Annotated in this window: 52 protein-coding genes, 5 tRNA genes and 2 pseudogenes (1 of these 59 cut by a window edge); 39 read left to right on the plus strand and 20 right to left on the minus strand. The window is 71.4% G+C overall.

The features are described 5' to 3' along the window. Together ACWDAS_RS25480 and serA are read left to right on the plus strand one after the other, a co-directional pair. A pseudogene (locus ACWDAS_RS25480) lies at nt 1–171 on the plus strand (ketol-acid reductoisomerase); the annotation flags it as partial. A gap of 254 nt (nt 172–425) precedes the next feature. After that, complete coding sequence (serA, locus tag ACWDAS_RS25485) at nt 426–2,015, plus strand: phosphoglycerate dehydrogenase (RefSeq protein ID WP_450395075.1); 1,590 nt, start codon at nt 426–428, stop codon at nt 2,013–2,015. On the opposite strand, the gene ACWDAS_RS25490 is transcribed toward serA, so the two are convergent. Both ACWDAS_RS25490 and ACWDAS_RS25495 read right to left on the minus strand, forming a co-directional pair. Further along, on the minus strand, nt 1,999–3,306 hold the full coding sequence (locus ACWDAS_RS25490; protein WP_450395078.1) for a glycosyltransferase 87 family protein: 1,308 nt from the start codon (nt 3,304–3,306) through the stop codon (nt 1,999–2,001). The genes serA and ACWDAS_RS25490 overlap by 17 nt on opposite strands. A gap of 139 nt (nt 3,307–3,445) precedes the next feature. Then, the gene (locus ACWDAS_RS25495) at nt 3,446–4,636 is read right to left on the minus strand and encodes a PucR family transcriptional regulator (protein WP_450395079.1); all 1,191 of its coding nucleotides are present in this window, start codon (nt 4,634–4,636) and stop codon (nt 3,446–3,448) included. Nucleotides 4,637–4,778: 142 nt separating this feature from the next. Between ACWDAS_RS25495 and ACWDAS_RS25500 the strand changes: the two genes are divergently transcribed. Both ACWDAS_RS25500 and pruA read left to right on the plus strand, forming a co-directional pair. Next, entirely contained in the window at nt 4,779–5,708 is a 930-nt protein-coding gene (locus tag ACWDAS_RS25500; protein ID WP_450395082.1) for a proline dehydrogenase family protein, read from the plus strand. A gap of 36 nt (nt 5,709–5,744) precedes the next feature. Next, nucleotides 5,745–7,376: an L-glutamate gamma-semialdehyde dehydrogenase gene (gene pruA, locus ACWDAS_RS25505; protein ID WP_450395085.1), complete on the plus strand. Its 1,632-nt coding sequence runs from the start codon at nt 5,745–5,747 to the stop codon at nt 7,374–7,376. Nucleotides 7,377–7,796: 420 nt separating this feature from the next. Here the strand turns inward: pruA and ACWDAS_RS25510 are convergent, their stop codons facing one another. Beyond that, a complete protein-coding gene (locus tag ACWDAS_RS25510; RefSeq protein ID WP_450395088.1) occupies nt 7,797–9,407 on the minus strand; it encodes a purple acid phosphatase family protein in 1,611 nt (536 codons plus the stop codon). 130 nt (nt 9,408–9,537) lie between these two features. On the opposite strand from ACWDAS_RS25510, the gene ACWDAS_RS25515 reads away from it, so the two are divergent. Both ACWDAS_RS25515 and ACWDAS_RS25520 read left to right on the plus strand, forming a co-directional pair. Continuing rightward, nucleotides 9,538–10,575, plus strand: coding sequence for a 3-isopropylmalate dehydrogenase (locus tag ACWDAS_RS25515; RefSeq protein ID WP_450395091.1), 1,038 nt, complete (start codon nt 9,538–9,540; stop codon nt 10,573–10,575). A 208-nt stretch (nt 10,576–10,783) separates the two neighbouring features. Further along, nucleotides 10,784–11,872: a branched-chain amino acid aminotransferase gene (locus ACWDAS_RS25520; protein ID WP_450395093.1), complete on the plus strand. Its 1,089-nt coding sequence runs from the start codon at nt 10,784–10,786 to the stop codon at nt 11,870–11,872. Nucleotides 11,873–11,952: 80 nt separating this feature from the next. Here the strand turns inward: ACWDAS_RS25520 and ACWDAS_RS25525 are convergent. Further along, nucleotides 11,953–12,638: pseudogene (locus ACWDAS_RS25525) on the minus strand (cytosine permease); the annotation flags it as partial. Nucleotides 12,639–12,779: 141 nt separating this feature from the next. On the opposite strand from ACWDAS_RS25525, the gene ureA reads away from it, so the two are divergent. The 7 genes from ureA to ACWDAS_RS25560 all read left to right on the plus strand — a co-directional run bounded on the left by ureA (nt 12,780) and on the right by ACWDAS_RS25560 (nt 20,180). Beyond that, the gene (ureA, locus tag ACWDAS_RS25530; RefSeq protein WP_450395096.1) at nt 12,780–13,463 is read left to right on the plus strand and encodes an urease subunit gamma; all 684 of its coding nucleotides are present in this window, start codon (nt 12,780–12,782) and stop codon (nt 13,461–13,463) included. After that, nucleotides 13,460–15,148: an urease subunit alpha gene (locus ACWDAS_RS25535; protein WP_450395099.1), complete on the plus strand. Its 1,689-nt coding sequence runs from the start codon at nt 13,460–13,462 to the stop codon at nt 15,146–15,148. Before ureA ends, ACWDAS_RS25535 begins: the two co-directional genes overlap by 4 nt. A gap of 14 nt (nt 15,149–15,162) precedes the next feature. Further along, nucleotides 15,163–16,206, plus strand: coding sequence for an agmatine deiminase family protein (locus tag ACWDAS_RS25540; RefSeq protein ID WP_450395102.1), 1,044 nt, complete (start codon nt 15,163–15,165; stop codon nt 16,204–16,206). Nucleotides 16,207–16,222: 16 nt separating this feature from the next. Then, a complete protein-coding gene (locus tag ACWDAS_RS25545) occupies nt 16,223–16,837 on the plus strand; it encodes a TetR/AcrR family transcriptional regulator (RefSeq protein WP_450395103.1) in 615 nt (204 codons plus the stop codon). 385 nt (nt 16,838–17,222) lie between these two features. After that, complete coding sequence (gene cimA / locus ACWDAS_RS25550) at nt 17,223–18,827, plus strand: citramalate synthase (protein ID WP_450395106.1); 1,605 nt, start codon at nt 17,223–17,225, stop codon at nt 18,825–18,827. Between the two features lie 397 nt (nt 18,828–19,224). Then, entirely contained in the window at nt 19,225–19,539 is a 315-nt protein-coding gene (locus ACWDAS_RS25555) for a hypothetical protein (protein WP_450395109.1), read from the plus strand. Nucleotides 19,540–19,673: 134 nt separating this feature from the next. Next, complete coding sequence (locus tag ACWDAS_RS25560) at nt 19,674–20,180, plus strand: hypothetical protein (RefSeq protein WP_450395111.1); 507 nt, start codon at nt 19,674–19,676, stop codon at nt 20,178–20,180. A gap of 122 nt (nt 20,181–20,302) precedes the next feature. Here ACWDAS_RS25560 and ACWDAS_RS25565 read toward each other — a convergent pair whose 3' ends face one another. Then, on the minus strand, nt 20,303–21,136 hold the full coding sequence (locus tag ACWDAS_RS25565; protein WP_450395114.1) for an MOSC domain-containing protein: 834 nt from the start codon (nt 21,134–21,136) through the stop codon (nt 20,303–20,305). Nucleotides 21,137–21,206: 70 nt separating this feature from the next. On the opposite strand from ACWDAS_RS25565, the gene ACWDAS_RS25570 reads away from it, so the two are divergent. The 5 genes from ACWDAS_RS25570 to ACWDAS_RS25590 all read left to right on the plus strand — a co-directional run bounded on the left by ACWDAS_RS25570 (nt 21,207) and on the right by ACWDAS_RS25590 (nt 25,735). Further along, on the plus strand, nt 21,207–21,686 hold the full coding sequence (locus tag ACWDAS_RS25570) for an N-acetyltransferase family protein (protein WP_450395117.1): 480 nt from the start codon (nt 21,207–21,209) through the stop codon (nt 21,684–21,686). Nucleotides 21,687–21,779: 93 nt separating this feature from the next. Further along, nucleotides 21,780–22,847 (plus strand): HpcH/HpaI aldolase/citrate lyase family protein, encoded by a 1,068-nt coding sequence (locus ACWDAS_RS25575; protein WP_450395120.1) that lies wholly within the window; start codon nt 21,780–21,782, stop codon nt 22,845–22,847. Next, entirely contained in the window at nt 22,847–23,719 is an 873-nt protein-coding gene (locus tag ACWDAS_RS25580) for an HpcH/HpaI aldolase/citrate lyase family protein (protein WP_450395123.1), read from the plus strand. Before ACWDAS_RS25575 ends, ACWDAS_RS25580 begins: the two co-directional genes overlap by 1 nt. Before the next feature lie 167 nt (nt 23,720–23,886). Continuing rightward, complete coding sequence (locus ACWDAS_RS25585; protein ID WP_450395126.1) at nt 23,887–25,500, plus strand: acyl-CoA carboxylase subunit beta; 1,614 nt, start codon at nt 23,887–23,889, stop codon at nt 25,498–25,500. A gap of 16 nt (nt 25,501–25,516) precedes the next feature. Further along, entirely contained in the window at nt 25,517–25,735 is a 219-nt protein-coding gene (locus tag ACWDAS_RS25590) for an acyl-CoA carboxylase epsilon subunit (RefSeq protein ID WP_089224994.1), read from the plus strand. A 491-nt stretch (nt 25,736–26,226) separates the two neighbouring features. Here ACWDAS_RS25590 and ACWDAS_RS25595 read toward each other — a convergent pair whose 3' ends face one another. From ACWDAS_RS25595 to ACWDAS_RS25630, 8 genes are all read right to left on the minus strand, one after another. Then, nucleotides 26,227–26,805, minus strand: coding sequence for a GTP-binding protein (locus ACWDAS_RS25595; protein WP_450395129.1), 579 nt, complete (start codon nt 26,803–26,805; stop codon nt 26,227–26,229). Next, the gene (locus ACWDAS_RS25600) at nt 26,786–27,352 is read right to left on the minus strand and encodes a DUF742 domain-containing protein (RefSeq protein WP_450395131.1); all 567 of its coding nucleotides are present in this window, start codon (nt 27,350–27,352) and stop codon (nt 26,786–26,788) included. Before ACWDAS_RS25600 ends, ACWDAS_RS25595 begins: the two co-directional genes overlap by 20 nt. A gap of 71 nt (nt 27,353–27,423) precedes the next feature. Continuing rightward, complete coding sequence (locus ACWDAS_RS25605; RefSeq protein ID WP_384286824.1) at nt 27,424–27,837, minus strand: roadblock/LC7 domain-containing protein; 414 nt, start codon at nt 27,835–27,837, stop codon at nt 27,424–27,426. A gap of 9 nt (nt 27,838–27,846) precedes the next feature. Beyond that, complete coding sequence (locus ACWDAS_RS25610) at nt 27,847–30,942, minus strand: nitrate- and nitrite sensing domain-containing protein (RefSeq protein WP_450395417.1); 3,096 nt, start codon at nt 30,940–30,942, stop codon at nt 27,847–27,849. 459 nt (nt 30,943–31,401) lie between these two features. Beyond that, the gene (locus ACWDAS_RS25615) at nt 31,402–32,010 is read right to left on the minus strand and encodes a GTP-binding protein (RefSeq protein ID WP_450395134.1); all 609 of its coding nucleotides are present in this window, start codon (nt 32,008–32,010) and stop codon (nt 31,402–31,404) included. Continuing rightward, nucleotides 31,991–32,398 (minus strand): DUF742 domain-containing protein, encoded by a 408-nt coding sequence (locus ACWDAS_RS25620; RefSeq protein ID WP_450395137.1) that lies wholly within the window; start codon nt 32,396–32,398, stop codon nt 31,991–31,993. The genes ACWDAS_RS25615 and ACWDAS_RS25620 overlap by 20 nt, the downstream gene beginning before the upstream one ends. A 76-nt stretch (nt 32,399–32,474) precedes the next feature. After that, nucleotides 32,475–32,888: a roadblock/LC7 domain-containing protein gene (locus ACWDAS_RS25625; protein ID WP_431960798.1), complete on the minus strand. Its 414-nt coding sequence runs from the start codon at nt 32,886–32,888 to the stop codon at nt 32,475–32,477. Between the two features lie 9 nt (nt 32,889–32,897). Beyond that, nucleotides 32,898–36,323, minus strand: coding sequence for a nitrate- and nitrite sensing domain-containing protein (locus tag ACWDAS_RS25630; protein WP_450395140.1), 3,426 nt, complete (start codon nt 36,321–36,323; stop codon nt 32,898–32,900). Nucleotides 36,324–36,892: 569 nt separating this feature from the next. Between ACWDAS_RS25630 and ACWDAS_RS25635 the strand changes: the two genes are divergently transcribed. From ACWDAS_RS25635 to ACWDAS_RS25680, 10 genes are all read left to right on the plus strand, one after another. Further along, nucleotides 36,893–37,081: a hypothetical protein gene (locus tag ACWDAS_RS25635; protein WP_450395143.1), complete on the plus strand. Its 189-nt coding sequence runs from the start codon at nt 36,893–36,895 to the stop codon at nt 37,079–37,081. A gap of 85 nt (nt 37,082–37,166) precedes the next feature. Next, complete coding sequence (locus ACWDAS_RS25640) at nt 37,167–37,958, plus strand: fumarylacetoacetate hydrolase family protein (protein ID WP_450395145.1); 792 nt, start codon at nt 37,167–37,169, stop codon at nt 37,956–37,958. Further along, entirely contained in the window at nt 37,951–39,435 is a 1,485-nt protein-coding gene (gltX, locus tag ACWDAS_RS25645; protein ID WP_450395148.1) for a glutamate--tRNA ligase, read from the plus strand. The genes ACWDAS_RS25640 and gltX overlap by 8 nt, the downstream gene beginning before the upstream one ends. 69 nt (nt 39,436–39,504) lie before the next feature. After that, entirely contained in the window at nt 39,505–40,464 is a 960-nt protein-coding gene (locus tag ACWDAS_RS25650; RefSeq protein WP_450395150.1) for an RluA family pseudouridine synthase, read from the plus strand. A gap of 9 nt (nt 40,465–40,473) precedes the next feature. Further along, nucleotides 40,474–41,193 (plus strand): HAD family hydrolase, encoded by a 720-nt coding sequence (locus tag ACWDAS_RS25655; RefSeq protein ID WP_450395153.1) that lies wholly within the window; start codon nt 40,474–40,476, stop codon nt 41,191–41,193. A gap of 88 nt (nt 41,194–41,281) precedes the next feature. Then, nucleotides 41,282–41,353: transfer RNA gene (locus tag ACWDAS_RS25660), tRNA-Gln, on the plus strand. Nucleotides 41,354–41,370: 17 nt separating this feature from the next. Then, a tRNA-Glu gene (locus ACWDAS_RS25665) sits at nt 41,371–41,443 on the plus strand. Nucleotides 41,444–41,470: 27 nt separating this feature from the next. After that, a tRNA-Glu gene (locus ACWDAS_RS25670) sits at nt 41,471–41,543 on the plus strand. A gap of 12 nt (nt 41,544–41,555) precedes the next feature. After that, nucleotides 41,556–41,627 (plus strand) — tRNA-Gln (locus ACWDAS_RS25675). Between the two features lie 18 nt (nt 41,628–41,645). After that, nucleotides 41,646–41,718 (plus strand) — tRNA-Glu (locus ACWDAS_RS25680). 91 nt (nt 41,719–41,809) lie between these two features. Here ACWDAS_RS25680 and ACWDAS_RS25685 read toward each other — a convergent pair. After that, the gene (locus ACWDAS_RS25685; RefSeq protein WP_450395156.1) at nt 41,810–42,454 is read right to left on the minus strand and encodes a MerR family transcriptional regulator; all 645 of its coding nucleotides are present in this window, start codon (nt 42,452–42,454) and stop codon (nt 41,810–41,812) included. A gap of 101 nt (nt 42,455–42,555) precedes the next feature. Here ACWDAS_RS25685 and ACWDAS_RS25690 point away from each other — a divergent pair, with 101 nt between their 5' ends. After that, nucleotides 42,556–43,053 (plus strand): DUF4188 domain-containing protein, encoded by a 498-nt coding sequence (locus tag ACWDAS_RS25690; protein ID WP_450395158.1) that lies wholly within the window; start codon nt 42,556–42,558, stop codon nt 43,051–43,053. A 31-nt stretch (nt 43,054–43,084) separates the two neighbouring features. On the opposite strand, the gene ndgR is transcribed toward ACWDAS_RS25690, so the two are convergent. Further along, the gene (ndgR, locus tag ACWDAS_RS25695; RefSeq protein ID WP_450395161.1) at nt 43,085–43,801 is read right to left on the minus strand and encodes an IclR family transcriptional regulator NdgR; all 717 of its coding nucleotides are present in this window, start codon (nt 43,799–43,801) and stop codon (nt 43,085–43,087) included. Nucleotides 43,802–43,962: 161 nt separating this feature from the next. Here ndgR and leuC point away from each other — a divergent pair, with 161 nt between their 5' ends. From leuC to ACWDAS_RS25715, 4 genes are all read left to right on the plus strand, one after another. Beyond that, complete coding sequence (gene leuC, locus ACWDAS_RS25700; protein WP_450395163.1) at nt 43,963–45,384, plus strand: 3-isopropylmalate dehydratase large subunit; 1,422 nt, start codon at nt 43,963–43,965, stop codon at nt 45,382–45,384. 5 nt (nt 45,385–45,389) lie between these two features. After that, nucleotides 45,390–45,983, plus strand: coding sequence for a 3-isopropylmalate dehydratase small subunit (gene leuD, locus ACWDAS_RS25705; protein ID WP_450395166.1), 594 nt, complete (start codon nt 45,390–45,392; stop codon nt 45,981–45,983). A 133-nt stretch (nt 45,984–46,116) separates the two neighbouring features. Further along, a complete protein-coding gene (locus ACWDAS_RS25710) occupies nt 46,117–46,350 on the plus strand; it encodes an SCO5555 family protein (RefSeq protein ID WP_431948111.1) in 234 nt (77 codons plus the stop codon). A 123-nt stretch (nt 46,351–46,473) separates the two neighbouring features. Further along, on the plus strand, nt 46,474–47,082 hold the full coding sequence (locus ACWDAS_RS25715) for an HU family DNA-binding protein (RefSeq protein ID WP_450395170.1): 609 nt from the start codon (nt 46,474–46,476) through the stop codon (nt 47,080–47,082). A 76-nt stretch (nt 47,083–47,158) separates the two neighbouring features. Here ACWDAS_RS25715 and ACWDAS_RS25720 read toward each other — a convergent pair whose 3' ends face one another. Further along, nucleotides 47,159–47,377, minus strand: a complete 219-nt coding sequence (locus tag ACWDAS_RS25720) for a hypothetical protein (RefSeq protein WP_018562077.1) — start codon at nt 47,375–47,377, stop codon at nt 47,159–47,161. 123 nt (nt 47,378–47,500) lie between these two features. Continuing rightward, nucleotides 47,501–48,214, minus strand: coding sequence for a 2-phospho-L-lactate guanylyltransferase (gene cofC / locus ACWDAS_RS25725; protein WP_450395419.1), 714 nt, complete (start codon nt 48,212–48,214; stop codon nt 47,501–47,503). A 289-nt stretch (nt 48,215–48,503) separates the two neighbouring features. Between cofC and ACWDAS_RS25730 the strand changes: the two genes are divergently transcribed. Genes ACWDAS_RS25730 through ACWDAS_RS25740 form a run of 3 tightly spaced genes read left to right on the plus strand, consistent with a single transcriptional unit; the run spans nt 48,504 to nt 51,391 of the window. Further along, nucleotides 48,504–49,229, plus strand: a complete 726-nt coding sequence (locus tag ACWDAS_RS25730) for a lysophospholipid acyltransferase family protein (RefSeq protein WP_450395173.1) — start codon at nt 48,504–48,506, stop codon at nt 49,227–49,229. Then, the gene (locus ACWDAS_RS25735; protein ID WP_450395176.1) at nt 49,226–50,227 is read left to right on the plus strand and encodes an NAD(P)H-dependent glycerol-3-phosphate dehydrogenase; all 1,002 of its coding nucleotides are present in this window, start codon (nt 49,226–49,228) and stop codon (nt 50,225–50,227) included. Before ACWDAS_RS25730 ends, ACWDAS_RS25735 begins: the two co-directional genes overlap by 4 nt. A 27-nt stretch (nt 50,228–50,254) precedes the next feature. Then, on the plus strand, nt 50,255–51,391 hold the full coding sequence (locus ACWDAS_RS25740; RefSeq protein ID WP_450395179.1) for a D-alanine--D-alanine ligase family protein: 1,137 nt from the start codon (nt 50,255–50,257) through the stop codon (nt 51,389–51,391). Between the two features lie 33 nt (nt 51,392–51,424). Here the strand turns inward: ACWDAS_RS25740 and ACWDAS_RS25745 are convergent, their stop codons facing one another. After that, complete coding sequence (locus tag ACWDAS_RS25745) at nt 51,425–51,889, minus strand: DUF3515 domain-containing protein (protein WP_450395182.1); 465 nt, start codon at nt 51,887–51,889, stop codon at nt 51,425–51,427. Between the two features lie 50 nt (nt 51,890–51,939). After that, nucleotides 51,940–52,173, minus strand: coding sequence for an Lrp/AsnC family transcriptional regulator (locus tag ACWDAS_RS25750; RefSeq protein ID WP_018562083.1), 234 nt, complete (start codon nt 52,171–52,173; stop codon nt 51,940–51,942). Between the two features lie 155 nt (nt 52,174–52,328). Between ACWDAS_RS25750 and ACWDAS_RS25755 the strand changes: the two genes are divergently transcribed. Then, a complete protein-coding gene (locus ACWDAS_RS25755; protein WP_450395185.1) occupies nt 52,329–53,288 on the plus strand; it encodes a thiamine-phosphate kinase in 960 nt (319 codons plus the stop codon). 22 nt (nt 53,289–53,310) lie between these two features. After that, nucleotides 53,311–54,102, plus strand: coding sequence for a bifunctional hydroxymethylpyrimidine kinase/phosphomethylpyrimidine kinase (gene thiD, locus ACWDAS_RS25760; RefSeq protein WP_450395187.1), 792 nt, complete (start codon nt 53,311–53,313; stop codon nt 54,100–54,102). An 80-nt stretch (nt 54,103–54,182) separates the two neighbouring features. On the opposite strand, the gene rpmB is transcribed toward thiD, so the two are convergent. After that, on the minus strand, nt 54,183–54,368 hold the full coding sequence (rpmB, locus tag ACWDAS_RS25765; protein ID WP_014628431.1) for a 50S ribosomal protein L28: 186 nt from the start codon (nt 54,366–54,368) through the stop codon (nt 54,183–54,185). Between the two features lie 268 nt (nt 54,369–54,636). On the opposite strand from rpmB, the gene ACWDAS_RS25770 reads away from it, so the two are divergent. Beyond that, nucleotides 54,637–56,230 carry the 5' portion of a DAK2 domain-containing protein gene (locus ACWDAS_RS25770; protein ID WP_450395190.1) on the plus strand. 80 nt of this gene lie beyond the right edge of the window, so only the first 1,594 of its 1,674 coding nucleotides appear in the window; the start codon lies at nt 54,637–54,639; the stop codon falls past the right edge of the window.

The raw sequence follows: 56,230 nt of genomic DNA on the forward strand, positions 1-56,230 counted from the left end.
AAGGTCCTCGCGGAGATCCAGGACGGCTCCTTCGCCAACAACTGGATCGCCGAGTACAACGCCGGCCTGCCGAAGTACAACGAGTACAAGAAGGCCGACGAGAACCACCTGCTGGAGACCACCGGCAAGAAGCTGCGCAAGCTCATGAGCTGGGTGGACGAGGAGGCGTAAGCCCCTCCGCACCGCGGTCGACACGGTCCCGGGGGCGCCGCGCCCCCGGGACCGGCCGCTTTGTCCACGCCGTACACCCTCGTGCGGGTGATCCTTCCACGTTGGCGCAGGACGCCGGGCCCGCCGCCGATACACTCCATTAACAAGCGCGTCAGGCTCACAGCGTCGTGCGTCTTCCACGCGGCATGCCATCCCCCTCCACCGCCTTCGGCCGTCGGGACGCGGCCGTAGACCAGGGACTAGTGAGGACTCACGTGAGCAACCCCGTCGTACTCATCGCTGAAGAGCTGTCGCCTGCCACCGTCGACGCCCTCGGTCCGGACTTCGAGATCCGGCACTGCAACGGCGCCGATCGAGCCGAACTCCTGAGCGCGATCACCGACGTCGATGCCATTCTGATCCGCAGCGCCACCAAGGTGGACGCCGAGGCCATCGCCGCCGCCTCGAAGCTCAAGGTCGTGGCCCGCGCGGGCGTCGGCCTGGACAACGTGGACGTCTCCGCCGCCACCAAGGCGGGCGTCATGGTCGTCAACGCACCGACCTCCAACATCGTCACCGCCGCCGAACTCGCGTGCGGCCTGCTGATCGCCGTCGCCCGCAACATCGCCCCGGCGAACGCGGCCCTGAAGCAGGGCGAGTGGAAGCGCAACAAGTACACCGGTGTCGAGCTGGCCGAGAAGACCCTCGGCGTGGTCGGCCTCGGCCGCATCGGCGCCCTGGTCGCCCAGCGCATGTCGGCCTTCGGGATGAAGATCGTCGCGTACGACCCCTACATCCAGCCCGCGCGCGCCGCCCAGATGGGCGTGAAGATCCTCAGCCTCGACGAGCTGCTGCAGGTCTCCGACTTCATCACCGTGCACCTCCCCAAGACCCCGGAGACGGTCGGTCTCATCGGCGAGGAGGCGCTGCGCAAGGTCAAGCCGCACGTCCGCATCGTCAACGCCGCGCGCGGCGGGATCGTCGACGAGGAGGCGCTGTTCGCGGCGCTCAAGGAGGGCCGGGTCGGCGGTGCCGGTCTGGACGTGTACGGCAAGGAGCCGTGCACGGACTCGCCGCTCTTCCAGTTCGACAACGTCGTGGCCACCCCGCACCTGGGCGCCTCCACCGACGAGGCCCAGGAGAAGGCCGGCATCTCCGTGGCCCGCTCGGTGCGGCTCGCCCTCGCCGGTGAGCTGGTCCCGGACGCGGTCAACGTCCAGGGCGGTGTCATCGCCGAGGACGTCCGCCCGGGTCTGCCGCTCGCCGAGAAGCTCGGCCGGATCTTCACCGCGCTCGCGGGCGAGGTCGCGGTGCGTCTCGACGTAGAGGTGCGCGGCGAGATCACCCAGCACGATGTGAAGGTGCTGGAACTCTCCGCCCTCAAGGGCGTCTTCGAGGACGTCGTCGACGAGACCGTGAGCTACGTCAACGCCCCGCTCTTCGCGCAGGAGCGCGGCGTCGAGGTCCGCCTCACCACCAGCAGCGAGTCGCCCGACCACCGCAACCTGGTCACCGTCCGGGGCACCCTCTCCGACGGCACCGAGGTGGCCGTCTCCGGCACGCTGGCGGGCCCCAAGCACATCCAGAAGATCGTCGCCGTCGGCGACGACGACGTGGACCTGGTCTTCGCCGACCACATGGGGTTCCTGCGCTACACCGACCGCCCCGGCGTCGTCGGCACCATCGGCCGCATCCTGGGGGACGCGGGCGTCAACATCGCCGGTATGCAGGTCGCCCGTGACCAGGCCGGCGGCGAGGCGCTGGTCGCGCTGACCGTCGACACTGCCATCCCGGCGCCGGTGCTGGCCGAGATCGCCGAGGAGATCGGCGCGACCTCGGCCCGCGCGGTCAATCTCGAGGACTGACGGCCGGTTCGCTCCGCTGGGGGCGGCCGACCCGGGCGATCCGGGACGGCCGCCCCTTCGCCGTCAGCGCCGCCATCGTGGGGGAGGAGGGCCGGAACCGCACCGCCACCGCCGCCAGGAACACCAGGCCGAGAACGGGGTATGGCGAGGCGAAGGGCTGCAGCCACCACGCCAGGTGCAGATCGAGGTCCCCGGCCTTCGGCACGATCCACAGCGTCCGGGCCAGGAAGACCACCGCGGCCGCCCGCAGCGCCCAGCGCGGCGCGTCGGCGGCCAGCAGGATCAGCATCGGCACGCACCACACCCAGTGGTGCGACCAGCTGATCGGCGTGATGAGCAGCGCCGTCACCGCACAGCAGACCACGCCCCAGGCCTCCCGGCCCAGCCGGCCCATGCGCACCGAGACCGCGAGCCCCGCGCAGGCCACCACGAGCGCGGCCACCGCCCACACCGCGCCGGGGTGGGCGGTGTGCAGGGCCCGCGCCGCAAGACCCTGCAGCGACTGGTTGTCGACGATCCAGACCTTGCCGATGCGGCTGGTGTCGAAGAGGCAGCGGGTCCAGTAGTCGACGGTCGCGCCCGGCAGCGCGAGCGCGCCGAGCAGCGCCGTGCCGGCGAAGCCCGCCGCCGCGACGGCCGCATCCTTCCGCCGGCCGGTGAGCAGCAGATAGACGGCGAAGATGGCAGGGGTGAGCTTGATGCCGGCCGCCACACCGATCGCGATCCCCTTGCCGCGCGCGCCGTCCGGCCTGCTCAGGTCCCACAGCACCAGCACCGCGAGGAGCAGGTTGATCTGGCCGTACAGCATCGTCTGGAAGACCGGCTCCAGCCACGGCCCGAGGGCCATCGCCAGGACCACCACCACCCAGCGCGAGCCGCGGGCGCGCGGCCACCCGGTCGCCCGGCAGGACAGATGCGCGAGCACTCCGAGCAGCAGCAGGTTGCCGCCCATGAACGCGAGCTTCAGCAGGGGTACGGGCAACCAGGTCGTCGGCGCGAACAGCAGTGCGGCGAAGGGCGGATAGGTCGCCGGGAGCTTCCACTCGGTGACCGTGAAGCCGTACAGGTCGGTGCCGTCCACGGCGGCCGCGCCCTCGGCGCGGTAGACCTGCATGTCGGCCATCGGCACGGCGATCGACAGGCACAGCGCGGTGAACGCGGCCACGGACAGGACCAGCAGCAGCCCGGCGAGGACCAGCCGGCGGTCGGGGCGGGGTCTGTCGGCGGGGTTCCCCGGTGTTCTCCACAGCGCTGCGCGCACGCGTCCGTAGGCCTCCGTGGAATGAGTCACCGGCTCCCGATCCCCTTGCATCGCCGTCCGCGGTGTTCGCGCGGGACGCGGGGTTCGCCCGTGTCCTACGCCCGTTGATCAAGCCCCCCAAGGCCTCGCGCCACGTTACTTGTGCCCCCTCGCGTCGGCAACAGTCCCATCAGTCGCCGAGACCGGCCGTCTTGAGGGCTATGTGAAGCAACAGCCGGTCCTCGCCGTCGTCGAGGTCCAGGCCGGTCAGCCGCTCGACACGGGACAGCCGGTAGTAAAGCGTCTGCCGGTGTATCCGCAGCTCGGCGGCGGCACGTCCGGCCTGTCCCGCGCGGTCCAGGTAGACCTCGGCGGTGTGCGCGAGATCGGCGTGCGCGGGGTCCAGCAGGGGGCGTACCGCGGGGTCCACCGCCCCGCGGGGCAGTGCGGCCAGCATCCGGTAAGGGCCGATCCCGCTCCACTCCGCAGTGGGCCCCAGTCTGGGCTGGGCGCGGGCGGCGCGGGCGGCGGCGACGGCCTCGTGCCATGCGCCGGGCAGCTCGGCCAGTCCCTGGCGCGGGGCGCTGATCCCGGCCCGTGCCCGCGGGTCCGCAGCCTTGCCGTTGCCCTCCAGCAGCCGCGCGGCGGCCGTGAGCGCGGGCCCGGACATCGCCGCCGAACGCAGCCGCACCAGGGCCGCGAGCGCCGTGGCCGAGGGCTCCCGGTATGTCTCACCCGCGGCTTCCGACACGGGCGGCACCACGCACAGCGCGGCGGCGCCCGGCACGGTGCGCGGTCCCGGCGCGTCGCTCTCCTCGCCGCCCGGCCAGGGCAGCACGCACACCAGCGCGTGGGTCTCCTCCGCGTCCGGGCCGAGTGCCGCCCTCAGGGCCTCGCGCGCGGCGTTCCGCCCGGGCCCCGGGGCGGAGGCGAGCAGATCGCCCAGTGCCCGGCCGGCGTCGGCGCCCGCCCGGGTCTCGGCGGCCAGCAGCGCGCCGATGCGGGCGGCGACCTCCATGGCGGCGGTCAGCTGGGCGTCGGTGTGCCCGGTGGTGTCGAGCAGCCACACGTATCCGTGGACGACGCCGCCGTGCCGCACGGGCAGGCAGAGCCGGGGCCGGAACACCCCGGCGTCGGGAGCGGCGGGGATGCGGACCGGGTCGGTCGCGCGGGCGATGCCGAATCGCTCGAACCAGGAACGGACCTCGGCGGTGGAGCGGCGGGTGAGGATCGACCGGGTGCGCACGGGGTCCATGGCGCTGTCGTCGTCGCTGTCGTGCGCGCCGAAGGCGATCAGCCGGAAGTCGCGGTCCTCCAGCGTCGCGGGGGCGCCGAGCAGCGCCGAGACCTCGTCGACCAGCTCCTGGTAGTCACCGCGCACGCCGCCATTCTCCCTCATACATCTGTATGAGGGATGCCGTTCGGATGCGTGACAGCTGTCGATGGCGGGCGGGGTAGGTGAATCCTAGATTTCACGGCGACGCTGCCTGCCCCCTGGGCAGCCCTTCCTCCAGGAGGAGACCGTGCTGGGTCCCGTGCTGCTCGCCGCCTCGCGCAGCGACCGTATGCGCCGCGTTGTCGCGGGCGCGCCGATCACCCGCCCCGTGGTGAACCGCTTCATCGCGGGTGACGAGCTGGCGCCCGCCATGGACACCGTGCGGTCGCTGACCGCGTCCGGCCTGGAGGTCACCCTCGACCATCTGGGTGAGGACGTCACCGACAAGGCGACGGCGCTCGCGACCCGGGACGCGTACCTGCGGCTGCTGGAGGCCCTGAAGGCCGAGGGCCTGGGCACCCGTGCCGAGGTCTCCGTGAAGCTGTCGGCCTTCGGGCAGGCCCTGCCGGCCGGCGGCCACGACATCGCGCTGGAGAACGTCCGCCCGGTCGCCGACCTGGCGGGCGAGATCGGCACGACCGTCACGCTCGACATGGAGGACCACACCACGGTCGACTCCACCCTCGAGATCCTGGCCGAGCTGCGCCGCCGCCACCCCGCCACCGGCGCCGTCCTGCAGTCGTACCTCTTCCGCACCGAGGAGGACGCCCGCAACCTCGCCGTCGCCGGATCCCGGGTGCGCCTGGTGAAGGGCGCCTACAAGGAGCCCGCCACCGTCGCCTTCCAGGACAAGGCCGAGGTCGACCGTGCGTACGTGCGCTGCCTGAGGATCCTGATGGCGGGCGAGGGCTACCCGATGATCGGCTCCCACGACCCGCGGCTGATCGCCATCGCCCAGGAGCTGGCCCAGCGCCACGGCCGCAAGCAGGGCTCGTACGAGTTCCAGATGCTGTACGGCATCCGCACAGCCGAGCAGCGGCGCCTGGCGGACGAGGGCGAGCGCATGCGCATTTACGTCCCGTACGGCGCAGACTGGTACGGGTACTTCATGCGGCGCCTCGCGGAGCGGCCGGCGAACCTGGCCTTCTTCCTGCGGTCCTTCCTCCCCACCCGCTGAGCCCCGACCCCACAAGGACACAAGGAGATGTCTTCCATGGACGCTGTGACCCAGGTCCCCGCCCCGGTGAACGAGCCGGTGCACTCCTACGCCCCGGGGAGCCCGGAGCGGGCGCGCCTGGAGGCGAAGCTGAAGGAGCTGGCCGGGAACCCGGTCGAGCTGCCGATGACCATCGGCGGCGTGAAGCGGATGGGCGGCGGCGAGCGCTTCGACGTCGTGCAGCCGCACAACCACGGCGCCCGCCTCGGCACCTACGCCAACGCCACGCAGGAGGACGCGCGGGACGCGATCAACGCCGCCCTCGCCGCCGCCCCGGCCTGGCGCGCCATGTCCTTCGACGACCGCGCCGCCATCATCCTGCGCGCCGCCGACCTGCTGGCCGGCCCCTGGCGCGAGACGATCGCCGCCTCGACCATGCTCGGCCAGTCCAAGACCGCGCAGCAGGCCGAGATCGACAGCCCCTGCGAGCTGGTCGACTTCTGGCGCTTCAACGTGCACTTCGCCCGCCAGATCCTGGCCGAGCAGCCGATCGCCAACTCCCCGGGTGTGTGGAACCGCCTCGACCACCGCCCGCTCGAGGGCTTCGTCTACGCGATCACGCCCTTCAACTTCACCGCGATCGCCGGCAACCTGCCGACCGCCCCGGCCCTGATGGGCAACGTCGTGGTGTGGAAGCCGTCCCCGACCCAGACGCACGCCGCCGTGCTGCTGATGGAGCTGCTGGAGGAGGCCGGGCTGCCCAAGGGCGTCATCAACCTGGTCACCGGCGACGGCATCGCGGTCTCCGAGGTCGCGCTGGACCACCCGGACCTGGCCGGCATCCACTTCACCGGCTCCACCCGGACCTTCCAGCACCTGTGGAAGACGGTCGGCAACAACATCGAGAAGTACCGCGCCTACCCGCGGATCGTCGGCGAGACCGGCGGCAAGGACTTCGTCGTCGCCCACCCGTCGGCCGACCCGGCGGTGCTGAAGACCGCGCTGACCCGCGGCGCTTTCGAGTACCAGGGCCAGAAGTGCTCGGCCACCTCCCGCGCCTACATCCCGCGCTCCCTGTGGGAGAACGGCTTCAAGGAGGAGTTCGCGGCCGAGGTCGACGGTCTCACCATGGGTGACGTCACCGACCTGTCGAACTTCATCGGCGCCGTGATCGACGACCGCGCGTTCGCCAAGAACAAGGCCGCCATCGACCGCGCCAAGGCCGACACGTCGGTCGAGGTCGTCGCGGGCGGCACCTACGACGACAGCGTCGGGTACTTCGTGCGGCCGACCGTGCTGGCCTCCTCGGACCCGGAGAACGAGATCTTCCGCGAGGAGTACTTCGGCCCGGTCCTGGGCGTGCACGTCTACGAGGACGAGGACTTCGAGGCGATGCTCGCCCAGATGGAATCCGTCGCCGCGTACGCGCTGACGGGCTCGGTCATCGCCCGTGACCGCGCCGCCGTCGCCGACGTCATGGAGAAGCTGCGCTTCGCCGCCGGCAACTTCTACATCAACGACAAGTCCACCGGCGCCGTGGTCGGCCAGCAGCCCTTCGGCGGCGGCCGTGCCTCCGGCACCAACGACAAGGCGGGTGCCGCGCAGAACCTGATGCGCTGGACGTCGACCCGGTCGATCAAGGAGGCCCTGGTGCCCCCGACCGACTACCGCTACCCGCACATGGGCTGACCTCCGCGTCACCCGGACGAGCCCGCAAGGGGCAGGGCCCGGTACCCCCGATTCCGTGGGGTGCCGGGCCTTCGCCGTCTCAGATAGTAGGAAGTCCGAGTAATTGTGGAGACAGATCGGCGGAGCTGTCCTAGCTTTGTAGAAGCCGAACGTCTCGCTCCACCAGCGACCGGCGGACGTGAGCCGCGCACCTCTCGCAGGTCACCCCCTGCAGCGCCGCTCCCCGCCCCGTTCTATGGCGACGCAACCCTCCTCTTCTTCTCCGGGAGCTGTTCACCATGGACGAGACCGCCCGCAAGAACGCCGCCGAAGCCCTGCAGCGCGCCCTGGACCGCCGTGACAACGGCGGGTCGACGGGGCACGAGCCGCGTTGACCGGCCCTTCCGTGCCCCGCCCCATCCGCCGTCTGCGGCGCCTCGCCTACCTGGCCGTCCGCGCGATGGTGAAGTGATCGATCCGCCTGCCGCTCTCGGCGAGCGCCGAGACGGCCAGCCGCGCCGTCCGTCCGGACGGCGCGGGCTCCGACTCCACGACCAGGAACGAGTAGCCGGTGTAGCGGACGCGTGACCACTCCACCGTCTCCTCGGCCTTCCTGGCGTCCTTCACCCAGTGGTAGGTGGCCACGCCGTCCAGGTCCTTGACGTGGCCCTCGTAGCTGTCCGGCACAGGGAAGCCGTACAGGCTCTTCCCCGCGCCGCCCGCCGTCACATAGACGATGCCGTCCCGTTCGGGGTACGTGGTCGCCCCGATCGGGACCTCCTTTCCGACCGCGTCGCGGCGCACCGCGTCGGTGCGCTCGTAGACGTGGTTGTGCCCGTTCACCACGAGGTCGACCCGGTGCTTCTCGAAGAGCGGCACCCATGCCTCGCGCACACCGCCCTCGGAGGCGTGCGCGCTGGTGGTCGAGTAGGCGCAGTGGTGGAAGAAGACGACGACGAAGTCGACACCGCGCCGCCCGCGCAGCTCGCCCAGCCGCCTGTCCAGCCACGCGGTCTGCCGGCCGCCGCTGATCCCGCGGTTGGCCGGGATCTCGTACGACACGTCGTTGGCGTCCAGCGCCACGACGGCCACGTTGCCGTACGTGAAGGAGTAGGCGCCGGGGAGTCGCGCCGCGTCCGGGCCGTTGCCCGGCAGCGACCAGCGGGCCTCCTGGCCGCCGTAGCCGTTGGGGGAGTACCAGGCCTCCATGTCGTGGTTGCCGACCGTGACCATCCACGGGACGCGTGAGGCGACGCTCTCGGTCTGGGCGAGGAACTGGTCCCAGGTGCGGGCGTCGTAGGTGTCGTCGTCCTTGCCCTGGCCCGAGTCGTCGGCATAGCAGATGTCGCCCGCGTGCAGGTGGAACGCCGGGTTCTGAGCCAGGATCAGACTGTCGTTGGCGAGGGCGTGGTAGCTGACGCCCTGGTCGCCGAAGGCGGTGAAGACGAACGGATCGCGGTGCCCGGGGCCCGGGGCCGTGCCGAAGGAGCCGATGGTGGCGTAGGCGGACGCGGACGCGGGGTCGAAGCCCTGGTGGCCGACGCCGTAGTAGTACGTGGTGCCGGGGCGCAGCCCGTCGAGCGCCGCGTGCAGGTAGTACTGGTCCACCGCGGGCAGTTCCTTGCCGAGCGCGGCGGTGTGCAGCGGGCGCACCTCGGCCTCGATCCGGTGGCCGAGGTCCCATGGCCTCACGCCCACCCGGATGAACGGCTTCCGCACCGGCAGCGGCACCTGCCAGGAGACGCGCATCTGGCTCCGGGGGTCGGCGCCGAAGGCCAGGTGCCGGCCGAACGGGGCCACCAGCGCGCCGTCCACACGGGCCGCTGCGGGCGGGGTGAGCGCCTCGGGGGCGCGTACCGGCGCGGCGGCCCTCTCCCGGTCGGCGTACGCGGACGCGCCCAGCACGCCGGCCCCGGCCACGATCCCGGCGGCCGCGACACCGCCCCGGATCACCCGCCTGCGGGAGTGCCGTTCCCGCAGGTAGGCGTGCTGCTCCGCCATGCTCATACGGCCGGCGAGGTGCTCGTCGATGCCCATGCGTGGAGTGTCCATGGACAGGGAATTCCCATCCGCCGCCAACTCAGCGCGGTCAGACGGGTGAACAGCACCCGGCGGAATGCCGAGGCGTCCGCCATGCGGACATCACGTGTCATTCCATGGACAGGGGAGTAGGGTTCTCGCCATGTCTCGCAGCATCAGTCTCGCAGTGATCCCCGGCGACGGAATCGGCCAGGAGGTGGTGGCCGAGGGCCTGAAGGTCCTGTCCGCCGTCCTTCCGCAGGACGTGAAGCTGGAGACCAAGGAGTACAGCCTCGGCGCCAAGCGCTGGCACGAGACCGGCGAGACCCTGCCGGACGCGGAACTGCAACAGCTCAAGGCCCATGACGCGATCCTGCTGGGCGCCGTCGGCGACCCGTCGGTGCCGTCCGGCGTCCTGGAGCGCGGGCTGCTGCTGAAGCTCCGCTTCGCCTTCGACCACCACGTCAACCTGCGGCCCTCCCGGCTCTTCCCGGGCGTCAAGGGCCCGCTCGCCGGCGAGCCGAGCATCGACTTCGTCGTCGTCCGCGAGGGCACCGAGGGTCCGTACGTCGGCAACGGCGGTTCCCTGCGCACGGGTACGCCGCACGAGGTGGCCACCGAGGTCAGCCTCAACACCGCGTTCGGCATCGAGCGCGTGGTCCGCGACGCCTACGCCCGCGCCCAGGCGCGTCCGCGCAGGAAGCTCACGCTGGTCCACAAGAACAACGTCCTCGTGCACGCCGGCCACCTGTGGAAGAACATCTTCGACAAGGTCGGCGAGGAGTACCCCGAGGTCACCACCGACTATCTGCACGTGGACGCGGCGACGATCTTCTTCGTCACCCAGCCCGAGCGCTTCGACGTGATCGTCACCGACAACCTCTTCGGTGACATCCTGACCGACCTCGCCGCCGCCGTGACCGGTGGCATCGGCCTCGCCGCCAGCGGCAACATCAACCCGGGCGGCGAGTTCCCGTCGATGTTCGAGCCGGTCCACGGCTCCGCCCCGGACATCGCGGGTCAGGGCAAGGCCGACCCGACCGCGACCGTGCTCTCGGTCGGCATGCTGCTGCAGCACCTCGGCTACACGGCCGAGGCCGAGCGCATCGAGGCCGCGGTCGCCGCGGACCTCGCCGAGCGCTCCGGGACGCGGAGCACCGGTGAGATCGGCGACGCGCTCGCCGCGCGAGTAGCCGGCTGACCGCCGGGTTAGCCTCCGCCAGTCGGCCCGGCCGGTCAGCGACCGCACCACGACTGACCCTGACCTCTCGGGCCGCGCATGTATGTCCTCGGCCCCGCCGCTGCGATAATCGGCGGTGGGGCCGCTGTGCGAGGGGAAACTCGGACGTCCTAGCACCAGGGGACGGCGGGTGCGGTCCGCCCTGACCTTGACGCGAAGGACACGACACATGACGACGCCCACGATCGAGCTCAAGCCGTCCTCGCACCCGCTGCCCCACGCGCAGCGCGAGGCGATCCTCGCCAGCCCCGGTTTCGGCCGTCACTTCACCGACCACATGGTGACGATCCGGTGGACCGAGGGCCGCGGCTGGCATGACGCCGAGCTCGTGCCGTACGCGCCGCTCTCCATCGACCCGGCGAACATGACGCTGCACTACGCGCAGACGATCTTCGAGGGTCTCAAGGCCTACCGTCAGCCCGACGGCTCGGTCGCCACCTTCCGTCCCGAGGCCAACGCCGAGCGCTTCCAGGCCTCCGCCCGCCGCCTGGCCATGCCCGAGCTGCCCGTCGAGACCTTCATCGCCGCCGTCGACGCGCTCGTCGCCCAGGACAGGGACTGGGTGCCCAGCCAGGGCGAGCAGTCCCTCTACCTGCGGCCGTTCATGTTCGCCACCGAGGTCGGCCTCGGTGTCAAGCCGGCCAACGAGTACCTGTTCATGGTGATCGCCTCTCCGGCCGGCGCGTACTTCCCCGGTGGCGTCAAGCCGGTCTCCGTGTGGCTCTCCGAGGAGTACGTCCGCGCCGCGCCCGGCGGCACCGGTGCCGCGAAGGCGGGCGGCAACTACGCCGCGTCCCTGGTCGCGCAGGCCCAGGCCATCGAGCACGGCTGCGACCAGGTCGTCTGGCTCGACGCGATCGAGCGCCGCTGGATCGAGGAGATGGGCGGCATGAACCTGTACTTCGTGTACGGGAACAAGATCGTCACCCCTGAGCTCACCGGCTCCCTCCTTCCCGGTATCACCCGTGCCTCGCTGCTGCGTATCGCCGCCGACCTCGGTTACGAGGTCAGCGAGGGCCGTCTGTCGGTGGACGACTGGAAGAACGGCAACGCGGACGGGTCGCTGACCGAGGTCTTCGCGTGCGGAACGGCCGCCGTCATCACGCCGGTCGGGTCCGTGAAGTCCACCCGCGCCAACTGGACCGTCGCCGACGGGCAGCCGGGTGAGGTCACGATGAAGCTGCGCAAGGCGCTGCTCGACATCCAGACCGGGCGGGCCGCCGACACCCACGGCTGGATGCACCCCCTGGGCGGCTGATCACGCCTCGTCCCCGCGGCGCCCGCGGGGCCCCCCGCGGTGCCGCATCCGGCCGCGGGACCGCGGGGGACCGGCGGGACTCACACGGTGACCGCGACCCGCTCCGGCGCCCCCGCCGGCACCGGGTGCGGGCGGCGCGGGGTGAGAACGAGGCAGACCGCGGCCGTGACGGCGCCGGATATGAGGAAGCTGAGGTCGATCCCCCCGGTCAGCGGCAGCAGGGGCCCGCTGTGGGCGGGTGTGTCGACCGCCAGCAGCCCGATGCCGGACCCCGCCGCCCAGCGACCGTCGCCTGCACGTTCCAGCCGCCGCGGTACCAGTACAGACCGCCGCGGCTGCGCCGGTTGTAGACCTGGAGGGCGTCGGCGTCGTACCGCCCGCGGCCGCGCGCGAAACCGATGAGGGTGATGACCGCCCACGAGGTGCCCACGACGGTGAGCAGCAGGACGAACGAGGTCATCGCGTCCTGCGCGGCCCAGGCGAAGTGCCCCAGGTGGACCAGGGCCGTGGAGACCGCGCCCACCACGTAGGTGGCCCGCGTGCGCGTCGCGCGGGGCAGGACCGCGTCCAGGTCCAGACCCATGCTGTACAGCATCAGCCCGGCGTTGCCCACCGATCCCGCGGAGGCGTTGGCCAGCAGCAGGACCAGGTACCAGGCGGGAGCCGCGGCCACGAGCGGCCCGGCGTAGTCCTCGCCGGCACCGACCGCGAGCGCGGTGAAGGTGCCGAAGAGCCGCGGCACGAGCAGCCCGGCGACCAGCCCGACGCGGGGCTCCCTTGCCGTGTCGGGAAGGTTAGAACGTCATTCAATTTCTCCGGCCGTGTGTGGAGGCCGACACTTCCCAAGGGTGTCTTCGAGGTTTAGAGTGATGCTCTAACAGGTGATCGATGTGGGAGGTGCTGAGCCGTGCGGCTGACCCCGACCGAACGCGACCGGCTGCTGCTGTTCGGCGCCGCCGAGCTGGCCCGGGCCCGTCGCGCCCGCGGGCTGCGGCTCAACGTGCCCGAGGCCACCGCCCTGATCGCCGACACCGTCTGCGAGGCCGCGCGGGACGGCGCACGCCTCGCGGAGGCCGTCGAGGCCGGGCGCGCCGTGCTCGGTCCCGACGACGTGCTGCCCGGTGTGGCCGACGTCGTCACCGAGATCCATGTGGAGGCCGTCTTCGACGACGGCTCGCGGCTGGCCGTCGTCTCCGACCCGATCGGCGGGGGCTCGCTGGGGGAGGACGCCCCCGGCGCCGTGCTGCCCGGCCCCGCCCTTCCCGAGCGGCCCTCGGAGAGGGGCGTGACCGTGCGCAACACCGCCACGGTGCCGATCAGCGTGACCTCGCACTTCCACTTCTTCGAGGCCAATCCGCGGCTGGACTTCGACCGTTCGGCGGCGTACGGCATGCGGCTGAACGTCCCGGCCGGCTCGTCCGTGCGCTTCGGCCCGGGGGAGGAGCGGGAAGTCGGCCTGGTCCCGATCGGCGGCGAACGCGTCGTGATCGGCTTCGCCGGGCTCGTCGACGGCCCGCTGGACGCGCCCGGCGCGAAGGCGGAGGCACTGCGGCGCGCCGCCGCGTGCGGCTATCTGGGAGCGGAGCGATGAGCATCGACCCGTACGAGTACGCCGCCGTGCACGGCCCGCGCGCCGGGGACCGGGTCCGGCTGGGCGACTCGGGCCTGGTGGTCCGCGTCGAGTCCGACTCCCAGCGGCCCGGCGACGAGTTCCTCGCCGGATTCGGCAAGACCGCCCGCGACGGACTGGCGCTGAAGGCCGCCGCCGTCCGCGAGACCTGCGACGTGGTGATCAGCAATGTGCTGGTCATCGACGCGGCCGTCGGCATCCGCAAGGTGTCCATCGGCATCCGCGAGGGCCGCATCCACGCCATCGGCCGGGCCGGCAACCCCGACACCCTCGACGGGGTGGACGTGGTGGTCGGCACGGGCACCTCCATCGTGTCCGGCGAGGGGCTGATCGCCACCGCCGGGGCCGTGGACACCCACGTCCATCTGCTGTCGCCGCGCATCATGGAGGCCTCGCTCGCCTCCGGCGTCACCACGATCATCGGCCAGGAGTTCGGACCCGTGTGGGGCGTCGGCGTCAACTCGCCGTGGGCGCTGCGGCACGCCTTCAACTCCTTCGACGCATGGCCCGTCAACATCGGCTTCCTGGGACGCGGTTCGTCCTCCGACCCGGCGCCGCTGGTCGAGGCGCTCGCCGAGGGCGGGGCGTCCGGCTTCAAGGTCCACGAGGACATGGGAGCGCACACCCGCGCCCTGGACACAGCCCTGCGGGTCGCCGAGGAGTACGACGTGCAGGTCGCCCTGCACAGCGACGGCCTGAACGAGTGCCTGTCCGTCGAGGACACCCTCCGTGTGCTGGAGGGCCGTACGATCCACGCCTTCCACATCGAGGGCTGCGGCGGCGGGCACGTCCCCAACGTGCTGAAGATGGCGGGCGTGCCGAACGTCATCGGCTCGTCCACCAACCCCACGCTGCCCTTCGGCCGGGACGCGGTCGGCGAGCACTACGGGATGATCGTCTCCGTCCACGACCTCAAGCCGGACCTGCCGGGCGACGCGGCGATGGCCCGCGACCGCATCCGTGCCGGGACGATGGGCGCCGAGGACGTGCTGCACGACCTGGGGGCGATCGGCATCACCTCCTCCGACGCACAGGGCATGGGCCGCGCCGGGGAGACCGTGCGCCGCACCTTCGCCATGGCCGGGAAGATGAAGGCCGAGTTCGGCCCCCTGGAGGGGGACGGCCCGGACGACGACAACGCCCGCGTGCTGCGCTACATCGCCAAGCTCACCATCAACCCGGCCATCGCCCATGGCCTCGCCCACGAGATCGGCTCGATCGAGGTCGGCAAGCTCGCCGACATCGTGCTGTGGCGCCCGCAGTATTTCGGCGCCAAGCCCCAGATGGTGCTCAAGTCGGGCTTTCCCGCCTACGGCGTCACCGGCGACCCCAACGCGGCCACCGACACCTGTGAACCCCTGGTGCTCGGACCGCTGTTCGGGGCCCACGGCGCCACGGCCGCCGATCTGTCCGTGGCCTTCGTGGCCCGCCCCGCCCTGGAACTGGAGCACGACCGGATGCCCACCCGGCGCCGCCGCGTCGCCGTGCGCGGCACCCGCGGCATCGGCCCGGCCGACCTCGTGCTCAACTCCCGTACGGGGCAGGTGGACGTGGACGGCAGGACGGGGCTGGTGACCCTCGACGGCGACCCGCTGCGCTCCGAGCCCGCCGAACAGGTCTCGCTCAGCCGCCTCTACTTCTTGTGACAAGGACCAGCACCATGCACGACCACCCCGCCGCCGACGGCTACTCGATGCCCCCCGAGTGGGCCCCGCACGCGCGCACGTGGATGGCGTGGCCGTCCCCCAGCGCCACCTTCGACGGCGCGGAGGACCTCGCCGAGTCCCGTGCCGCATGGGCCGCGGTGGCCCGGGCGATCGCCCGGTTCGAGCCGGTGACCGTCGTGGCCCGCCCCGAGGACGCCGCCCACGCCCGGGAGCTGCTGCGCGTGGGCGGCACGGACGTCACCGTCGTCGAGGCGCCGCTCGACGACGCCTGGATGCGCGACATGGGCCCCACCTTCCTCACCGGCGCCGGGGGCCTGGCCGCCGCCGACTGGACGTTCAACGGCTGGGGAGCGCAGGAGTGGGCGGCCTGGGAGCACGACGCCGAGATCGGCGCCCTCGTCGCCGAACGGGCGGGCGCCGCCCGCTACGCCACGTCCTTCGTGAACGAGGGCGGCGGCATCCATGTCGACGGCGAGGGCACCGTGCTGCTCACCGAGACCGTGCAGCTCGACCCGGGCCGCAACCCCGGCTGGACCCGGGAGCGGGCGGAGGCCGAGATCCACGCCTTCCTCGGCACTCGCAAGGCGATCTGGCTCCCCCGCGGTCTCACCGCCGACTACGGCCGCTTCGGTACCCGGGGGCACGTCGACATCGTCGCGGCCTTCGTCCGCCCCGGCGTGGTCGTGGTGCACAGCCAGCAGGACCCGGCCCACCCCGACCACGCGGTCTCGCGGGAGACGGCGTCCCTGCTGGGGGCCGCCACCGACGCCCAGGGCCGGCCGCTGGAGGTCGTGGAACTGCCCGCACCCCATGTCCAGGAGGCGGACGGCGAGCCGGTCGACTACTCCTACGTCAACCACTACCTGTGCAACGGGGCCGTGATCCTCTGCGCCTTCGACGACCCGGCCGACGAGGTCAACAAGGCGATCTTCGAGCGGCTCTTCCCGGATCGCGAGGTCGTGCTGGTGGACGCCCGTACGATCTTCGCCCACGGTGGTGGTATTCATTGCATCACCCAGCAACAGCCCCAGGTGTGACCGCCCCGGAGGAACCGTGACCGGACCCGCCCGCCCGCGGCGGCGGCTCAAGCAGCCCCGCGAGGACGTGATGGCCGCCGCCATGGCGACCATCGCCGAGCGCGGGCTGGCCGAGCTGACCATCGCGGGTCTCGGCAGGCAGGTCGGCATGAGCAGCGGCCACATCCTCTACTACTTCGGCAGCAAGGACGAGCTGCTCCTGCAGACCCTCGAATGGAGCGAGGAGCAGCTCGGCGCCGAGCGACGGCGGGTACTGGGCGGCCCCGCCGGCCCCCGGGAACGACTCGACGCGGTCATCGACCTCTACCTCCCCGACGGGCGCCGCGATCCCCGCTGGACCCTGTGGTCCGAGATCTGGAACCGGACGACGGCCGCCGAGGAGGTGCTGCGCCGCCAGCTCGAACTCGAGCTGGTCTGGCACCGCGATCTGGTCGCCCTGCTCGCCGAGGGCATCTCGCGCGGCGACTTCCGGCCCCTGGACCCCGAGCGCTTCACCGTACGGCTGCGGGCGCTGCTGGACGGCTTCGGTGTGCCCCTGGTCATCGGGCTCCCCGGGATGGACCGCGAGCAGGCCCTGGGACACGTCAAGGAGTTCCTCGACGAGGCGCTCGCCCCGGCACCCGCCGGCTGACCGGGCCGCTACGAGAGGCTTGACGAGGGCCCTGCCCAGGGGCCTGACGAGAGGCCCGACAGGGGCTTCGCGGCGGCCGCCGACCGGGTGCCCGCATCATGAGACCGTGTCCCACGTCCGCGGGTCCTGTGGCAGACTGCCGATGTGCCCTCGTTCGCCATGATTATTGGCAGCAGGCGCGCCGGTCCTCAGTGATCGCCCACCCGCAGACCTTCGCGGAAGCGATCACCGTGTCCCAGACCCGCGCGCAGACCTCTCGCACCCGCGAGGGGTTTTTTCGTTTCCCGGCCCACCCGCGCCGGGGGCGGCGCAGCGCGAGGGATGATGGGGGCAAGTGGAGCCCGGTCTTCCGGAACCACTCACCCGACAGGAGTTGGAACAAACCATGACGGCCGTACTGGACGACAGCTTCCACGTCTTCGACACCACGTTGCGCGACGGCGCGCAGCGCGAGGGCATCAACCTCACCGTCGCCGACAAGCTGACGATCGCCCGGCACCTGGACGACTTCGGGGTGGGCTTCATCGAGGGCGGCTGGCCGGGCGCCAACCCCCGGGACACCGAGTTCTTCGCCCGTGCCGCCGCCGAACTGGAGCTGCGCCACGCCCAGCTGGTGGCCTTCGGCGCCACGCGCCGCGCCGGCGGCAACGCGGCCGAGGACCCGCAGGTCAAGGCGCTGCTGGAGTCCGGCGCGCCGGTCATCACCCTGGTCGCGAAGTCCCACGACCGCCACGTGGAGCTGGCCCTGCGCACCACACTCGAGGAGAACCTGGAGATGGTCCGGGACACCGTCTCCTACCTGCGTTCCCAGGGCCGCCGGGTCTTCGTCGACTGCGAGCACTTCTTCGACGGCTACAAGGCCAACCCCGGCTACGCCAAGGACGTCGTGCGCGCCGCCCACGAGGCCGGCGCCGATGTCGTCGTCCTCTGCGACACCAACGGCGGCATGCTCCCCGCCCAGGTCACGGCCGTGGTCCGCACCGTGCTCGCCGACACCGGAGCCCGCCTGGGGATCCACGCACAGGACGACACCGGCTGCGCCGTCGCCAACACCCTCGCCGCCGTCGACGCGGGCGCCACCCACGTCCAGTGCACCGCCAACGGCTACGGCGAGCGCGTCGGCAACGCCAACCTCTTCCCGGTCGTTGCGGCGCTGGAGCTCAAGTACGGCCGCAAGGTCCTGCCCGACGGCACCCTCGCCGAGATGACCCGCATCTCGCACGCCATCGCCGAGGTCGTCAACCTCACGCCCTCCACGCATCAGCCGTACGTGGGAATCTCGGCCTTCGCCCACAAGGCCGGTCTGCACGCCTCCGCGATCAAGGTCGATCCCGACCTCTACCAGCACATCGACCCCGAGCTGGTCGGCAACACCATGCGCATGCTGGTCTCCGACATGGCGGGCCGCGCCTCGGTGGAGCTCAAGGGCAAGGAGCTCGGCATCGACCTCGGTGACGACCGCGAGCTGATCGGCCGGGTCGTCGGCCGCGTCAAGGAGCGTGAACTCGCGGGCTACACCTACGAGGCCGCCGACGCATCCTTCGAACTCCTGCTCCGCGAGGAGGTCGAGGGCCGGCCGCTGCGCTACTTCCGGGTCGAGTCCTGGCGCGCCATCGTCGAGGACCGCCCCGACGGCACCCACGCCAACGAGGCGACGGTCAAGGTGTGGGCCGACGGCCAGCGCATCGTCGCCACCGCCGAGGGCAACGGCCCGGTCAACGCGCTGGACCGCGCGCTGCGTGTCGCGCTGGAGCGCACCTACCCGCAGCTCGCGAAGCTGGAGCTGGTCGACTACAAGGTCCGCATCCTGGAGGGCAAGCACGGCACCGAGTCCATCACCCGGGTGCTGGTCTCCACCTCCGACGGCATCTCCGAGTGGGCGACCGTCGGCGTCGGCGAGAACGTCATCGCCGCCTCCTGGCAGGCCCTGGAGGACGCATACGCGTACGGGCTGCTGCGTGCCGGCGTGGAGCCGCGCAGGAACGCCTGAGGGGCACGCCCCGGAGGCGGACGCCGCGACGGATGCCGCGTCCGCCTCTCCGAAAGGCCGTCAGGCGTGTGACAGCGGTGCTGCGACGGAATAATTGCCATGGGCACCGGGTCCTTCGCGTCCACGTTTTCGATCAGTTGATGTGTCAATGAAGAATATGCGGCCATAAGTGGACACCCGGCGCCCGGATCGTTACGGTCGAATTGTTGACGTCAATGACATGGGATGTCTTCATTCGCAGGTCAGGCGACGTCCAAAGCCGGAATCGACCGGCTGTCGTGGTGCCCCGAGCATCGCATTGCAGATTTCGCTCCCCGGTCCGTTGTCGCATGCAGCCATGCGTCCGGTCAGGTCGAGGCACCATCCGCGCGTAACAGTTTCCAGGAAGAAGAAAGTCATGCGCGCCAAGCGAAGCATCGCATTGCTGGCAAGCCCCCTCGTCGCGGCCGCGGCCCTGGTGTTGTCGCCGGCGGTGATGTCCACGGCATCGGCGGACACGACCCACGCCGCGGCGGTGTCCGCGCCTCAGGCACCCGCCAAGAACGACCCGAAGTACCAGCAGGGCTACAACGCCGGGCTGCTCGACGGCCGCTTTGACGGCAACTCGTGCTCGTACTACGACTCCTACAGTCCGCAGACCACGAACGGGAAGTACAAGTCGGGCTACTCCAGCGGCTACAACGTCGGCTACAACGCCACCTGCGACAACTAGGGCCCCACCGGAGCCCCGCGCGCGTGCGCGTCCAACTGCCGTGCATACGCGCGTAGAACACAGGGCACATTCCTCCTGCTCCACCTGCACAGCCGCCCCACCGGAAGCACGGTCACCAGCAGGAGGAATCCCCCATGAAGTTCCGCTCCGTCCTGAGCGCGCTCGTTCTCGCGCTCGGAGTGCTGTTCGCCCCCGGCGTCGGCCTCGCCGCGTCCCACGACGCCTACGCCGTCACCAAGCTGACGCACGCCCAGGCCACGGCGATGTTCCGCGCCGCCGGGATCACCTGGTCCTCGTCGGGCGGCTGCTCGGACCGCAACAACGCGACGTGCACGTCCTTCGATCAGCTCAACCAGGCCACCGCCCAGGGCGCGGTGACCCTGAAGCACGCGAGCGCCTGCGCCCTGAACATCACCGGCGGCACCGAGACGGGCCACGCCAGCGGCACGTACTCGCACTGGAACGGCTACAAGCTCGACTACGGGAAGAACAGCTGCGTCACCAGCTACATCCACACGTACTTCACCTACATCGGCCTGCGCGGTGACGGTGCCCCCCAGTACCGGTCCGGCTCGGGCAACATCTATGCCGACGAGGGCAACCACTGGGACGTCCTGTACTACAACTGCGGCGGCTGCTGATCCGTCCGGCGCGATCCGTCCGGCGCGATCCGCCCCGTGCCGTCCGGCACGGGGCGGATCGCGCCGGCTCGGTCCTTCGATCGGTACTCGATCGCCATACGATCAATCGGTCGGAAGGCCGGTCACTCCCATGACCGCACCTCCACCCGGTCGCCCACCGCGACCGTGCCCGGCCGCAGCACCGCCGCCTTCATCGCGAAGCTCACCTTGTTGCCGTACTCCGGCTCACGCCGGTACGCCGCGAGGGTGCGCACCGGCTCGGGGCCGGCCGTACGGCCCGTGGCCTGGTCGACCAGCGGCACGGAGCAGCGCATGGCGCGGACGGAGTAGCCGAGGCGGGTGGTGCCCACGGTCATGAGCCGCACCCGGTCCTCGGTGTGCGGCTCGTCCCAGCCGTCGACCACGATGTTGGGGCGGAAGCGGTCCATCGGCACGGGCGCGGCGCCGCGCTCCCTGATGCGCCGGTTGAGGCCGTCGAGCGAGGCCAGCGAGGCCACCGAAACGGCGTGCGCGTCGGCGAAGTTGACCTTGCCCGGGTGCTCGCCCCAGCCGTCCCGGTCGAAGCCGGGGCGCACGCGGACCAGTCGCGAGGACGCGCCCAGGACCTCGGAGAACCACTGTGCGGCCGCCTCGCCCTGGTCCACCGCCGGCCCGAGCGGCCGGTCGAACATGCCGACCTCGCGCATCGGGCCCTCGTACGCCACCTCCACCGCCAGTTCCCCGGCGCCCGGTGCCGACAGCGCCAAGTACTTCCCGTCGTCGGTCACTTCGGCGCGTACGACCGCCATCCCCGGCAGCGTCCGCTGGCTGCGGAAGCTCCCGTCCACGGCGTCGACCACCATGAACGTGCGGTCATGGGCCAGGCCGGTCGTGGTGACCTCGGCGCTGATCAGGGGCACGCCCGCGCAGCCCTTGACGGGGTAGCAGGTCAGCGTGTGCACGCTCGCGGCGGCCATGGGACACGTCCTTCCAGGGGGCGGAAAATCCCATTCGATCACGCCCCCCGTTCCGGCGTACGGTCATCGCGTGACCGATGACACAGGGATACGGATCAGGCCTGCCGCGGCCTCGGACGCCGATGCGATCACCGCGGTCTTCCTCGCCTCCCGGGCGGCGGCCATGCCCTGGCTGCCCCGGCTGCACAGCGACGAGGAGACCCGGTGGTGGGTCGGGAACATCGTCCTGCAGCAGTGCCGGGTGTGGGTCGCCGAGCACGCCGGGACCGGCGCCGCGCTCGGCTTCGCGGCCCTCGAAGGCGACTGGCTGGAACACCTCTACCTGCGGCCCGACGCGCGCGGGCGCGGCATCGGGGCGCTGCTGCTCGACGAGGTACTGCGGCACCACCCGGACGGCCCACTGTCGCTGCACGTCTTCCAACGCAACGCCGCGGCACGCGCGTTCTACGAACGGCACGGCTTCCGCGCCGTCCCGGGCAGCGAGAGCACCGTGAACGAGGAGGGGGAGCCCGACCTGACCTACCGTCTGCACACCGTGGACACCCGGTGACCAACGGCACACGTACCGACCGGTAACGCGACGGGCCCGCGGATCATAAAGTGAGCGCCGTACGCTCCCCACCCTCGAACCCTGGGAGACCGCATGCGTTCCGCGAAGGACTTCTTCCGACCGTTGGCCGTGGGGGCCCCGGCCCCCGTACGGGAAGTACCGTTCCGGCCGTCGCGGATGATCCACTTCTTCGACCCGAGCAACGAGAAGATGGCGGCGAAGGTCCCGTCCATCGCCCCCAAGGTGGACGTCCTGCTGGGCAACCTGGAGGATGCCGTCTCGGCCGACCGCAAGGAGGCCGCACGGGCCGGCCTGGTCGCCACGGCCAAGGCCAACGACTTCGGCGACACCCAGCTGTGGACCCGGATCAACAGCCTCGACTCGCCCTGGGCGCTGGACGACCTGCTGACCCTGGTCGCCGAGATCGGCCACAAGCTCGACGTCGTCATGGTGCCCAAGGTCGAGGGCGCCGAGGACATCCACTACGTCGACCGGCTGCTCGCCCAACTGGAGGCCAAGGCCGGCATCGAACGCCCGATCCTGGTCCACGCGATCCTGGAGACCGCGACCGGCGTGGCCAACGTCGAGGAGATCGCCGGGGCCAGCCCCCGGATGCAGGGCATCTCCCTCGGCCCGGCGGACCTCGCGGCCAGCCGCCGCATGAAGACCACCCGCGTCGGCGGGGGACACCCGGGGTACCTCGTGCGGGAGGACCCGAAGGACCCCGAGATGGAGCTGCCGCGGCTGACCTTCCAGCAGGACCTGTGGCACTACACGATCGCGCGCATGGTCGACGCCTGCGCCGCGCACGGCATCCTGCCGTACTACGGCCCCTTCGGCGACATCAAGGACACCACCGCCTGCGAGGACCAGTTCCGCAACGCCTTCCTGCTCGGCTGCGTCGGCGCGTGGAGCCTGCACCCGGTGCAGATCGACATCGCCAAGCGGGTCTTCTCCCCGGCGCCGGCCGACGTCGCCTGGGCGCGCAAGGTCATCGACGCCATGGGCGACGGCACCGGCGCGGTGATGATCGACGGCAAGATGCAGGACGACGCCACGGTCAAGCAGTGCCACGTGGTCGTCGAGCTCGCGGAGGCGCTCGCCGCCCGTGACCCGGAGCTGGCCGAGGCGTACGAGGCCGCGTACAAGGAGCAGAACTGATGACCGACGCGATCCTGCGGCCGCGCCGCTCCGTCCTGTACATGCCCGGCGCGAACGAGAGGGCCCTGGAGAAGGCCAAGTCGCTTCCCACCGACGCGCTCATCCTCGATCTGGAGGACTCCGTCGCGCCCGACGCCAAGGCCGACGCCCGCAAGCGGGTCGCCGCGGCGGCGGCCTCCGGTGAGTACGGGTACCGGGAGGTCACCATCCGGGTGAACTCGCCCGGCACCCCCTGGCACGAGGACGACCTGAGGGCCGCCGCCGAGGCCGGCCCGGACGCCGTGGTCGTCCCCAAGGTGGACTCGGCCGAGACCGTGCACGCCATCGAGCGCGCCCTGGAGGCCGCCGGGGCCCCCGATCACACCGCCATCTGGGCGATGGTGGAGACACCGCGCGCGATGCTGGACGCCCGCGCCATCGCGGCCGCCTCCGAGCGGCTCGGCGTCCTGGTGATGGGCACCAACGACCTCGCCAAGGAACTGCACGCCGAGCACGTTCCGGGCCGGGCCCCGCTCCTCACCGGACTGTCCCTCGCCCTTCTGGGTGCGCGCGAGGCCGGCAAGGTGATTCTGGACGGTGTCTACAACGACGTCACGGACGAGACCGGCTTCGAGGCCGAGTGCGTCCAGGGCCGGCAGTTCGGCTTCGACGGCAAGACCCTCATCCACCCCAAGCAGGTGGAGATCTGCAACAGGGTGTTCGCGCCCTCGCAGGAGGATGCCGACAAGGCGCGGCGCATCATCCAGGCATTCGAGGAGGCCACGGCCGAGGGGCGCGGAGTGGTCACCGTGGACGGCCGCATGATCGAGAACCTCCATGTGGATGACGCCCGGCGTGTCCTTGCGCTGGCCGAGGCGGTATCCGGAAGGTAGCGACCCGGTTGAGTCCGGGTGGACGACCGCTACAAAGAAAGGGTCCCGCACATCGCGTGCGGGGCCTTTCTTGTGTTGGTTCTGTCCAGATGCTCCATGAAGCGGGTCCGGACACTGTACGAAGTCGACGCCGATTCCGACGGCCCTCCGCTCGTATGGTCGATGGCATGAGCGTTTTGGACGAGGTGCCGACCCAGCCAGCCGAGGCCGAGGAGGCCGCGCAGCCGGCGAATGACGCGCGCGGGCGCGTCGCGGAGCTGCACGCGATCCGCGAGCAGGTCCGGCTCGGTCCCAGTGAGAAGGCGACCCAGGCCCAGAAGGGCAAGGGCAAGCTGACGGCACGCGAGCGCATCGACCTGCTGCTCGACGAGGGATCCTTCAACGAGGTGGAGCCGCTGCGCCGGCACCGCGCCAGCGGGTTCGGCCTGGAGGCGAAGAAGCCCTACACCGACGGCGTCATCACCGGCTGGGGCACCGTCCACGGGCGGACCGTCTTCGTGTACGCCCATGACTTCCGGATCTTCGGCGGCGCGCTGGGCGAGGCCCACGCAAGCAAGATCCACAAGATCATGGACATGGCCATCTCGGCCGGCGCCCCGCTGGTCTCGCTCAACGACGGTGCCGGTGCGCGCATCCAGGAGGGCGTCTCGGCGCTCGCCGGCTACGGCGGCATCTTCCAGCGCAACACCCGCGCGTCCGGTGTGATCCCGCAGATCTCCGTGATGCTCGGCCCCTGCGCCGGCGGCGCCGCGTACTCCCCGGCCCTTACCGACTTCGTGTTCATGGTCCGTGAGACCTCGCAGATGTTCATCACCGGCCCGGACGTGGTCCAGGCCGTCACCGGCGAGAAGATCTCGCAGAACGGGCTCGGCGGCGCCGACGTCCACTCCGAGGTCTCCGGGGTCTCGCACTTCGCGTACGACGACGAGCAGACCTGCCTGGAGGAGGTCCGCTACCTGCTGTCGATGCTGCCGCAGAACAACCGCGAGAACCCCCCGTCGGTCCCCGCCGCGGACCCGGCCGAGCGTCGGGGTGACGTCCTGCTGGACATCGTGCCCGCCGACGGCAACCGCTCGTACGACATGCACCAGGTCATCGAGGAGATCGTCGACGACGGCGAGTACCTGGAGATCCACGAGCGCTGGGCGACCAACATCATCGTGGCCCTGGCCCGCCTCGACGGCCAGGTCGTCGGCATCATCGCCAACCAGCCCGCCTCCCTCGCCGGCGTCCTGGACATCGAGGCCAGCGAGAAGGCCGCGCGCTTCGTGCAGATGTGCGACGCCTTCAACATCCCGCTTCTCACCCTTCTGGACGTGCCCGGCTTCCTGCCGGGCGTCGACCAGGAGCACGGTGGCATCATCCGGCACGGCGCCAAGCTGCTGTACGCGTACTGCAACGCGACCGTGCCGCGGATCTCGCTGATCCTGCGGAAGGCGTACGGAGGTGCCTACATCGTCATGGACAGCCAGTCGATCGGCGCCGACCTCACCTACGCCTGGCCCACCAACGAGATCGCCGTCATGGGCGCCGAAGGCGCCGCCAACGTCATCTTCCGGCGCCAGATCGCCGAGGCCGACGACCCCGACGCCATGCGCGCCCGCATGGTGAAGGAGTACAAGTCCGAGCTGATGCACCCCTACTACGCCGCCGAGCGCGGCCTGGTGGACGACGTGATCGACCCCGCCGAGACGCGCGAGGTCCTCATCCGCTCGCTCGCGATGCTGCGCACCAAGCACGCCGACCTGCCGTCCCGCAAGCACGGCAACCCGCCCCAGTAAGGGAGAGACGAACCCCGTGAGCACCCCTGCCGACAGCACCTCCGCCGCGCTGGTGCGCGTGGAGCGCGGCCACGCCAGCGACGAGGAGCTGGCCGCCCTCACCGCTGTCCTGCTCGCCCGCGCCGCGGCCCAGGGCCAGGACGCGACCGACTACGTCAAGCCGCGCTCCACGGCCGGCTGGCGCCGCCTGGAGCGTCAGTCCGGTTTCAGCGCGCCGCACAGCTGGCGCAGCTGACCCTCCGGCCCCGTACGACGACGGCGGCGCGGCACCCCTCGCGGGTGCCGCGCCGCCGTCGTCGTGGGGGCGTTCTCACCACATGCCGGCCGCGACGTCCTCCAGGACGGCGTGTGCAGGGCCGGCACCCGTCCGGTGGCGCCGCCGCGCGCCAAGCGGAGCCCGCGGTCGCCGGGAGCCGGCGTGGGCGGCCCGGAGCGTCGCCCGCCTCACCAGCCGCTGCGCAGCCCTCACCACATGCCCCGAGATGTCGCCGAAGACGGGCTCCGAGGCCCCCGGGGGACACGGACGGTCGGATTCGGGCCGAAAGGCCGCTTCCCGCGGCGCCCGGTCGGCGGGTGCCGGCACGGTCCTCCTCCGGGTCGACGCGGAGGCGCCAACCGGCCCGGTCCGAGAGGTCGTTGGAGCATCGGTCGCCGGGCCCGGGCCCAACGCGAAGGCCCCGCACATGGCGTGCGGGGCCTTTCGCGTCGTACGGGAAGCGGGAACCGCTACCGCAGCCGCGCCATCAGGGCGTGCTCGACCAGCGTGATGAGCGCGCTCTTCGCCTCGGCGCGGTGCCGGGCGTCCGTGGTGATGATGGGTGCCTCGGGGCCGATCTGCAGGGCCTCGCGGACTTCCTCCGGGTTGTACGGCTGGTGACCGTCGAAGCCGTTGAGGGCGATGACGAAGGGCAGCCCGCTGTTCTCGAAGTAGTCGACTGCCGGGAAGCAGTCGGCCAGCCGGCGGGTGTCGACCAGGACGACCGCGCCGATGGCGCCGCGCACCAGGTCGTCCCACATGAACCAGAAGCGGTCCTGGCCCGGAGTGCCGAACAGGTAGAGGATGAGGTCCTCGTCCAGGGTGATACGGCCGAAGTCCATGGCCACGGTCGTCGTGGTCTTGTCCGGCGCGTGCGTCAGATCGTCGATCCCCGCCGAGGCGGAGGTCATCACGGCTTCGGTACGCAGCGGGTTGATCTCCGATACGGCACCGACGAACGTGGTCTTGCCCACGCCGAAGCCGCCCGCCACCACGATCTTCGCCGAGGTGGTTGAGCGAGCTGGACCGCTAGAGCTTGCGAAGTCCACTGAGCACCCTTTCGAGCAGTGTCACGTCTGGCTGTCCGCCCGAGGCGTCGTCGCCACCGGGCTGGTGAATGGCGACGAGCCCGGCCTCCGCCAGGTCGGCGACGAGGATTCGGGCGACGCCGAGGGGGATGGAGAGGAGCGCGGAGATCTCCGCGACCGACTTGATCTCCCGGCAGAGGATGCAGATCCGCTGGTGCTCCGGCAACTGGCCCCGCAGCTGCACCGGGTCGGCTGTCGTGCTGACCAGCGCCTCGATGGCGAGCTGGTAGCGCGGCCGGGTGCGGCCACCGGTCATCGCGTACGGGCGGACCAGACCGGACGGCGGCCTTGAGCGGCCGGTCTGTGCCGTCCGTGGCGGTGGCGCCTGCGGGGGTTCGTACGGCTGGATCCTCGGCTGCCGGTGCGGCGGCACGGGCCCCGGATCCGGGGTCCCCCCGCCGTAGGACGGAGGCTGGTCCTGGCTGGGTGCCGAGGGGAAGTTGAACCGCTTCAGAGGCGGCTGCTGTTGGTGATTGCCGTACTGATCTCCGCCTGGGGGCGTTGCCACGGTTCCTCCTCCAGCTGGGTAGCGCGTCTGAGCACCCTACGGGTACTCAGACACGCCCGCATGCCTGTCTGTCAGTTGAGCAGGCTGCCCTGCAATTCCGCACGCAGATCGGGGGTGAGCACATTGCCCGCCCGGTCGACCAGCAGGGCCATCTCGTAGCCCACGAGGCCGATGTCGCACTCCGGGTGCGCCAGCACGGCCAGCGAGGAGCCGTCGGAGACGGACATGATGAAGAGGAACCCGCGCTCCATCTCCACGACGGTCTGGTTGACGCTGCCGCCCTCGAAGATGCGCGAGGCACCCGCGGTCAGCGAGGTCAGACCAGAGGCCACCGCGGCCAGCTGGTCAGCGCGGTCACGCGGGAACCCCTCGGACATCGCCAGCAGCAGGCCGTCGGCAGAGACCACAACCGTATGGGAGACCCCTGGGGTCTGGTCCACGAAACTGGTGATCAACCAGTTCAGGTTCTGTGCCGCCTGACTCATCGGACTCAACTAACGCTCCTGGTGCTTGGGGCCGAAGCCCTGGCCGTTCGTGTCAGTTCCCGCAGTGCGTCCCTGCTGGACGCCGCGCCGCAGATTGCTCAGTCGGCCGCGGACGTCCTCGGGTGCACGGGAGACCATAGGTCCGCCCTGCGGAGTCTGCTGTGCGGTGCCCGGGACCAGGTTGGCCTTGGGGACCCGCCGGGGCAGGCCGGAGGGGGTGACCCCGCCCGCCTTGGGCTTGCGGGCCTGTTCGGCCCGCTGCCAGTTCTCGTCGTTCGTGGAGCGCCAGTCCGCGGACTCCCCGTCCGACACCGGCGCGGAGGGCGCCGACTGGGCCGGGAAGCCGTCCGCCGACTGGGGCTCCGGCTGAGCCGGGGCCGCCGGGCCGGACTGCTGCCAGCCGCGGTCGCGGCGCGGCAGGCCCGCGTCGGTCACCGAGGAGTGCAGCGGGCCGGTGGTCGGACCCGGTCCGTCGAAGCCTACGCGTTCCTGGGCCTCGAAGGGGGCGGCAGCCATGGAATCGGCCGCGCCCTGGGCGGGGAAGGCCGGCGCCTGGGCCGTGTGCGGCAGGTCACCACCGGGCAGCGCCGTCCACTCCTCCTGGGCGTAGCCGTTCTGCTGCTGCCAGTCGTCCTGGGCGTAGCCGTTCTGGGCAGCGGCGTAGTCGGGCTGCTGGTAGGCGCCGTCCGAGTACGCGGGCTCCTGGAACGCGGGCTGCGCGTCGTAGCCGTGCTGCTCCTGGAACGGCTGGGCCGGCTGCTCCTGGTACGTCTGCTCGTCGTAGCCGTTCGCCTGGAAACCGTTGTCCTGGAAGGGGGTCTCCTGGAAGGCGGCCTCGGCGCCGGGCTCCTGGTAGGCCGGGAACTCCTGCTCCTGGGCCTCGTCCCGGAACAGCGGGCGCTCGCCGGAGCGGTCACCGGCCGCGGCCTCGAGCTGCGCACGGCGCTGGTCGCGCATGAGGGAGCGGCCCACCGGGTCCAGCGAACGGGCGTCGTCCGGCACGTCGACGCGCTCGTAGCGGGAGTCGTCGAAGCCGAGCTCCGCGGCGGTCGGCCCCTGCGGGGCGAACTGCTGGATCTCGTGCTCCGGCACGATCCGGGACACGGTGAAGTCGTCCTCGATCGGTGCCTCCTCGCCGCCACCACCGTGGGTGATCGGCTCGGGGAGCATGACCAGCGAGGTGGTGCCGGCCTGCTCGCCGGAGGGGCGGAGCTGCACGCGGATGCCGTGCCGGTCGGAGAGGCGGCCGACCACGAACAGGCCCATGCGCTTGGAGATCGACGCGTCGACGGTCGGCGGCTCGGCCAGCTTGTGGTTGATGTCCGCGAAGTCCTCGGCGGTGAGGCCGATGCCCTTGTCGTGGATCTCGACCATGACACGGCCGTCGGGCAGCCGGGTCGCGGTGACCCGCACCTTGGTCTGCGGGGAGGAGAACGTGGTGGCGTTCTCCAGCAGCTCGGCCAGCAGGTGCACGAGGTCGGTCACGGCGGTGCCGTGGATGTCGGTGTCCGGGATGCCGACCAGCTCGATGCGCTCGTACGCCTCCACCTCGGAGGCCGCGGCGCGGAGTACGTCGACCAGCGGGACCGGCTGGTTCCAGCGGCGGCCGGGCTCCTCGCCCGCGAGGACCAGGAGGTTCTCGCCGTTGCGGCGCATACGGGTCGCCAGGTGGTCCAGTTTGAAGAGGTTCTCCAGCTGGTCCGGGTCCGCCTCGTTGTTCTCCAGTTCCGTGATCAGCGTCAGCTGGCGCTGGATGAGGCCCTGGTTGCGGCGGGAGAGGTTGGTGAAGATCGCGTTGACGTTGCCACGGAGCAGGGCCTGCTCGGCGGCGAGCCGCACGGCCTCGCGGTGGATCTGGTCGAAGGCCCTGGCGACCTCGCCGATCTCGTCGTTGGAGGTGATCGGAATGGCCTGGACGCGGGTGTCGACCTTGCCCGGATCGGTGCGGGAGAGCTGGTCGACCAGGGCCGGCAGGCGCTGCTCGGCGACCTCGAAGGCCGCGGTGCGCAGCCGTCGCATGCTGTTGCTCATCGAGCGGGCCACCATCGCGGCCACGATGAAGGCGATGATCAGCGCGACGAGCACGATGGCCGAGTTGACGATCGCTTCGATGCGGGCGCTGTCGGCGATGTCGTTCGAGTCGTCGTACGCCTGGTTGGCCAGGTGCTGCTCGACGTTCTTGTAGGCGTCGAAGCCGAGGGTGGTCCCGGCGAACCAGCTCTCCGCGGTCACGCCCTTGGCCTTGAGCTCCTCGGGGCTCTTGCCGGACGCGATCGCCTTGATCATGTCCTCGATGCCCGGCGGGGCCTTGAAGGGCCGGCCGGCCTGCTTGGCCGCCTGGGCGGCCTGCGTGGCCAGCTCTTTGCCCTTCTCCAGGGCCGCGGCCTGCTCGTCCAGCAGCCGCCGGTAGTCCGCGTCGGTGCCGCCGCCCTTGTACTCCTCGAGGGCGATCTGCTGGAGGTACGCGTAGGAGGTGAAGGCGGTGAGCTGGAGCTGCAGTTCGCCGGGGGCGAGCTTGCTGCGGTCCTCGACGAGCAGGTGGGTGCCGATCGACCGGGTCAGCGATTCGGCGGCCTTGGCCAGCTCCAGCGCGTACAGGGTGCGGCCGTAGGAGGCGACGCTGCTGGTGCCGAAGCCCAGCTCGTTCGCGAGCTCCATCAGCGGGTGCTGGACCTCGACGTACTTCTCCTCGGTCTGCACGCCCGTGAGCTGCCGGGTGAAGGCCGTGTCGCGCAGCTTGGCGAGGACCTTCTCGCCCTCGCGGATGTTCTCCACACGGCGCTGCAGCCGCTCGTCCCCGGGCAGCTCGGCGACGGCCGCGTCGAACTTCGCGGCGGCCTGGTCGGTGGCCGCGCGGGTCTCGACTACGGTCTTGTTCTCCTTGTCGCCGGCCAGCAGGGGAACCACGCTGAGGTCGCGCTCGTTCAGGACGGCGTTGGCATAGTCCACGGCGGCCCGAACGGCGTTGGCGGTCCGCACCGCGTCGTCGGCGTCCTGCCAGGTCTTCACCGAGCTCTGCACCCGGAAGCCACCGAAGACGAGGGCGACCAGCACCGGGATGAGGAGGATGACGTTCAGGCGGGTGGCCACCCGCCAGTTGCGCATGGCGAAGCGGCTGCCCGCACTGGCCACCGGCTCAGGGGCGGCGGCCTCGGGGGCAGCGGCCTGAGCCGTGCCGTATCGCGCAGGCGGGGTGAAATTGCCACGCGGGTGGTCCGCGGGACCCGGCTCTGCTCGCCTCGTGTTCCTCACTCGACCAACAACCTCTCGGCGACGGCGCCGGCGGCGCCGTTCCTACTCTCGGGTTTCGATGAATTCCAGCACGTCATGGGGCGGCTCCACAAACGTCCGGCGAGGACGCGGAAGCCATGATCACGTGCCGGTTAAAAGGGGCATAAGCATAAAGCGGTGGCAATTCACTGGGTAGATGTATGCGCAGTGAAGCCGACTGGGAGCAGGGGGTGTTCAGGATGTTGCGATTCGCGGTCGAAACGTTATGAACAGAAGGACCGGCCATGTCAAAAGACACAGCCGGTCCATACGCGAAGTGGCAAGCTGGAACGCTTACTTGAGGCGAGCGAGCAGCGCGTGTTCGACGAGCGTGATGAGTGCGCTCTTCGCCTCGGCGCGGTGCCGGGCGTCCGTGGTGATGATCGGGGCGTCCGGGCCGATCTGCAGGGCCTCCCGGACCTCGTCGGGCGTGTACGGCTGGTGGCCGTCGAATCCGTTCAGCGCGATGACGAACGGGAGCCCGCTGTTCTCGAAGTAGTCGACGGCCGGGAAGCAGTCGGCCAGTCGGCGGGTGTCGACCAGGACGACGGCGCCGATGGCGCCGCGGACCAGGTCGTCCCACATGAACCAGAAGCGGTCCTGACCCGGGGTACCGAACAGGTACAGGATCAGATCGTCGTCGAGCGTGATACGGCCGAAGTCCATGGCCACGGTCGTCGTGGTCTTGTCGGCCACGTGTGTCAGATCGTCCACGCCCGCGGATGCCGAGGTCATCACGGCCTCCGTGCGGAGCGGGTTGATCTCCGAGACCGCCCCGACGAACGTGGTCTTGCCCACGCCGAAGCCACCCGCCACCACGATCTTGGCCGAGGTGGTGGACCGGGCCGCGGGCGGCGCACCGTACGCCGCCTGCTGCCCCGGCCTAGAGCTTGCGAAGTCCACTGAGCACCCTTTCGAGCAGTGTCACATCAGGCTGTCCGCCGGCCTCGCCGCTGCTCGGCTGGTGGATGGCGACCATACCGGCCTCAGCCAGGTCGGCCACCAGAATCCGGGCCACCCCCAGCGGGATCCCCAGCAGTGCGGAGATCTCGGCGACCGACTTGATCTCCATGCACAGGTGGCAGATGCGCTGGTGTTCGGGGAGCAGCCCCTGGAAGGCACCCGGGTCCGCGGTGGTGCTGACCAGCGCCTCGATGGCGAGCTGGTAGCGCGGCCGGGTGCGACCACCGGTCATGGCGTACGGCCGCACCAGCGGCTGGTCGCCTTCGCCCCCGTACGGCGCATGGTGGGGCGCGCCGTACGGGCCGGGCGAGGCGGGCGGCGGGGTCATGAATGGTCCTCCGGATAAGAGCGGACGCGTGTCGCGAGTAGTCATGGGGCGTGCATTCGGCCGGGCTCCGGAGAGCTCAGCCCATCAGGCTGCCTTGGAGTTCTGCGCGCAGGTCGGGGGTGAGAACGGCGCCCGCTCGGTCGACGAGCAGGGCCATCTCGTAACCCACGAGGCCGATGTCGCACTCGGGGTGCGCCAGTACGGCCAGCGAGGACCCGTCGGAGATCGTCATCAGGAGGAGGAAGCCGCGCTCCATCTCCACGACGGTCTGGTTGACGCTGCCGCCCTCGAAGATGCGGGACGCGCCCGCGGTCAGCGAGGTGAGACCGGAGGCCACGGCCGCCAGCTGGTCGGCACGGTCGCGGGGGAAGCCCTCGGACATGGCCAGCAGCAGGCCGTCGGCGGATACGACCACGGTGTGGGACACCCCGGGGGTGTTGTCCACGAAGTTGGTGATCAACCAGTTCAGATTCTGTGCCGCCTGGCTCATCTGACTCAACTAACGCTCCTGCTGGTGAGTGGTGCCAAAGCCGCGGCCGTCGGTAGCTGCCGTACCGGCCTGCCGGCCCTGCTGGATACCGCGACGGAGGTTGGTCAGGCGTCCGCGCACGTCGTCGGGGGCCCGGGAAACCTGCGGACCGCCCTGTGGGGCTTGCTGGGGTGCGCCGGCTCCCGGCACGAGGTTGGCCTTGGGGACCCGCCGCGGCAGACCGGAGGGGGTGACCCCGCCGGCGGACGGCTGGCGCACCTGGCCGGCGCGCTCCCAGACCTCGTCGTTCGGCGAGGACCGCCACGACGCCGCCGGTTCGCGGCGCGGAGGCTGCGAGGGCTGCGGCGGGTGCTCGGCGCGGGTCCGCTGCGGCTGCTGCGGGTGCTGCTGCGGCGCGGGCTGCTGCGGGCGCTGCGGCGGCCGGCTGGGCGCGCCGGCGCTCGGGCCGTGGCCGTTCTGCTGCGGGGCGACCGGGCCTCGCTCGACGTGCACCTGCTGCATGCGCTCCGCACGACCGGTGCGGAACCAGTCCGATTCCAGGGAGTCGAAGATCGGGCTCGACTCGTCCGCCCGGGCCGGGGCCGGCGGCAGCGCCATCGGCTCGCTGGCGGGCGGCAGCGGGTGCCAGTCGGCCTGCGGGGCCGCGGGGCGCTGCTGCTGCTGCGGCTGCTGACCGGCACCGGGCCCCTGGGCATACGGCGTGCCGTGCCTCGGTCCCTGCGGGGCCGCCGGAGCGGGCGCGTGGGTCTGCGGGGCCGCCGGACGCTGGAAGACGTCGCTGCGGGTGAACTGGCCCGGCTGCTGCGGGGCCTGGGCACCGTGCTGCGGAGCATGCTGCGGTCCGCCGTACGCCGGCGGGGTGTGCGGCATCGCGTTGAAGTCCGGGCGCTCGAACTGCGCCGTGGACTCCAGGTCCTCGTGACCGCGCGGCATGTCGGCCTCGAAGCCGCCGTGGGCGGCACCGACCGGCTGCGGCGCCGCGGGGTGCTGCGGAGGAGCGGCGGGCTGCTGCGGCTGCTGCGGCTGCTGCGGCTGCTGGGGACGGCCCTGGCCACCGGGGACCTGCTCGTTGGCCCAGCTCGGACCCGAGCGCTGCGGCGCGGGAGCGGCCGGACGCCGGCCGGGCGCCGACGGACCGCCGGGGCGGCCGCCCTGCGGGGCCGTACCGGGGCCACCGGGACCGGAGTCGAGAGCCGGACGCTGCGCGGCACCGGGCACCTGGCCGCGCTGCGGCCCGCGCCCCATACCGGCGGCACCCGCCCCGGCGCCCATCGCGGCGGCGGGACCCGCGGGACCGCCCGGAGCCGCGGCGGGGGCACCGCCCTGCTGGCCGCGGTTGCCCGCGCCGGGCTGCGGTTTGGCGCCGCCCTGGGTGACGTCCACCGGCAGCATGACGAGCGCGGTGGTGCCGCCCGAGTCGGACGGACGGAGCTGGATCCGGATGCCGTGTCGCAGGGACAGGCGGCCGACCACGAACAGACCCATGCGGCGGGAGACGGAGACGTCCACCGTCGGCGGGTTGGCGAGCCGCTCGTTGATGTCGGCGAGGTCCTCGGGGGAGAGACCGATGCCGGTGTCGTGGATCTCGATCAGCACGCGGCCGTCGGGCAGCGCGTGACCGGTGACCCGCACCTTGGTCTGCGGCGAGGAGAACGAGGTCGCGTTCTCCAGCAGCTCTGCGAGCAGGTGGACGAGGTCGTTGACGACACGACCGGTGACCTCCACCGCCGGCACCGAGGTGAGCTCGATGCGCTCGTACTGCTCCACCTCGGAGGCCGCGGCACGGAGGACGTCGACCAGGGGGACCGGGCGGGTCCAGCGGCGCCCGGGCTCCTCGCCCGCGAGGACGAGGAGGTTTTCGCCGTTCCGGCGCATACGGGTCGCGAGGTGGTCGAGCTTGAAGAGGCTGGACAGCTGGTCCGGGTCGGCCTCGCGGGACTCCAGTTCGGAGATCAGGCTCAGCTGACGCTGGATCAGGCCCTGGCTGCGGCGCGAGAGGTTGGTGAACATCGCGTTGACGTTCCCTCGCAGCAGCGCCTGCTCGGCGGCGAGACGGACGGCCTCGCGGTGGACCTCGTCGAACGCGCGGGCCACCTGGCCGATTTCGTCGCGGGTGTGGATGCCGATCGACTCGACCGAGGTGTCGACGTCCTGCGGGTCGGACTCGGAGAGCTGCTTGACCAGCTCGGGCAGCCGCTTCTGGGCCACATCCTGCGCGGTGTCCTGCAGCCGGCGCAGCGAGCGCACCATGGAGCGGGCGACGACGAAGGCGCCGACGACCGAGATGCCGAGCACGAGGAGGATCAGCGCACCGCTGATGATCGCCTCTTGCTGCGCCTCGTCGCGCAGCGTCAGGGCCTGCTGCTGCGCTTCCTGGAGCAGGTGCTGCTCGATCTGGCTCATGACGCCGAGCTTGGTCTTGGCGTCGTCGTCCCAGTCCCGGTAGGTGCCCTGGAAGTTCTGGATGCTCGACTCGGAGGCCGTGATGCGGTCGGCCTGCAGGTTGACCTTGGTGATGATGTCGTTGCCGCCGTTGAGGCCCTTGAGGAGCTCCTCGGCGTTCGACCGGCCGTAGATCTGGCTGAACTGCTTCAGCTCGGTGATCTCGGAACGGCGGGCGCCCTGGACGAAGCGGAAGTCGTTGGGGCTCAGCTGCTTGTCGTTGGCGAGCGCGGCACTGATGACGGCGCGCTGGATGGAGTCGTACTCCTTGGCGGCGGAGAACGCCGCCAGCGCGCGGGTGCTGGCGATCATGTCCGAGTTACCGGTCGCCTCGGCCATCTCCTGGGAGAGGTCGATCAGCGACTTGATGAGCTCGTCGTACTCACTGACCGTCTGCGAGATGTAGTCGCCCTGGTCGTACGCTCGTTCCCGGATCGCCAGCAGGGTGCCGAGCTGGCGGTTGATCGCGGTCAGCGAGGCTTGGACGCCGGTGAGGTCGGGGGAGACCTCGTTGGCGGCGTTGATGAAGGCCTCACGTGCCAGCTTGGTCTTGCCCGCGGCGGCGGCGATGTCGTCATCGCCCTCGTCCCTGGGCGTGCTGGACAGCGGGCCGGCCGAGGCGTCGCGCTCCTCCTGGAGCGCGGCGGCCAGTTTGGTCGCCTGCTCCGTGAGGTTGGTCAGCGACGTCATCGCGTCCAGCTGCTGCACGTTCTCCAGCGAGCTCTGGATGCGGAGCGCACCCAGTGTGGTCGCAGCGACCACCGGCAGCGCGAGCAGCGACACCAGACGAGTGCTGATGCGCCAGTTGCGCATGGCTATTCGGGAGCCGTGCTTCGGGCCGGTGCGCACACCGCTTCCCGGCGTGGCGCCACTCTGAGCGCCCGCGGTTCCGGCGTCTGCGGTTTCATCCCGGCGGGTGGGACCGTGGTCGGCCCCACCGCGCTGTTCCGGGTCGCCCGCAGCGCCGCCATCCCTCTTGAAACGTCCCTGCACTAGCGTCGCAACCTCTGGACCAGGCGTCCCCCGCACGGGCGGCAGGACGGTGTCGAGTCTTCGGAGTCCCGCCCTCCCCGGCGGATACCCATTGGCCGCCGCCGCTCGGCGATCGCACGCTCCCCCCTGCGCGCCGGCATCTGTTGATACGGCGGTCCGGGGAATTCCAGCACAGTGCCGGACGTCCAACAAGGGCCGTCAGGTTTCGAGTGGAATACGTGACTCAGCGCGTCCGCCGCATCACAGGGTGTCGGTGCGCTTTCGTATGTCTTCCGGCAATCCGGGCTTTCTTCAGGGGCGATCCGAGTCCGCCTCCGGGGCCCGGCCGCCGGCGGCCGGGGGTGAAGAGTCCGGATGGGTCGTGATGTCGGGTTCGGCGGTATCGACGAGCTGCCCGATTCGCCCTGCTTGTCCGTGACGCCGTGAGCAAAATCACAGACCGTCAGTTGTATTGGTCATCCGAATCGGGGAACGGGCGCCGATACATTGACGTTTGACATACCTGTGTACTACGTCAAGCGCGCCCTCCCGGGTGCCCGGACACAAGACGACGAGGTTCTGACCGGCCCATGAAGACGACCATGATCATGCGACCCATAGCCAACCCGCGCCGCACCACCCTCGCGCACCTGACGGACGCCGAGGACACGCGGGCCGCAGAGGTCGCACCGGCCGTCGAGGGCGCGGAAGCCGTCGTACTGCCCCGGCAGACCGCCAACCCCCGGCGCACCGTCCTGACGGAACTGCCGACCGCCTGAGCCGCGGCTCGGCGGGCAGGAGCGGAAGCCACCCCCGGGATAACCTGGAGCGTCAGTCTCCGGCCAGTGAGGTGAGCTGCTTCCCGTGCGCATCGCCAGGTTCTCCATCGACGGCAATGTCGCCTTCGGCGTCGTCGAGGGCGACGAGTCCGTCCCTGACGGACTCGTCCTCGACATCATCAAGGGCATCCCGTTCGCCGAGTTCGAGCGCTCCGGCACGAAGGTGCCGCTGAGCAAGGTGCGGCTGCTGCCGCCCGTGCTCCCCAGCAAGGTCGTCGCGATCGGCCGGAACTACGCCGAGCACGCGGCGGAACTTGGCAACGAGGTCCCGGAGGTCCCGGTCGCCTTCTTCAAGCCGTCCACCTCGGTGACCGGCCCCGGCGACCCGATCGTGTACCCCTCCTTCTCCCAGGAGGTGCACCACGAGGCCGAGCTCGCCGTCGTCATCGGCCGGATGTGCCGCGAGGTCCCGCGTGACCGCGTCGCTGAGGTCGTCCTCGGCTACACCTGCGCCAACGACGTCACCGCGCGGGACGCCCAGAAGGCCGAGAAGCAGTGGGCCCGCGCCAAGGGCTTCGACTCCTCGTGCCCCCTCGGCCCCTGGATCGAGACGGACCTCGACCTCGCCGCCGCGAACGACCTCGCCGTCACCGCGACGGTCAACGGCGAGCTCCGCCAGTCCGGCCGCACGAGCCAGATGATCCGCTCCATCGAGGACCTGATCGTGCACATCACCGAGGCCATGACGCTGCTCCCGGGCGACGTCGTCCTCACCGGCACCCCGGCGGGGGTCGGACCGCTCCACATCGGCGACGAGGTCGCCGTCACCATCGAAGGCATCGGCACTCTCACCAACAAGGTGATCAAGCGTGACTAGCGCAGCACCCGTACGGGTACGTTTCTGCCCCTCGCCGACCGGCAACCCCCACGTGGGCCTGGTCCGCACCGCCCTGTTCAACTGGGCGTTCGCCCGTCACCACCAGGGCACCCTGGTCTTCCGCATCGAGGACACCGACGCCGCCCGCGACTCGGAGGAGTCGTACCAGCAGCTGCTGGAGGCCATGCGCTGGCTCGGCTTCGACTGGGACGAGGGCCCCGAGGTCGGCGGCCCGCACGCGCCCTACCGGCAGTCGCAGCGGATGGACGTCTACAAGGACGTCGCCGCCAAGCTGCTGGAGAGCGGTCACGCCTACAAGTGCTACTGCACCACCGAGGAGCTCGACGAGCGCCGCGACGCCGCCCGCGCCGCCGGCCGCCCCTCCGGCTACGACGGCCACTGCCGCGACCTGTCCGCCGAGCAGATCGACGCGTACGAGCGCGAGGGCCGCGAGCCCATCGTCCGCTTCCGGATGCCCGACGAGGCGATCACCTTCACCGACCTGGTCCGCGGCGAGCTGACCTTCACGCCGGACAACGTGCCCGACTACGGCATCGTCCGGGCCAACGGCGCCCCGCTGTACACGCTGGTCAACCCGGTCGACGACGCGCTGATGGAGATCACCCACGTGCTGCGCGGCGAGGACCTGCTGTCCTCCACCCCGCGCCAGATCGCCCTCTACCGCGCCCTCGCCGAGATCGGCGTCGGCAACGGCACGACCCCGCTCTTCGGCCACCTGCCGTACGTCATGGGCGAGGGCAACAAGAAGCTCTCCAAGCGCGACCCGCAGTCCTCCCTCAACCTCTACCGGGAGCGCGGCTTCCTCCCCGAGGGGCTGCTGAACTACCTGTCGCTGCTCGGCTGGTCGCTCTCCGCCGACCGCGACGTCTTCTCCGTCCAGGAGATGGTGGCCGCCTTCGACATCGACGCCGTCAACGCCAATCCGGCGCGCTTCGACCTCAAGAAGGCCGAGGCGATCAACGCCGACCACATCCGCATGCTGGACGTGAAGGCGTTCATCGAGGCCTGCGGGCCGTGGCTGAAGGCCCCGTTCGCCCCCTGGGCGCCCGAGGCGTTCGACCAGGCCGCCTTCGAGGCGATCGCGCCGCACGCGCAGACCCGCCTGACCGTGCTCTCCGACATCACCGACAACGTCGACTTCCTCTTCCTCGACGCGCCGGTGGAGGACGAGGCGTCCTGGCAGAAGGCGATGAAGGACCCGGCCGCCGCCTCCGCGCTGCTCACCACCGCGCGCGAGAACCTCGCCGCCGCCGGCTGGGACGCCGAGGCCCTGAAGGCCACCGTCCTCGCCGCCGGCGAGACGCACGGCCTCAAGCTCGGCAAGGCCCAGGCGCCGGTCCGGGTCGCCGTCACCGGCCGTACGGTCGGGCTGCCGCTCTTCGAGTCCCTCGAAGTGCTCGGCCGCGAGCGCACCCTGGCCCGCCTCGACGCAGCCCTGGCGAAGCTGGCCGGCTGACCGCGGTACGCCGATCCGCCCCGGGCCCTCCGCCAGGAGCCCGGGGCGGCACGCTTCCCGGACGACGTCATGCGCCGCAGGACCAGGCCCCCGATCTCCCCGCTGCCCCAGCGCCGCGGGGTCGATCCCGTACGCCTGCGACTGCCCGACACCGGGACGTGGGCGTCGGTCCGCGAGCACCTGGTGGCCAGGCTCGGCCCGGCGGTACCCGCCGCCCGTATCGACGCGATGTTCGCGGCGGGCGAGGTGCACGGTGCCGACGGCCCGCTCGCCGCTGACGCCGCCTACCGGCCGGGCGCCTCCATCTGGTTCCACCGGGACCTGCCGGAGGAGGTCCCGGTGCCCTTCGGCATCGACGTGCTCCACCGGGACGAGGCGCTGCTCGTCGTGGACAAGCCGCACTTCCTCGCCACCACCCCGCGCGGCGGCCACGTCGTCGAGACGGCGCTGAGCCGGCTGCGCCACGACCTCGCGCTGCCCCGGCTCAGCCCGGCCCACCGGCTCGACCGGCTCACGGCGGGCGTGGTGATGTTCGTGATCCGCCCCGAGCTGCGCGGCGCCTACCAGACGATCTTCCGCGACCGGCTGGTGCGCAAGGAGTACGAGGCCGTGGCACCGTACGACCCCGGCCTGGCGCTGCCGCGCACCGTGGAGAGCCGGATCGTGAAGGAGCGCGGTGTGATGGCGGCGCAGGAAGTCCCCGGCGAGCCCAACGCCCGCAGCCACGTCGAGCTGCTGGAGCACCGGGACGGGCTGGCGCGCTACCGGCTCCGCCCCGAGACCGGGCGCACCCACCAACTGCGGGTCCACATGAACTCCCTCGGGGTGCCGATCCTCGGCGACCCCGTCTACCCGGACGTCCTGGCGCAGGCCGTGCCCGGCGACTTCTCCCGTCCGCTGCAGCTGCTGGCCCGGGTGCTGGAGTTCGACGACCCCGTGACGGGGGAGCCGCGCCGTTTCGTCAGCCGCCGGACGCTGTTCACCTGGGATCCGCCGCACTCCGGCACCCCGGACGGAGCACGCGACTAGAGTCGGCATATGTCGATCCGCGCCGTGCTCTGGGACATCGACGACACGATCTTCGACTACTCGGGGGCCGAGCGGGCCGGCGCCCTCCGTCATCTGGAGGCCGAGGGCCTCCTCGGCGCGTTCGGCGGCGAGGAGCCTGCCCTGCGGACGTGGCGCGAGGTGATGGAGACGCACTACGAGCGGTTCGTCGCGGGCGAGCTGACCTTCGCCGAGCACCGCAGGGAGCGGGCCCGGGCCTTCCTGGGGGACTCCCTGGGCGATGCCGAGGCCGACGCGTGGTTCGCCGCCTACTACGTCCACTACGAAGCAGCCTGGGCGGCCTTCCCGGATGTCGTACCGACCCTGGACGCCCTCACCCCTGGCTACCGGCACGGCCTGCTGTCCAACTCCAGCACCGCCCACCAGGAGCGCAAGCTGGCCCGGCTCGGGCTGCGCGAGCGCTTCGAGTGCCTGGTGTGCTCGCTGGAGCTCGGGCACGCCAAGCCCGCGCCGGAGGCCTTTCTGGGAGCGTGCGAGGCGCTGGGACTGCCGCCGGAGGAGGTCGCCTACGTGGGCGACAAGGCCGACACCGACGCACGCGGGGCGGACGCGGCGGGCCTGTACGGGGTGTGGCTGGACCGTACGGGTTCCGTCACCGCGCCCGACCTGCGGCGGATCACGGGGCTCGCGGAGCTGCCGGCACTTCTGGCGGCGGATACTCGTTTTGGAGCCCCGTCATCGATCGGGTAATGTTCTTCCTGCGCCGCCCGGGCGGGCCGAAAGGCCGGCACAGGAGGCGCAAACCAAACAAAACCCCCCGCAGGGGGTTGAGTTTTGGTGGGGTATGGTGTAATTGGCAGCACGACTGATTCTGGTTCAGTTAGTCTAGGTTCGAGTCCTGGTACCCCAGCGCAGATCTTCTGCAAAGCCCCCGTTGTGTAGCGGCCTAGCACGCTGCCCTCTCAAGGCAGTAGCGCCGGTTCGAATCCGGTCGGGGGTACTGATCTCTCTCGCAGGGATCGCTAGGGCCCCCGTTGTGTAGCGGCCTAGCACGCCGCCCTCTCAAGGCGGTAGCGCCGGTTCGAATCCGGTCGGGGGTACTTGACACACCATGGGGTATGGTGTAATTGGCAGCACGAGTGATTCTGGTTCATTTAGTCTAGGTTCGAGTCCTGGTACCCCAGCGCATTTCCACAAGGCTTGCCCCCGTTGTGTAGCGGCCTAGCACGCCGCCCTCTCAAGGCGGTAGCGCCGGTTCGAATCCGGTCGGGGGTACATCGAGGAGAGGCCCCCCGCTTCGGCGGGGGGCCTCTTCCGTTGCGTGCGTCGTTTCGCCGACGGCTCCTGCGGCAACTCCTGCGGCGATTCACTCAACTCCGAAGCGGCGCCGGGACTCCTCGGTCTGCGCGAGCCGGCGCAGGCTCAGCAGCACGGGCTCGTAGAGCACCGTGAGCGTCACGGCGGCGGCGGCCTGTTCCAGAGGGGTGTCGTACGTCTCGACCAGATCCAGGTCGTGGACGGCCTGTTGGGCGGCGAGCCGGGCGTAGGGCGCCAAGTGCCCTGCGCTGCAGGGGTATCCGAGGCGGGTCAGCGCGGCGACCGCCGTGACGAGCGTCCGGTACGCGGGGGAGGGGCCGTGCTCCTCGCTGTCGTAGCGCCAGCCGAGTTCGTTCATCAGCTCGTCCACCTCGCGGCGGGCCGCGACGGTCGCCGGGTCGTCCTCGTCGGGCTCGGGCCCGTGCGGCAGGACGAAGGTGGCGGCGCCGAGCCGCATGTGCTGGTTGAGAGACTCGTCGTCCACCGCGGCGAGCACCTCCCGCGCGGTGGCCACCGGCACCCTGCCGACCTGGATCAGCGCCCGGACGAACCGCAGCCGGCGCAGATGGTCCTCCCCGTACTCCGCCTGCGTGGCGGTGACGCGACGGCCGGGCGGGAGCAGGCCCTCGCGCAGGTAGTACTTGATCGTGGCCGTGGCCACACCGCTGCGTTCACTCAGCTCCGCCAGCCGCATTCCCTTGCGCCCTCCATTGGGTAGTGGCACTATCTAAGCATGGATAGCAGAACTATCCAATCGCTCGTCGCAGCGGTCCTCAGGGGTGACAGGAGAGACGTATGTCCGCGCACGTGATTCCGGGTCGCAACACCGCCGCCGTCGAGGGCGGCGTCGTCGTCTTCCTCCTCGGGATGCGGATCAACCGCCTGTGGGCCCTGAGCAGCTGGCTTCCGGTGTTCAAGGCCATGCCGCGGATGCTGCGGGAGCTGTCGCGCGACGAGGACAGCGGCTTCCTCGGCTACCGGCTGCTGTTCGGCGGCCCGCGGGTGATCTGCGTCCTGCAGTACTGGGCCAGCAAGGAGCAGCTGTTCTCCTACGCCTCGCAGCAGGACAAGCAGCACCGGCCCGCGTGGGCGGCGTTCAACCGCCGGGCGCGGGCCGGCAAGGGGCGGGTGGGTATCTGGCACGAGACGTACGCCGTGCGCGCGGGCTCGTACGAGTCCGTCTACGTCGACATGCCGGCCTTCGGCCTGGGGGCCGTGGCCGGGGTCGTCCCGGTGGGCCGCCGCGGCGAGACGGCGGTCCAGCGGCTGAAGTCGGGGGAGCGGGCGGCGTGAGGCGGGTGCGCGGTGTGTGCGGCGCGCCGCCTCAGCCGTTGCGGCGCAGCGCCTCCGACAGGCGGCCGGCAGCGTCGACGACGGCCTGGGCGTGCATGCGCCCGGGGTGCCGGGTCAGCCGCTCGATCGGACCGGAGACGGAGACGGCCGCCACCACGCGGTTGGACGGGCCGCGTACCGGGGCCGAGACGGAGGCCACGCCCGGCTCGCGCTCGCCGATCGACTGGGCCCAGCCGCGGCGCCGCACGCCGGAGAGCGCGGTGGCGGTGAAGCGGGCGCCCTGCAGGCCGCGGTGGAGCCGCTCCGGCTCCTCCCACGCCAGCAGGATCTGGGCGGCGGAGCCCGCCTTCATCGGCAGCGTGGAGCCGACCGGGACGGTGTCCCGCAGTCCGGACAGCCGCTCGGCGGCGGCCACGCAGATGCGCATGTCGCCCTGGCGGCGATAGAGCTGGGCGCTCTCGCCGGTCACGTCGCGCAGATGCGTGAGCACCGGGCCGGCGGTGGCCAGCAGACGGTCCTCGCCCGCCGCGGCGGCGAGTTCGGACAGCCGCGGCCCGAGGATGAAGCGCCCCTGCATGTCGCGGGCGACCATCCGGTGGTGCTCCAGGGCGACGGCGAGGCGGTGTGCGGTGGGGCGGGCGAGGCCCGTGGCGCCTACGAGCCCGGCCAGGGTGGCCGGGCCGGACTCGAGTGCGCTGAGCACCAGAGCCGCCTTGTCGAGAACGCCGACGCCACTACTGTTGTCCATGCAACGATACTCGCGTCTCACTCTGTGAAACGCAAGTTCAATTTTCCCGCGGACGCGGCACGCTGGAATGCACAGGGCCGGAGCAGCCACTCCTCACAAGGGGGTGGACACGCACGGCAACGACGAACAGGCCGGCAGAGCGGCCGGTCGGAGGGAATGCGATGGCCAGGACACTCGCGGAAAAGGTCTGGGAGGATCACGTCGTGCGGCGCGCCGAGGGCGAGCCCGACCTCCTCTTCATCGACCTGCACCTGCTCCACGAGGTCACCAGCCCGCAGGCCTTCGACGGTCTGCGGATGAACGGCCGCCCGGTGCGCCGGCTGGACCTCACCATCGCGACAGAGGACCACAACACCCCCACCCTCGACATCGACAAGCCCATCGCCGACCCGGTGTCGCGCACGCAGCTGGAGACGCTGCGGAAGAACTGCGCCGAGTTCGGGGTGCGGCTGCACCCGCTGGGCGACGTCGAGCAGGGCGTGGTGCACGTCGTCGGTCCGCAGCTGGGTCTGACCCAGCCCGGCATGACGGTGGTCTGCGGTGACAGCCACACCTCGACCCACGGCGCCTTCGGCGCGCTGGCGTTCGGCATCGGCACCAGCCAGGTCGAGCACGTACTGGCCACCCAGACCCTGCCGCTGGCCCCGTTCAAGACGATGGCGATCACCGTCGACGGCGAGCTGCCCGACGGCGTCACCGCCAAGGACCTGATCCTGGCGATCATCGCCAGGATCGGCACCGGCGGCGGCCAGGGCTATGTCATCGAGTACCGCGGCTCGGCCATCGAGAAGCTCTCGATGGAGGCCCGGATGACCATCTGCAACATGTCGATCGAGGCGGGCGCGCGGGCCGGCATGATCGCCCCGGACCGGACCACCTTCGACTACCTGCAGGGCCGTGCGCACGCCCCGCAGGGCGAGGACTGGGACGCCGCGGTCGCGTACTGGGAGACGCTCAGGACCGACGAGGACGCCGTCTTCGACCACGAGGTCGTCATCGACGCCGCCTCACTGTCCCCGTTCGTCACCTGGGGCACCAACCCCGGCCAGGGCGCCCCGCTGAGCGCCGCGGTGCCGGACCCGGCCTCCTTCGAGGACCCCAGCGACCGCCTGGCAGCCGAGAAGGCCCTGGAGTACATGGGCCTGGAGCCCGGTACGCCGCTGCGCGAGGTGAAGGTCGACACCGTCTTCGTCGGCTCCTGCACCAACGGCCGCATCGAGGACCTGCGCTCCGCCGCGTCGATCGTCCAGGGCCGCAAGGTCGCCGACGGCGTGCGGATGCTGGTCGTGCCCGGTTCGGTCCGGGTCGCCCTGCAGGCCGTGGAGGAGGGCCTGGACAAGGTCTTCAAGGAGGCCGGCGCCGAGTGGCGGCACGCGGGCTGCTCGATGTGTCTGGGCATGAACCCCGACCAACTGGCCCCCGGCGAGCGCTCCGCGTCCACATCCAACCGCAACTTCGAGGGACGGCAGGGCAAGGGCGGCCGTACCCACCTGGTGTCGCCCCAGGTCGCGGCCGCGACCGCGGTCACCGGCCACCTCTCGTCCCCCGCCGATCTGTCCGGCGCCGCCGCCCTGGAGGCCTGAGAACGATGGAAGCTTTCACCACGCACACCGGCCGCGCGGTCCCGCTGCGCCGCAGCAACGCCGACACCGACCAGATCATCCCGGCCCACTGGCTGAAGAAGGTCACCCGCAACGGCTTCGAGGACGGCCTGTTCGAGGCATGGCGCAAGGACCCAGAGTTCGTTCTCAACCGGCCCGAGCGCCAGGGTGCGACCGTCCTGGTCGCCGGCCCCGACTTCGGCACCGGCTCCTCCCGCGAGCACGCGGTGTGGGCCCTGCAGAACTACGGTTTCAAGGCCGTCATCTCCTCGCGCTTCGCCGACATCTTCCGCGGCAACTCGTTGAAGAACGGCCTGCTCACCGTGATCCTGCCGCAGGAGACGGTCGAGAAGCTGTGGCAGCTGACCGAGGCCGACCCGTCGGCCGAGATCACCGTCGATCTCGAGACCCGCGAGGTCCGCGCCGAGGGGATCACCGCCCCCTTCGAGCTGGACGACAACGCCCGCTGGAGGCTGCTCAACGGCCTGGACGACATCAGCCTCACCCTGCAGAACGCGGCCGACATCGCCGCGTACGAGGCCAAGCGCCCGTCCTTCAAGCCGCAGACCCTGCAGGTCTGACCGGCACGGCCGCCCCGCGGCCGCGCGTCACGGCACCTTCCGCAGCGCCCCCCGCCCCCACCGGGCGGGGGGCGCTGCGGCGTGTTCGGCCCCACACCTCGTGACAACTCACCGCAGATGACACAATCGGCACATGGAACACGATGGCCAACTCGAGCTGTACGGGTTCCTCGCTGCCAGGTTGAAGCAGGCCCACACCCGGGTGGCGGGTCTGCAAGTGCCGGAGGACGTCAGGATGCAGTTGACCCGGCGGCTCCTCGTCATCACCGCGGCCGCGAAGCACGATCTCGCGGGTGCGGCAAGGCGTCTGGAGGAACTGATGAGGGACCTCGACGAAGGCCGATTCCCCGATCAAAGGCCTTCCTGAGCCCTGAGTTCGTTGCGGCACAAGGGTGATTCGCCCGTTTCGTATTTGATTTGCGGTATATATCCGCCTAGCGTGCGAAAAAGCCCGAACTTCATCGCCGGGCAAGTTTCCGAAGGGGAAGACGTGAACAAGGCGCAGCTCGTTGAAGCGATTGCCGACAAGCTCGGCGGCCGTCAGCAGGCCGCGGACGCGGTCGACGCCGTCCTGGACGCGATCGTCCGCGCGACGGTGAGCGGTGACCGGGTCTCGGTCACCGGCTTCGGCTCGTTCGAGAAGGTGGAGCGTCCCGCCCGCTACGCCCGCAACCCCCAGACCGGGGAGCGGGTCCGGGTCAAGAAGACCTCCGTCCCGCGCTTCCGCGCCGGCCAGGGCTTCAAGGACCTGGTCAGCGGGTCGAAGAAGCTCCCCAAGGCCGGCGAGGTCTCCGTCAAGAAGGCACCCAAGGGCAGCCTGACCGGCGGCGTCACCGCCAAGGCCACCACCAAGAAGGCCGCCGCGAAGAAGACGACGGCCAAGAAGGCCACCGCGGCCAAGGCGACGACGGCGAAGAAGACCACCGCCGCCAAGGCCACGGCCAAGAAGGCCGCCGCGGCCAAGGCGACGACGGCGAAGAAGGCCGCCGCCAAGACCACCGCGAAGAAGGCGACCGCCAAGAAAACCGCCCCGGCCAAGAAGGCCCCCGCCAAGTCTGCGGCGCGGAAGACCGCCACCAAGCGGGCCGCGAAGCGGTAACGATTCCGCGGACCCGCACACGCCGACGGGCCGGGCACCCCTGGATCAGGGGCGCCCGGCCCGTGCCGTCATGTGCTCAGGCCCCCGGGTCGGGGAAGGTCTGCAGCGTCACGAAGACCACCCGGCGCCCGTCCCCGCTTCCCTCGGTGCGGATCCGCACCCGCTGACCGGGCCGCAGCAGCCGCAGCCCCCCGGCGTCGAACGCCGCCGCGTCGAACGGCAGCGGCGTCCCGTCGTCCAGCAGCACGCTGCCGGCGCGGGTCTCGGGGTCGTAGGTGTACGCGGTGGCCTGCATGGATCTCAGCCTAGAGCGTGCCGTCAAATTGGCTCCTCCAGCTCCGCCGGGGTGCCCCCGGGTGCGGTGCGTCGCAAGGCGGAGAGTCGTCGTAGGGGGCGGGCGGGAATGTGCCGAGAAGCTCTAGCGGGCGCCGCTCCCCGGGGCCGGTGCGCCCGCGGCCCCGCAGCCCGCGGTGCCGGAGTCAGCGGCGCCGTCCTGCGGCGCCACCCGAAGTCCGGCCCGCAGCAGTGCCCGCGTGTGGGGCCCGACACCCAGCGTCAGGGCGGCGGCCAGGTCCGCGCCCGTATCCACGTCCCGGCGCACGGAGTCCACGCCGGCCAGGGCGATCTCGTGGGCGCCGGAGGCCCGGTGGCGGGCCCGTGAGGGGCCGCCGAAGGCCGGCGAGAGGGGGCTCCCCGCGGTGGCCGCCAGCAGCGTGGTGCCGATTCCGGCCGCGTCGGCCAGAAATCCCCGTCCAGGGCGCCGGGCGGCCGCGCGGAGCACCGCGGCCAGTTCGGCGGGCCGCAAGGCCGGGAGATCGGCGTTCAGGGCCGCCACGGCGGCCCCGGGGTGCCGTTCCCGCACCGAGTCGGCGCCGTGTCGCAGCGCGGCGTTGAGGCCGGCCGCCGGGGAGTCCGCCAGGATCCGCGCCCCCAGCGCCGTCAGCGCGGCCCCGGCGAGCGGGTCATCGGTGACGACCGTCACATTCCGCACCGCCTCACAGGCGAGCGCGGCGGCCACCGTGTCCTGCGCGAAGGCCAGTGCCAGCCCGGGCCGCACGGGGCCGACCGCCTCCGCGAGGCGGCTCTTTGCCTCGGCCAGCGGCTTCAGCGGGACGACGAGCGACCATTCCACGGGTGGCGACACCGAACTATTGTGCTCGGGTCCCCCGGGCCCACCACCACCGCGCCCCCCAACCCCCTTCCCGGCGGCTCGCCTCCGGGTGCACGATCTCCCTGGCACGCGCTACGGCCTCCTGGCCTCGGCGCTTTCGCCGGGGGCGCACGCTCTGGGGCTTTCGCCCTGGCGTTACGGTGGCCCTACCGGCGACACTTGTGCGGCCGCACCGGCCGCACGGTGCCGCCGACCACAGCAGGCCGCGATCCGGTGTCCCGGGTCGGCGGCGGAACGAGGAGGAGTTCTGGTGTCCCGCCGCAGAATCGGCTTCTGGTACCGGCTCGCAGCCGTCATCGCGAAACCGCCGCTTGTCGTTCTCTTCAAGCGGGACTGGCGCGGAATGGAGCACATTCCGGCCGAGGGCGGATTCATCACCGCGGTCAACCACAACTCGTACCTCGACCCGCTGTCGTACGCGCATTTCCAGTACAACACCGGACGGGTCCCGCGCTTCCTGGCGAAGGCGCCGCTGTTCAAGCCCGCCTTCATCGGCGCGATCCTGCGCGGCACCGGCCAGATCCCCGTCTATCGGGAGAGCACCGACGCCGCCAACGCCTTCCGGGCCGCCGTGGACGCCATCAACTCCGGCGAGTGCGTCGCCTTCTACCCCGAGGGCACGCTGACCAGGGACCCGGAGATGTGGCCGATGGTGGGCAAGACGGGCGTCGCGCGGGTCGCGCTGATGACCAAGGCCCCCGTGATCCCGGTCGCCCAGTGGGGCGCCAACGAGGCGATGCCCCCGTACGCCAAGGAGAACAAGGTCCGGCTCTTCCCGCGCAAGACCCTGCGGGTCGTCGCCGGGCCGCCGGTGGACCTGTCGGCGTTCTACGGGCAGGAGCCGAGCGCCGACGTGCTGAAGGACGCCACCGACACCATCATGGCCGCGGTCAGCGAGCTGCTGGGCGAACTGCGCGGTCAGACCCCGCCCGCCGAGCGCTTCGACCCGCGCAAGCAGAGGGGGATCACCAAGTGACGACGCGCTGCGCGGTCTACGGCGCGGGCTCGTGGGGCACCGCCTTCGCGATGGTGCTCGCCGATGCCGGTGCCCAGGTGACCATGTGGGGCCGCCGCCCCGAGGTGGTCGAGGCCGTCAACAGCACGCGCACAAACCCGTACTACCTGCCGGGAACGGAGCTGCCGGCGACGATCACGGCCACAACCGACCCCGCGGAGGCCGCCCGGGACGCGGAGTTCGTGATCCTGTCCGTACCGTCGCAGACGCTGCGCGGCAACCTGGCCGAGTGGCAGTCGCTGCTGCCCCGCGACTCCGTGCTGGTCAGTTTGATGAAGGGCGTCGAACTCGGCACGGCCAAGCGGATGAGCGAGGTCATCGAGGAGGTCGCCAAGGCGGGCCCGGAGCGCGTGGCCGTGGTGTCCGGCCCCAACCTGGCCAAGGAGATCGCCGCGCGGCAGCCCGCCGCCTCCGTCGTCGCCTGCCGTGACGAGGCCGTCGCCAAACGGCTGCAGGCCGCCAGCCACACCGCGTACTTCCGGCCGTACACCAACACCGACGTGGTCGGCTGCGAACTCGGCGGCGCCGTGAAGAACGTGATCGGCCTCGCCGTCGGCATCGCCGACGGCATGGGCCTGGGCGACAACACCAAGGGCTCGCTGATCACGCGCGGCCTGGCGGAGACCACCCGGCTCGGCATCGCGCTGGGCGCCGACCCGCTGACCTTCTCCGGTCTCGCGGGTCTGGGCGACCTGGTCGCGACCTGCTCCTCGCCGCTGTCGCGCAACCACACCTTCGGCTTCAACCTGGGCAAGGGCATGACGCTGGAGGAGACCATCGCGGTCACCCGGCAGACCGCCGAGGGCGTCAAGTCCTGCGAGTCGGTGCTCGACCTGGCACGCCGGCACGGCGTCGACATGCCCATCACCGAGACCGTCGTCGACATCGTTCACAACGGCAAGCAGCCGGTCGTCGCGGTCAAGGAGCTGATGTCGCGCTCCGCGAAGTCGGAACGCTGACGTCCGGAACGGTAAGGTCAACGCGACATGAGCAATCAGCCTTCTTCCCGCAAGCCGCGCGTCGCCGTCGTCTTCGGCGGACGCAGCTCCGAACACGCCATCTCGGTCGTCACCGCAGGCGCCGTGCTGAGCGCGATCGACCGCGACAAGTACGACGTGCTGCCGATCGGCATCACCACCGACGGCCGTTGGGCGCTCACCGCCGACGACCCGTCCCGGATGGCGATCGCCGACCGCGCGCTGCCGAGCGTGGCGCAGCTCGCCGAGTCCTCCGACGGCTCGGTGCTGTTGCCGGTGGACCCGGCCAGCCGCGAGGTCGTCTACAGCGAGCCCGGCTCGGTGCCCAAGGTGCTGGGCGACGTCGACGTCGTCTTCCCCATGCTGCACGGCCCCTACGGCGAGGACGGCACCCTCCAGGGCCTGCTGGAGCTCTCCGGAGTGCCCTACGTGGGCTCCGGCGTGCTCGCCTCGGCCGTCGGCATGGACAAGGAGTACATGAAGCGGGTCTTCATCTCCTTCGGCCTGCCGGTCGGGCCGTACATCGTGATCCGCCCCCGTGAGTGGGAGAACGACCCCGCCGCGGCCCGCAAGAAGGTCGTCGACTTCGCCGCCGACCACGGCTGGCCGGTCTTCGTGAAGCCCGCCCGCGCCGGGTCCTCCATGGGCATCAGCAAGGTCAACGACCTCGCCGGCCTGGACGAGGCGATCGAGGAGGCCCGCAGGCACGACCCCAAGGTGCTGGTGGAGTCGCTGCTGAGCGGCCGCGAGATCGAATGCGGCGTCCTGGAGTTCGAGGACGGCCCGCGCGCCTCCGTCCCTGCGGAGATCCCGCCGGTCACGGCGCACGAGTTCTACGACTTCGAGGCGAAGTACATCGACTCCGCCGAGGGCGTCGTGCCCGCGCCGCTGACCCCGGAGCAGACCGCCGAGGTGCAACGGCTCGCCGTCGCGGCCTTCGACGCCGCCTCCTGCGAGGGCCTGGTCCGCGCGGACTTCTTCCTGCAGGACAACGGCGAGTTCGTGATCAACGAGATCAACACCATGCCCGGCTTCACGCCGATCTCGATGTACCCGCGCATGTGGCAGGAGAGCGGCGTCGGCTACGCGGAACTGGTGGACCGGCTGATCCAGGCCGCGCTGCGGCGCTCCACCGGCCTGCGCTGAGCCCCGTCCGCCGGGAGCGGTCCGCCGGGCCCGTCAGAGTTCGGTGGGGATCGTCCGCTCGACGGCGCGTCCGAGGTCGGTCAGCGGATCGACCTCGGGCGCGTACTTGGCCGGTACCGTCACCTCGACGAAGGTCCTGCGGCCGGTCGTCGTGAAGCGGTAGCCGTCGTCGGTCTTCTCGATGAGCCAGCTCACCCCGTTGACCTCCACCGCGTCGGCGGTGGGGTTGTACGTCGCGCTGCCAGGGGTCAGCATCTCGGGTCGCGGCACGCCGCAGCGCAGCACCACCGTAGGATCCCCCCAACCGGCGGTGAGGTCGGAGACGGGCCGCAGCGACCGTTCGGGCAGCCCGTCGACCTTGTCCGGCAGCGCGTCGTGCAGGGCGCCGCACATCCGGGCGGCCTGGGCGGAGGGCGCCGGGACGGCGACCCCGTTCGCGTCACCGCCGGAGGCGGAAATCCAGACCGCCGCCGCGGACAGGCACGCGACGGCGGACACGGACACTAGCGCGACCCGGCGGTACATCACCCGCCGAGCTTACAGGGGGCCTAGAGATGGACGACCGGACAGGTCAGCGTGCGGGTGATCCCCTCCACCTGCTGCACTTTCGCCACCACAAGGCGACCCAAATCGTCGACCGTGTCTGCCTGGGCACGCACGATCACGTCGTACGGGCCGGTGACGTCCTCGGCCTGGATGACCCCGGAAATCTTGGAGATCACCTCCGCTACTGCCGAGGCCTTCCCAACCTCGGTTTGGATCAGAATGTACGCCTGTACCACGGAACCTCCAGGGCGGCTACGAGGATCATGTGGGAGGGAACGTCACGGTACCGCGTCGCCGCATGCCACGGGGAGACCCGCGCGGTACCGGCCGCGCGAAAGCCGTCACGGAAGTGCACGCAGAAGGGGACCGGCCAGGTGAAGGGGACAGTCACATGAAGGGCACCGTGGGTGAGCTGGGGGAGTTCGGGCTCATCAGGGAGTTGACCTCCCGGCTCACCTCCAGCCCGGCCGTACGGCTCGGACCGGGTGACGACGCGGCCGTGGTCGCCGCGCCGGACCGGCGGGTGGTGGCCACCACCGACGCGCTCGTGGAGGGGCGCCACTTCCGCCGCGACTGGTCCACCGCCTACGACGTGGGCCGCAAGGCCGCCGCGCAGAACCTCGCCGACATCGCCGCGATGGGCGCGGTGCCGACCGCGGTGCTGCTCGCCCTGGTCGTCCCGGCGGACCTGCCCGTGACCTGGCCGGTCGAGCTCATGGACGGCATCAGGGACGAGTGCCAGGTGGCCGGGGCGGCCGTGGTCGGCGGGGACGTCGTCCGCGGCGAGACGATCATGGTCTCCATCACCGCACTGGGCGACCTGCGCGACCGTGAACCCATCACCCGATCCGGTGCCCGCCCCGGCGACATCGTCGCCGTCACCGGGTGGCTCGGCTGGTCCGCGGCGGGACTCGCGGTGCTCTCCCGGGGCTTCCGTTCCCCGCGCGCGTTCGTCGAGGCGCACCGCCGGCCCGAACCGCCGTACCACGCCGGTCCCGCCGCCGCCGAACTCGGCGCGACCGCCATGACCGACGTCAGCGACGGCCTCGTCGCCGACCTCGGGCACATCGCCGCCGCCAGTGGCGTCGCGATCGACCTGCGCTCCGCCGACATCGACATCCCGGCGCAGATGGCCGACATCGGGCAGGCCGTCGGCGTCGACCCGCTGCACTGGGTGCTGACCGGGGGAGAGGACCACGCCATAGTCGCCGCCTTCCCCCCGGACACGAAGCTGCCCGCGCGCTGGCGGGTCATCGGCCGGGTGGTGAAGGCCGCCACGACACCCCAGGTCACCGTGGACGGCGCGCCCTGGGACAAGGCGGGAGGCTGGGACCACTTCGGGGAGGAGTGACGGCAGCGACTAGATTCGCCGTATGACGATCCCACCGCGCGTGCTCACCGTCGCCGGCTCCGACTCCGGCGGCGGCGCGGGCATCCAGGCCGACCTGAAGACCATGCTCGCCCTCGGCGTCCACGGCATGAGCGTGGTCACGGCCGTCACGGCCCAGAACTCGCTGGGTGTCCAGGGCGCCTGGGAACTCCCGGTGGAGGCCGTACGCGCCCAGTTCCGCAGCGTCGTCGACGACATCGGCGTCCAGGCGGTCAAGACCGGGATGCTCTCCTCGACCGCGCTCGTCTCCGCCGTCGCCGAACTGCTCGCCCCGCTCGACGTACCCGTGGTCGTCGACCCCGTCGGCGTCTCCAAGCACGGCGACCCGCTGCTCGCCGCGGACGCCGTCGAGGTCGTACGGACGCGGCTGCTGCCGCTGGCCACCGTCGCCACCCCCAACCTGGACGAGGTGCGCCAGCTCACCGGAGTCGTCGTGGACGGCGAGCCCGCCATGCGCGAGGCCGCGGCGGCCGTACTGAAGTGCGGCCCCCGCTGGGCGCTGATCAAGGGAGGCCATCTCAGCGGCGACGCCGTCGACCTCCTCACCGACGGCAGCAGCGAGCACTGGCTTCGCGCCGTCCGACACGACAACCGGCACACCCACGGCACCGGCTGCACACTGGCGTCCGCCATCGCCTCGTGTCTCGCGCGGGGAATGGACGTTCCCGACGCCGTCCACGCGGCCAAGGAGTACGTCACCGGCGCCGTCGCGGCGGGCTTCCCCCTGGGCGGCGGCATCGGCCCCGTGGACCACGCCTGGCGGCAGCGTGAGTGAGGACACAGCAGAAAGCCGGTCCACCACCAGGGTGGACCGGCTCCGGTAGCCGCAAAGGCTGCGCTACGACGTCCTATGCGTCAGCGCGCGACCTTGCCGGCCTTGATGCACGAGGTGCAGACATTGAGGCGCTTCGGCGTCCGACCGACCACAGCACGCACCGTCTGGATGTTGGGGTTCCAACGACGGCGAGTACGGCGGTGCGAGTGCGAGATGTTGTTGCCGAAGCCCGGCCCCTTGCCGCAGACGTCGCAGTTGGCAGCCACGGGTCACTCCAAAGACTTCAGATGCACTAACGGATAAATCCCGGCGGCGTCCGACGTCCGTCCGAATGATCGGAGGAAGACCGGTGATGCCGAGGGATGGCCCGGGACAGCCCCGGGCAACCGGAGCAGCATACTACGTCCGCTCCTGTCCCTCGAAACTACCATGGTCAGCGGGACGGGGCGGTCGCCCGGTGGGCCCCGGCCATCAGTACGCTGCGTGCGGACACCTCCCCACCCCAGGTCCCCGGCCGCCCCGCAGGAGGAACACGTGCCGCCGACGCTCGACCCTCCCGCGGTGCGCGCATGGTGCCGGCTGGCCCTCCAGGCCCTCGGTCGGGCACGCGAGGAGATCGACGCGATCAACGTCTACCCCGTCGCCGACGGGGACACCGGCACCAACCTCTTCCTGACCGTGGAGTCCGCCGCCCAGTCCGTGGACGCCGTCTTCGAGGGCCACGCCGCCTCCGGCAGCACCCCGGACCTCACCTCGTGCCTGCGCTCCATGGCGCACGGCGCCCTCATCGGGGCGCGCGGCAACTCCGGGACCATCCTCGCGCAACTGCTGCGCGGCATGACCGAGGTCCTCGCCGCGGACTCCGGCGACCTGCGGCCGGCCCTGCGCCGGGCCGCGGAGTCCGCCTACCAGGCCGTCGCCCACCCGGTCGAGGGCACGATGCTCACGGTCGCCACGGCGGCCGCCGACGCGGCCTCCGCTGCCACCGGTGACGTCCACGAGGTCTCCCGGGCCGCGTACGAGGCCGCGCGCACCGCTCTTGCGGCCACTCCGCGGCAGCTCGCCGTCCTCGGCGACGCCGGTGTCGTCGACGCGGGCGGCCGCGGCCTCGTGGCCGTCCTGGGCGCCCTGGCGGACGCGGTCTCCGGCCAGGCCCCGATGGGCCCGCTCGACGAGGCCGTGCGCCTGCCGCCGCCCAGGAGCGCGACCCCGGTGGTGCCGTACGGCTGCGCCCCCGGCGGCGACGGCGCGGACCCGCACGTCGTGCCCGGCGGCCCCGGCTTCGAGGTCATCTACCTCCTGGAGGCGCCCGACCCCGCGGTCGCCGCGCTGCGCGCCCGGCTGGACGGGCTCGGCGACTCCCTCGTCGTCGTGGGCGGGGACGGGCTGTGGAACGTCCACGTCCACGTGGACGACGTGGGCGCCGCCATCGAGGCCGGGATCGAGGCCGGGCGGCCGTACCGCATCAAGGTCACGCACTTCGGCGACCAGGCCCGCGCGCTCGAACAGGGCCGCCGCGGGGCCCCCGGCGAACGCGGCGAACGGGCTCTGCGCGCGGTCGTCGCCGTCGTCCGCGGCGACGGGCTCGCCGCGCTGTGCGCCGAGGCCGGTGCCATGGTGGTCGCCGTACGGCCCGGGGAGCCGCCCGCGAGCGGCGACATCGCGGAGGCCATCCGCCGCGCTTACGCCCGCGAGGTCGTCCTCCTGCCCAACGACGTCGAACTGCGGCACGCGGTCGGCGCCGCGGCGGAGCAGGCCCGCGCGGAGGGCGTCCGCGTGGCCCTCATCCCCACGCGGTCCGCGGTGCAGGGCATCGCCGCCCTCGCCGTCCACGAGCCGACCCGGCGTTTCGACGAGGACGTCGTCGCCATGACCTCGGCGGCCGGCGCCACGCGCTACGCCGAGCTCGCCGTCGCGGAGGCCCAGTCCTGGACCATGGCCGGCGTCTGCCAGGCCGGGGACGTCCTCGGCCTCATCGACGGGGACGTCGCGGTGATCGGCGGCAACCTCGTCGAGACCGGGATCATCGTCCTGGACCGCATGCTCGCGGCGGGCGGGGAGATGGTCACGCTCGTCATCGGGGCCGACGCGCCCGCGGATCTGGCGGACCGGCTCGAGGCGCATGTGC

Source organism: Streptomyces sp. NPDC001070, assembly GCF_053598835.1.

What these genes read in the sequence shown, in the direction of transcription:
- ACWDAS_RS25555 (WP_450395109.1), top strand. Translation starts at nt 19,225, where the DNA reads ATGCGCGCCAAGCGAAGCATCGCATTGCTGGCAAGCCCCCTCGTCGCG.
- ndgR (WP_450395161.1), bottom strand. Translation starts at nt 43,801, where the DNA reads ATGGACAACAGTAGTGGCGTCGGCGTTCTCGACAAGGCGGCTCTGGTG.
- ACWDAS_RS25650 (WP_450395150.1), top strand. Translation starts at nt 39,505, where the DNA reads ATGCGCCGCAGGACCAGGCCCCCGATCTCCCCGCTGCCCCAGCGCCGC.
- leuC (WP_450395163.1), top strand. Translation starts at nt 43,963, where the DNA reads ATGGCCAGGACACTCGCGGAAAAGGTCTGGGAGGATCACGTCGTGCGG.
- ACWDAS_RS25620 (WP_450395137.1), bottom strand. Translation starts at nt 32,398, where the DNA reads ATGACCCCGCCGCCCGCCTCGCCCGGCCCGTACGGCGCGCCCCACCAT.
- ACWDAS_RS25740 (WP_450395179.1), top strand. Translation starts at nt 50,255, where the DNA reads ATGAGCAATCAGCCTTCTTCCCGCAAGCCGCGCGTCGCCGTCGTCTTC.
- ACWDAS_RS25755 (WP_450395185.1), top strand. Translation starts at nt 52,329, where the DNA reads ATGAAGGGCACCGTGGGTGAGCTGGGGGAGTTCGGGCTCATCAGGGAG.
- pruA (WP_450395085.1), top strand. Translation starts at nt 5,745, where the DNA reads ATGGACGCTGTGACCCAGGTCCCCGCCCCGGTGAACGAGCCGGTGCAC.
- ACWDAS_RS25685 (WP_450395156.1), bottom strand. Translation starts at nt 42,454, where the DNA reads ATGCGGCTGGCGGAGCTGAGTGAACGCAGCGGTGTGGCCACGGCCACG.
- ACWDAS_RS25690 (WP_450395158.1), top strand. Translation starts at nt 42,556, where the DNA reads ATGTCCGCGCACGTGATTCCGGGTCGCAACACCGCCGCCGTCGAGGGC.
- ACWDAS_RS25540 (WP_450395102.1), top strand. Translation starts at nt 15,163, where the DNA reads ATGCACGACCACCCCGCCGCCGACGGCTACTCGATGCCCCCCGAGTGG.
- ACWDAS_RS25585 (WP_450395126.1), top strand. Translation starts at nt 23,887, where the DNA reads ATGAGCGTTTTGGACGAGGTGCCGACCCAGCCAGCCGAGGCCGAGGAG.
- ACWDAS_RS25720 (WP_018562077.1), bottom strand. Translation starts at nt 47,377, where the DNA reads ATGCAGGCCACCGCGTACACCTACGACCCCGAGACCCGCGCCGGCAGC.
- cimA (WP_450395106.1), top strand. Translation starts at nt 17,223, where the DNA reads ATGACGGCCGTACTGGACGACAGCTTCCACGTCTTCGACACCACGTTG.
- ACWDAS_RS25635 (WP_450395143.1), top strand. Translation starts at nt 36,893, where the DNA reads ATGAAGACGACCATGATCATGCGACCCATAGCCAACCCGCGCCGCACC.
- ACWDAS_RS25565 (WP_450395114.1), bottom strand. Translation starts at nt 21,136, where the DNA reads ATGGCCGCCGCGAGCGTGCACACGCTGACCTGCTACCCCGTCAAGGGC.
- leuD (WP_450395166.1), top strand. Translation starts at nt 45,390, where the DNA reads ATGGAAGCTTTCACCACGCACACCGGCCGCGCGGTCCCGCTGCGCCGC.
- thiD (WP_450395187.1), top strand. Translation starts at nt 53,311, where the DNA reads ATGACGATCCCACCGCGCGTGCTCACCGTCGCCGGCTCCGACTCCGGC.
- ACWDAS_RS25510 (WP_450395088.1), bottom strand. Translation starts at nt 9,407, where the DNA reads ATGGACACTCCACGCATGGGCATCGACGAGCACCTCGCCGGCCGTATG.
- ACWDAS_RS25580 (WP_450395123.1), top strand. Translation starts at nt 22,847, where the DNA reads ATGACCGACGCGATCCTGCGGCCGCGCCGCTCCGTCCTGTACATGCCC.
- ACWDAS_RS25710 (WP_431948111.1), top strand. Translation starts at nt 46,117, where the DNA reads ATGGAACACGATGGCCAACTCGAGCTGTACGGGTTCCTCGCTGCCAGG.
- ACWDAS_RS25605 (WP_384286824.1), bottom strand. Translation starts at nt 27,837, where the DNA reads ATGAGTCAGGCGGCACAGAACCTGAACTGGTTGATCACCAGTTTCGTG.
- ACWDAS_RS25520 (WP_450395093.1), top strand. Translation starts at nt 10,784, where the DNA reads ATGACGACGCCCACGATCGAGCTCAAGCCGTCCTCGCACCCGCTGCCC.
- ACWDAS_RS25515 (WP_450395091.1), top strand. Translation starts at nt 9,538, where the DNA reads ATGTCTCGCAGCATCAGTCTCGCAGTGATCCCCGGCGACGGAATCGGC.
- ACWDAS_RS25535 (WP_450395099.1), top strand. Translation starts at nt 13,460, where the DNA reads ATGAGCATCGACCCGTACGAGTACGCCGCCGTGCACGGCCCGCGCGCC.
- ACWDAS_RS25575 (WP_450395120.1), top strand. Translation starts at nt 21,780, where the DNA reads ATGCGTTCCGCGAAGGACTTCTTCCGACCGTTGGCCGTGGGGGCCCCG.
- ACWDAS_RS25610 (WP_450395417.1), bottom strand. Translation starts at nt 30,942, where the DNA reads ATGCGCAACTGGCGGGTGGCCACCCGCCTGAACGTCATCCTCCTCATC.
- ACWDAS_RS25655 (WP_450395153.1), top strand. Translation starts at nt 40,474, where the DNA reads ATGTCGATCCGCGCCGTGCTCTGGGACATCGACGACACGATCTTCGAC.
- ACWDAS_RS25560 (WP_450395111.1), top strand. Translation starts at nt 19,674, where the DNA reads ATGAAGTTCCGCTCCGTCCTGAGCGCGCTCGTTCTCGCGCTCGGAGTG.
- ACWDAS_RS25625 (WP_431960798.1), bottom strand. Translation starts at nt 32,888, where the DNA reads ATGAGCCAGGCGGCACAGAATCTGAACTGGTTGATCACCAACTTCGTG.